This window comes from Methyloceanibacter sp. (assembly GCF_050726195.1).
Lineage (GTDB): Bacteria > Pseudomonadota > Alphaproteobacteria > Rhizobiales > Methyloligellaceae > Methyloceanibacter.
Genome location: NZ_JBOHJC010000007.1, coordinates 55,084 through 111,668, shown reverse-complemented (window position 1 = coordinate 111,668; position 56,585 = coordinate 55,084). Strand labels below are relative to the sequence as shown.

The following is a 56,585-nucleotide window of genomic DNA, read 5'->3' as shown; positions in this document are numbered from 1 at the left end:
CCGCCGCGGCGTATTGACGATGCGCTCGAACTTCAAATCGTTCGCCGGGTTCAAGGTCACCTCGAAATAGGCGGTGGCGTCCCTGATCTCCTGGCGCTCGTAGAAGCGCGGGCCGCCGATCACGCGATAGTCGAGGCCGAGCGTGATGAACCGATCCTCGAAGGCGCGCATCTGGAAGCTCGCCCGTACCAGAATGGCGATCTCGTTCAGCGAATGCTCCTGGCGCTGGAGCTGCTCGATATCCTCGCCGATGACCCGTGCCTCTTCCTCGTCGTCCCAGCAACCTTCGACGATGACCTTCTCGCCGACGTCGTCGTCGGTGCGCAAGGTTTTGCCGAGTCGCCCCTGATTGTGCGCGATCAGCCCCGAGGCCGCCGCGAGAATATGCGCGGTCGAACGGTAGTTGCGCTCGAGCCGGATGATCTTGGCGCCCGGAAAGTCCGTCTCGAAGCGGAGGATGTTGTCGACCTCGGCGCCGCGCCAGCCATAGATCGACTGATCGTCGTCGCCGACGCAGCAGATATTGCCGTTGCCTTGGGCGAGGAGCCGCAGCCACAGATATTGCGCGACGTTGGAGTCCTGATACTCGTCCACCAGCATGAAGTGGAAGCGCTGCTGATATTTTTCGAGCACGTCCACATGCTCTTGGAACAGGCGCAAGTTCTCCAAGAGAAGATCGCCGAAATCGGCGGCGTTCAGATCCTTGAGCCGCCGCTGATAAAGTGCGTAAAGGTCGCGCGCCCTGCCGTTGGCGAAGGCGAAGCTCTCGCCCTCGGGCACGCGCTTCGGGGTAAGCCCCCGGTTCTTCCAGCCGTCGATCATGGCGGCGAGCAGCCGCGCCGGCCAACGCTTCTCGTCGATGTTCTCCGCTTCCAGCAGCTGCTTGAGCAGCCTGATCTGGTCGTCGGTGTCGAGCACGGTGAAGGACGGCTTCAAGTCGACCAGCTCGGCGTGGCGGCGCAGGATCTTGACGCCTATGGCGTGAAACGTGCCGAGCCAGGGCATGCCCTCGACCACGCCGCCGATCAGCTCGCTCACCCGGGACTTCATCTCCCGCGCTGCTTTGTTGGTGAAGGTGACGGCGAGGATCTGCGATGGCCAGGCGCGGCCCTGGCTCAGGATATGGGCGATACGCGTCGTGAGCACCCGCGTCTTGCCGGTGCCGGCGCCGGCCAGCACGAGAAGCGGCCCGTCGAGGGTCTCCACCGCCTCCCGCTGCTCCGGGTTCAGAGCATCGAGATAGTCGGCAGGGCGCCGGCGCATCGCCCGCTGCGACAGGGGCAGCGCCTCGGTGTGCTCTTGATCTTCCTCAGGGGACGGCAGGGCAGCCTCGGCTGCGGTGGCGCGAATCTTAGCCATGTCTCAAGGAACTATATCACCCCGCCAAGTCGGAAAAGATAGGTCCAGCCGGACTGGCACAGCAAACCGGCTAGGCTTTGCCGAGCCGCTGCCTTATGAAGATTCGCCGCCTGCGTGACTTGGATATCGCAAGTAAGCGGCAGGCTTTGGCGTCGAATAGCGGGGAGCGCATTGAAAAAGGCAGCTAACCTTCGCCTGAAACATCACGCGGTGGCAAGCGCCGAGGCCGCCGCCGCAGAGGTGGAGAAACAATGGCACAGAGGCCTCTTAAGCCGCGAATGGGTGGCGCTGATCTTCGGCATTGTGAGCTTCGTGATCGCCCAGATCGTGGTGGTGGCACTCCACTACAAGGCGGCGGAGCTAACCCACCAGTCGGAGGAGATTCAGCTCAGCCGGGACCTCTATCGCGAGTTCTATTCCGGCGAGAAGCCTTACCTCAAGATCGCCAACGCCGTTGAGTCCTGCGAGAAGCTCTACAAGGGCGATGGCGGAAAGTTCAGCCATCTCCAGATCAACGAGTATCTTGGCTTCTTCTCCGATCTCGGGCTTTTTATGGAGCGGGGGGCGCTCAGCGGGGAGTTGATCGGCCATTATTTTGGCGCCTTTATCGTCGAAGCCTATGAATACCCCGAGGTCCAAAGCTACATCGCAAGAATAAGGAAGAACTTCGAGCAGCCGGACGCGTTCGAGGATTTCGACAAGGTCGCCAAGGCCGTAGAGGCCGACCCGCGCTTCGCTCGGCTCGCCGAGTTCGCCAAGACGATGTGCGTGGAACAACAAGAAGGAAACTCAGGGCCATGAGAACGGTCCTCGCCGCCACCCTGCTGGGGCTCTTCATTTGCGGAAGTCCGACCCCGATCTATGCCGGCGAGACCGGCCAGGCCCCTGAGGGAGCCGCGAGCGCCGTCCCTGACGAAACTGCCCCGCCGGCTCCCCCTACCAACGCCAAACCAGACGAGGCAGAGGAGTCCGGGGAAGACCAGACGGACCCGAGCGGCGTCCTCATGAAGGATTTCACCCGCCATCGGCCGGGCGCCTGTCCCGAGGGGCCTCCCTGCAAGATGGACGACGAGGAGTAAGCTCTGGATGACTCAGGGCCGCGGCAATTTTCAGTTGCCAAAAAGCCCGCATCGACAAAAATCCGTATGACAAGCCTGCTTGGGCGATTGCGGTTGTCAAATTGCACTGCCAAAAAGACGTCCACGCTAGATGAGCTGGGAGATGGGAAAATGCTTCGATTTTTGAGGATGGGTGCCGCGGTATTGGGGATCGCGGGTTTTGCATTCATGGCTGTTCAGCCGGCCGAGGCGGCCTGCCAGCTGGTCAAGGCCACGCATAGCTCCACGTCCAAGGCCGCCGCCGCCAAGATGTCTCAGTCACTGGCCCTGCAAAGCGCCTACGAGCTGAAGCGCGCCAAGGGCTGGAGCTATGTGAGCCTCAGCGCGCGGCGCGTGACCGGCGATCCCTTCTGGAAGGCCGTCCGGCCGACTGGCGTCCCGAAAGATGCTTGGCTCAAGCCCGACATTGTAACCGGCCGCTTCTATACGACCTGCTTCACCGGAGTCGTCGTTCCCGTGGTCTGCACCACCGGCTCGGCCGTCTGCGGCAACTAGCTAGTCTCAAGGTACCTCGGTCAGCCCCGGCCGGTTTCGCTTCCGGGGCTCGAGGCCAATCTTAGTTTGGAGGTCTGCATGCTTCGCTTTTCGAAGACGGCTTTGGTGTTGCTCGGAGCCGCGGGGATTCTTGCGGGCACATTTGAGCCTGCCGCGGCCAGATGTCAGCTGATCGTCGCCACCAACAGCGCCAGCTCCAAGACGGCGGCGGCGCGGGCCGCCCATCAGAACGCCATCGACAATGCCAACGCGCTCAAGCGCCGATACGGCTGGAAATACGTGAACCTACGCGCGCGGAAAGTGACGCCGGACCCGTTCTGGAAGTCGGTGCGTCCCGTCGTCACCCGGGACATGCTGCTCAAGCCTGACGTCGTCACCGCCCAGACCTACTCTCAGTGCTGGAAGGGCGTCGTGGTGCCGTTCGTTTGCACCGCCGGCGCCGTCGCCTGCGGCAACTAATATCCCCAAATTCTCACCCGCGTCGTCATCGCCGGGTCTCTCGAGGTCTCCTTGAGGGAACCGTGCGATGGCGCGTCGCATTGTTGTGACTGGATGCCACGCCTCACCGCCGCCATATCCCTTGGTAAGCTGATTTTGGTGATTGTCTGTTTGAGTTGGAGCTTTGAGGCCGGTGATGAGCAAGACTGAACACCGCGCGGTGTTTCCGCAATATACGCTCGGCGAGCGTTGGGTCGACGGGTGCATTCACGCCGTCAGCGTCACGGCGAGCCTGGTGGCGCTGATTGCGCTCCTGATCATCGCCATCAAGACCGGAACCGCGCTGTGGATCGTGGCCCTCGTGATCTACGGGCTCGGCCTTGTCGCGATGTTCGGGTGCTCCGCGGGCTACCACCTCACCGTTCGGCCGAAGCTCAAGGAAGTCTTCCGCCGTCTCGACCACGCCGCGATCTTTCTGATGATCGCCGGCACCTACACCCCGTTCGTCCTCATCAAGATGAGCAATCCCTGGGGGCTCACCCTGCTCGCCGTGGTGTGGGTCATTGCGCTGGTCGGCATCGTCGGGCAACTCTTTTTCCCGCGACTCCTTAGAAAGGTTTCGATTGCCCTCTACCTGATCCAGGGCTGGGCGGTGCTTGCCGCATGGGAGCCGCTGCATGCCGCGCTGCCCGGCGCCGCTCTTGTGCTGCTCATGATCGGCGGCATCCTCTACACCATCGGCGTGGTGTTCCATCTGTGGGACCGGCTGCCATATCAGAACGCCATCTGGCACGGCTTCGTGCTGTCGGCGGCAAGCTGCCACTACGCCGCGGTGATCGGCGTCGTGCAGGTCTGATCGGCAAAACTCCTCTCAATTTGGCAACGAAGCGCCTATAGAATCGCGCCATGCCCACGGTCATGGCAAAGGCGGGCGAGCACCCGGCGGACGAGGCCAAGGAGGCGCTGTTCGCCGCGCTCGGCTCACGTTTCAGCGAACGGTTCTCGCGCAGCCAGTCCTTACGCGAGCAGCACGCCAACACGCTGACCTGGCTCAAGGTCCAAGCCCCCGACGCCGTGCTGTTTGCCGAGACCACCGAAGAGGTGGCCGAAGTAGTAAAGGCTTGCGCGGCGTCGCGCGTGCCGGTGATCCCGTTCGGCACCGGCACCTCGCTCGAAGGTCACCTCAACGCGCCCTATGGAGGCGTCTCGCTCGATCTCTCCCGCATGAACAGGATTCTCGCCGTGCACGACGCCGATCTCGATTGCATCGTCGAGCCCGGCGTCACGCGGAAAGCGCTCAACGATCATTTGCGCGACTCCGGTCTGTTCTTTCCCGTCAACCCCGGCGCCGACGCGAGCCTTGGCGGCATGGCGGCGACGCGCGCCTCCGGCACCAACGCCGTGCGCTACGGCACCATGCGCGACCTCGTGCTCGGCCTCACCGCCGTGCTCGCCGACGGCAGCGTGGTCACCACCGGGGGCAGGGCCCGCAAATCGTCGGCGGGCTACGATCTCACGCGCCTCCTCGTCGGTTCCGAAGGCACGCTCGGCATCATCACCTCCCTGACCCTCAAGCTCTACGGCATCCCCGAGACTATCCTCTCCGGCGTGTGCGCCTTCGACAGCCTTGAGGGCGCCTGCAACGCCACCATCGCCGCGCTTCAGATGGGCGTGCCGCTCGCCCGCATCGAGCTTGCCGACGAGGTGCAAATGCGCGCCTGCAATGCCTATTCGCGCCTCACTTTGCCTGAATCGTCGACATTGTTCCTCGAGTTCCACGGCACCGAGGCCGGCGCCCGCGAGCAGGTGGAGACCTTCGCCGCTATTGCCGCAGCGGAGGGCGGCGGCGAGCTGCGCTGGGCCGAGCGCCAGGAGGACCGCACCAGGCTCTGGCAGGCCCGTCACGACGCCTATTGGGCGGTACGGGCCTTGAAGCCCGGCGCCGACCTCATCGCCACCGACGTCTGCGTGCCCATCTCCGCGCTCGCTGTGGGAGACGGGAATTTCCACGTCATGCCCCTGATTGACCCGGCGGACGCCGCCGGACGCCTAAGGGTCCAGGAATTCCTCGACCGGCTGGTGGCACGGGCGCTTGCCTTCGAGGGAACGTGTACCGGGGAGCATGGGGTTGGCCAGGGCAAGATTAACTACCTGGCCGCCGAGCATGGCCTCGGTGTCGGCGTAATGATTGCCATAAAAAAGGCGCTCGATCCGCTGAATATCCTCAATCCTGGCAAGATTTTTGCGTTACCATGACAACGCGTTGCGGGCGCCGGGACTGCTGCGCAATCCCTGTCGCTTTGCCGCGGGATAACGCGTCCGCAACCGAGCCTTAGGCAGAGACACGGTGAACTCGCTTCTGCTGACACTGACAGCGCTGTTCATTCTGGTGCTGAGCGCGCTCTTCGCCGCGCCGCTCTTCATCGATTGGAACGACTACCGCCACGTATTCGAGACGCAGGCGACCAAGCTGCTCGGCCGCGAGGTAAAGGTCGGCGGCAAGGTGCATCTCACTCTACTGCCGGCCCCGCAGCTGAAATTCGACGACGTCAAGGTGGCGAACGAGGACGGCAGCCTCGATGAGCCGTTCCTGGAGGCGAAGTCTTTCGAGGCGCGGCTCGATATCGGGACGCTGCTCTCGGGCTCGGTGGAAGCGCATCAGCTCGCCATCGTCGATCCCGTCCTGCGGCTCGAGGTCAAGGCCGACGGCACCGGCAATTGGGGCGATGTCGGACGTCCTGGCGTCGCCGTGCCGTTCGCCCCCAAGGACGTGCTGCTCGACTCCGTCGACGTGAGCGGCGGCACCATCGAGATCGTCAAGGACGGCGTTCGCAAATTCGTCTTCACCAATATCGATGGCGAGGCCAGCGCGGCGTCCTTGTCGGGGCCGTACAAGGTCATCACGCATTACGATTTCGAAGGGCGCCGCCAGGCGCTCCGCTTCTCCACCGGCGTTATGGATGCGGCGGGCGCCTTCCGTCTCAAGGCGGCGCTGCGCGATCCCGAACGCAACACGCTCTACCAGCTCGACGGCGGCGTGACGGGGCTTGGCGGCACGCCGGCCTATGACGGCAACATCGTCATGCGCGTCACCGACCTCACGGCCGAAGCGGCGGAGCCGACCCCCGAGGTGACCGACGCGAACGGAGCCGAGGCGGACCAGGCCGAAGAAGCATCACCCGAGCCTGACCAGGTCACGCCGGGCGGACCGCGCGACGCCGCCTCGTTCGTCGAATTGAAGGGCGCTCTGAAAGCCACGCCCGACCGCGCCGAGCTTCCCGATTTCGATCTCACCATTCACGCCCAAGGCCGCCCGCAAATCTTGAAGGGCAGCCTCGACCTCGACTTTGGCGAGCCGTTCAAGGCTGACGGCAAGCTCGCGGCAAGATGGATCGACGTCGATGCGATGTTCGGCGCGCCGGCCGGCGGCAAGCGGCCGTCTCCAGCCGCCGTGCTGTACATGTTCGCCGATTGGGTGCTGATGGAGGCTGACGCGGTGAGGGGGAGCACGCTCACCCTCGACATCGATCAAGCAAGCATCGGCGGCGATCTCATCGGCGATCTCGATATGGAGCTCGGCGCACACGATGGTGGCGTCTCCATCGAGCGTCTGAACGCGGTGCTGCCCGGCGGCAATCGCATCACGGCGTCGGGACGCTTGAAGCAGGGCGCCTTCGGCCCGCTTTTCGCCGGGCCCGTCGAGATCGAAGGCTCGAGCTTGCGGACGCTCACGCGCTGGGCCGCTGGCGACCGCGACATGACGGGACAGGCGTCGGTCGGCGATTTCTCCTTCTCCGCCTTCGCCACCGTCGGCGACGGCGAGCTCAAGCTGGCCGACGGGCTCGGCGAAGTGAGCGGCACGGCGTTCCGCGGCCGCCTGCACTATCAGGCCGGCACCAGAAACCTGATCGAGGTGAACCTCGAGAGCGACCGGCTCGACTTGCGCGAGATGCTGGGCGACGGCCCGATCTGGCGCTCATGGCGCGCGGCGAACGGGGGCGTGGCGCCGGCGTCCGAGGACGCCGGCCCGGGCCTCCTCACGCAGTTGCACGATGACGACATCCGCGCCACCTTCAAGGTCGGCGAGCTACTCTTGCCCGGCATTCCCTCCGGCAAGCTCGATGCGCAGCTGGCCCTTATCGAAGGCACCCTCGACATCGAGGAGCTCGAGTTCCTTGCGCCCGGCGCCATCGTGCTGTCCGGCAAGGGACGCATCGCCAGCCTCGCCGACGCGCCTGCCGGCCGCGTGGATGTGTCGCTGCAAGCCCAGACCACCGACAGCCTGCGCGTGGTCACCGACCTTTTGGGATTCTCCGCGGAAGTCAGCAAGTCAAAGCACCTGTCGGCGCTGGCGCCCCTCGACATCCGCGCTGGTCTCGTCGCGGGCGCAGAGGGTGACGCGACCAAGACCTCGCTCGAACTGAGCGGTCGGGCCGGCGGCTCCGACATTTCGCTTGCGGCCGGCGCCACCGGTTCGCCCGCCAAGCTTGCCGATGCGGACATCGACATCGACGGCACTGTCACCGGCGAGCGACCGCAAGCGCCGCTCGTGCTGCTGTTCCCTGATCTGCCGCAGGACCGCCTCGCCGCGGCCGCCTCGCAAGGGACGCTCACGGTCAAGCTTAACGGCGTGCCGAACGCGAAGCTCACCGGCCGCGCGGCGCTCGAGACGGCGGCGATTCAGCTTGCCTTCGAAGGCGAGGGAGCGCTGCGCGAGGAGGGGATCGCGCTCAAAGGACACGGCTCGGTCGTCACCGAGGATGCGAGTCTCGCTCTGCCCTTGACCGGTATCGAGGCGCCGCCGAGCGCAGTTGGCGTGCCCCTGGAGCTGAGCGCCGATGTCGTGAAGGAGGGCGGCAGCGTCGACCTCACCACCGTCAAGGCCAAGGTTGCCGGCGATGCGGTCGACGGCAGCGCCCATTTCGCATTTGCCGAGGGCAAGACCAACTTCAACATTGCCGCCCATGCCGATCGCCTATCACTGCCGGCGATGCTCGGACCGCTGGTCGCCTGGGAGCGGACGCCGTCGACGGAGGAGATGCTGGGTTCGGTCGGCGCCGGCGCGGCGACCGAGGTATGGCCCGCTCGCGGCTTTGCCCTCGGCATTATCGAGAACGCCGAAGGCGACGTCACCCTGAAGGCCAGAACGCTCGTGCTTGGCGCGCCCTTCCAGATGACGGACGCGATCCTGACGGCGCGGGTCGACAATGGCGGCCTTTCCGTCACCGGCCTTGAGGGCGAGCTGTTCGGCGGCGAATTCACGGCGTCGGGCGTGTTGTCGCCGCGCGGAGGTGGCGCTGGGTTGACCGCCGAGGCGAGCCTCAAAGGCGGTAAGCTCGAAAGCCTGTCGAAAGCGATGGCGGGCGCGATCCTTGCCAAGGGTCCGTTCGACGTGGCCTTCGCCGTCGAGGGCGAAGGCTTGAGCCCGCCCGGCGTCGTCGCTGGCCTTAGCGGGACGGGAACGCTCGATCTCGGCGCGGGCATGTTGCTTGCCCTGAACCCCGGGCCTTTGCAGCGGGTCGCGGCGACCGCGGCCAACACCAAGGTCAAGGCCACCAAGGAGGAGATCGCCGCGGACACCCGCACCGTGCGCGACACCGTGACCAAGGGCATTTACAACTATGCGCCGGCGCAGTTCGCCTTCGACGTCAAGAACGGCACGTTGCGTTTCACGCCCACGACCCTTGCCGCAGCCGACGCCGCGACCGAGGTCAACGCCTACATGGAGCTTGCGAGCCTCAAGCTTGACAGCGAATGGTTGATGCGGCTCACCGGCAAGAGCAACGCGGACGTGCCGCCGGTGACCCTGGTCTTCGCCGGCTCGCTTGATCGCGCGGCGGCGATGACACCCGCGATCGATACGGCTGCGATCGAGAGCTATCTCACCTTGAAGCGCATGCAGGAGGACGTGGAGCGGCTCGAGACGCTTGACGTAACCGGTCAGACGGCCCCGGCGGAGGATCAGGCGGTCGAGAAAGACGCCGCGGCGGCTGCGGCGGCGCGAAGGGCGGCGGAGGAAAAGGCTGCCGCCGAGAAAGCCGCCGCCGAAGCCGAGGCGATTGCGGCTCAAGAGGCCGCAGAGAGGGCCGCCCGCGAGAAGGCCGAAGCCCAAGCCAAGGCCGCCGCCGAGGCCAAGGCCGCCGCCGAGAAGGCTGCGGCGGAAGCGAAGGCAGAGGCGGAGGCCAAGGCCGCCGCCGAGGCCAAAGTTGCCGCTGAACAGGCGGCGCGGGAGAGGGCGGAAGCCGAGGCGAAAGCCGCCGCAGAGGCCAAGGTTGCTGCCGAGGCCAAAGCTGCCGCCGAGGCCAAAGCCGCCGCGGAAGCGAAGGCCGCCACCGAGGCGAAGGCCGCCGCCGCGAAGGCCGCCAAGGAGACGGCCGAGGCCGTGGCCAAGGCGGCCGCCGAGCGCGCCGCCCGGAAGAAGGTCGAGGCCGAGGCCAAGGCCGCCGCCGCCAAGGCCGCCAAGGAGCAGGCTGCCGCCGAAGCGCGCGCCGCCGCCGAGGCGAAGGCTGCGGCAAAGGCCAAGGCTGCCGCCGAGAAGGCCGCCAAGGAGCAGGCCGCGGCGGAGGCCAAAGCCGCCGCCGAGCGCGCCGCGCGTGAGAAGATCGAAGCCGAGGCCAAGGCCGCCGCCGCCAAGGCCGCTGCCGAAAAAGCTCTCGCCGAGAAGGCTGCCCGAGAGAAGGCCGCGGCAGAGGCCATGGCTGCGGCTGAAGCCAAGGCTGCCGCCGAGCGCGTCGCGAAGGAAAAGGCCGCTGCCGCAGCCATGGGATTCCCTGCCGATACCAGGCCGCCGCCGCTCGCCCCGTCAGGGGAGACCGCTGCCGTACCCCTGGTCGCGCCGGAGGCGACGAGTCTCGATCCCATCGGCGACATTCTCTCGGCTGATCCCGCGACGGCCGGTGCCGATCCGACGCTCGTCGATCCCGCGACCGTCGGCACCGATCCGACGCTTGTCGATCCCGCGGCGATCGAAACGGACGAAGAAGCGGCGGAAGCTGCACCGGCGCCCCCGCCGAAGCGCTATCGCCGCCGCGCGCGGCCTGACGACTGGAAGAAGGGCTACGGGATCTTCGGCGGCGGCTAAGTCGATCCGCCCACGCCGCGCGCCTGTTCCAACACATAAAGGCGGATCGCCGCCGAGAGGCTTGCTTGGCTCCTCTCGCCGCGTCCCTTGTCGATCTCGTTCACAAGTGATGCAATCGACTTCCCTTGCGCCTTGGCGATGTCGCAGAGCGCCATCCAGAACGGCTCTTCCAGGGACACGGATGTGCGGTGCCTGGCGATAGTGAGCGAGCGCTTGTTGCGAGGCTTGGCCATGCGTGAGGGTGCGGCGCCTACCGCTTCGGCGTGACCATATCCTCCGGCCGCACCAGCCGGTCGAAGTCCTCCTCGGTCACATGACCGAGCCGCGCGGCGGCCTCGCGCAAGGTCGAACCCCGCTTGTGCGCATGCTTGGCGATCTCGGTCGCCTTGTCGTAGCCGATATGCGGCGCGAGCGCCGTCACCAGCATCAGCGAGCGCTCCATGTGTTCCTTGATGCGCTCGCGATTGGCCTCGATGCCGATGACGCAATTGTCGGTGAAGCTGTGTGCGACGTCGGTGAGCAGGCGGATCGATTGCAGCACGGCGTAGGCCAGCACCGGCTTGAACACGTTGAGCTCGAGATGGCCCTGGCTGCCGGCGAAGCTGACGGTGGTCTGGTTGCCGATGACTTGCGCGCACACCATGGTCACCGCCTCGCACTGGGTCGGGTTCACCTTGCCGGGCATGATCGATGATCCTGGCTCGTTCTCCGGCAACAACAGCTCGCCGAAACCCGACCGCGGCCCCGACCCGAGGAGGCGGATGTCGTTGGCGATCTTGAACATCGAGGTGGCCACGGCGGTCAGCGCCCCGTGCGCGAACACGAAGGCGTCGTGCGAGGCGAGCGCCTCGAACTTGTTTTCGGCGCTCACGAACGGGAGCTTGGTCATCGCCGCAATCTTTGCGGCGAACGCTTCCGCAAATAGCGGACTGGTATTGAGGCCGGTGCCCACCGCCGTTCCGCCTTGCGCGAGTTCGTAGAGCCCGTGCAAAGACAGCTTCAGCCGCTCGATACCGTGATCGATCTGCGCCGCATAGCCGCCGAATTCCTGGCCCAGAGTGAGGGGGGTCGCATCTTGCATATGGGTGCGGCCGATCTTGAGCACGTCCTGGAACGCCTCAGCCTTGTCCTTCAGCGCCTGATATAGGCGGGAAAGCGCTGGATTGAGCCGATAGGCGATTTCCTCGGCGGCAGCGATATGCATGGCCGTCGGAAACGTGTCGTTGGAGGATTGACCGAGGTTGACGTGATCGTTGGGATGAACCGGTTTCTTGCTGCCGAGCGCCCCGCCCAGCATCTCGCTGGCGCGGTTGGCGATCACCTCGTTGAGGTTCATGTTGGTCTGGGTGCCGGATCCCGTCTGCCAGACTACCAGGGGGAAATGACTGTCGAGCTTGCCGTCGATGATCTCGTCCGCCGCCGCGGCGGTGGCCTCGGCCAAGGTCTTGTCGAGCAGGCCGAGCTCGAGATTGGTCAACGCCGCGGCCTTTTTGACCATGGCCATGGCGCGGATCAGAGGTTTCGGCATGGTTTCGCCGCCGATCTTGAAGTTTTGGCGCGAACGCTCGGTCTGCGCCCCCCAATAACGGTCGCTCGGAACCTCGATCGGCCCGAACGAATCCGTCTCGGTGCGCGTTGAAGACTGGGGGCCGTCAGCTAGAGGCATGTTTGCACTTCCCTTTTCAGTAAACGTTACGGCCACGCGGCCGTTCGCCACGCAAGGTTCAGCCGAATGGCTATCGGGTGTCTGGGGGCTAGGCTATAACATCGCGCAAGAGGGTGGGAGAACTGGACTCATAGGGACCATTTTAGCGGCCTTCTGCCGAGGAGCGCCTGTGCCGCGTCCGGGCTTTGCCGGGCGTCCGGGCGAGGAAGGCGAGTGACGCAAGCCTCAACCAAAATAGCGCTGCCTGCCTCGCGTGGGGCGGGGCTGTCCATTGCCTTTGCCCGGCTCGCGGCGGTGCTCGTGTGCGTCATCGGCGAGATCGTGCTGGCCATGTGGCTCCGCATCGTGCCGGGTCTCGAGGCCGCCCTGCCGAGCCTCGCCGGCACCACCCCCAACGCCGCCCTCGGCATCATTCTCGCCGGACTCGGACTCCTGTGCTTCACCTTCAGGCGTCTCCAGCTGCTCGCCCGGGTGATAGGATTCGTGCTTGTCGCCACCTGCCTGTTGGCCTTGGGGCTCGACGCGCTCGGGCTCGATCTCGGCCTCGATCAGCTACTGCTTCCGGCAAATGCGATGTCGCTAGATCCATCGGAGATCCGGGCGGCGCCCGGCATCACCGGGTCGCTCGTGCTGTTTGGGCTGGCGCTGCTCTACGCCAAGCGAGGCAAGGCGCTCTCCGCCTTCAGCCAGCTTATCGCGCTCGTCATGCTTGCGCAGGTCCTGATCGTGCTTGCCGGCTACGCCTACGGGGTCGCCACCTACTATTACCCGTTCCCGTTCACCTCGATGTCGGTCTATGGCGCGGTGAGCGCATTCCTATTGGCCGTCGGCCTGCTTGCCGCCTCTCCGGACTACGGTATCGCCGCGGCCATCGTCGAGCGCTCCCCGGCGGGAGAGATGTTGCGCCGGCTTCTGCCCGGCATCCTCATTCTGCCGCTCGTGATCGGCTGGTTTGCGCGTCAGGCCGAGGTACAGACCCTCTACGACAGCGCGGCGACGCTGGCCATCTTCGCCGTGGCGAGCATCATCGTGCTTGCGGTGTTCGCCTGGACCACGATCGGCGCCGTGCGCCGCGCCGACCACGACCGCAACGCGGCGCTCATGGAGCTGCGCGGCCAGCGCGAATGGTTGTCGACCACGCTCGGCTCGATCGGCGACGGTGTCATCGCCACCGACCCCAATGGCAGCGTGCTGCTTCTCAACAAGGTCGCCGAGCAGATGACCGGGTGGAGCGCGGCGCAGGCGAGGGGGCGCCCCATCTGGGAAGTGTTCCGCGTGATCGACGAGGTCACGCGCAAGCCGGTCGACGACCCGGCGCTCAAGGCGCTGCGCGAGCGCGAGGTGACGCGGCTCGAATCCGGCGCTCTGCTCATCACCCGCGACGACAAGGAACTGCCCGTCGAGCACAGCGGCGCTCCCATTATCGGCTATGACGGCTCCCTCGCCGGCGCCGTGCTCGTGTTCCGCGACGTCACCGAACGGAGGCGCACGGCACAGCGCCAGACCATGCTCGTCGGCGAGCTCAACCACCGGGTCAAGAATGCGCTCGCCATCGTGCAATCGCTGGTGCAGGCGAGTCTGCGTCAGGCGACCAGTAAGCCGGCTCAGGCCATGGCCCAGACCCTCGCCGAACGGCTCCAGGCGCTGCACCGGGCGCACGATCTGCTCCTCGAGTCCCAGTGGTCGGGCGCGAGCCTCAAGGCCATGGTCGAGCGCGAGCTCGATCCCTATCGCAGAGAGGGCGGTCCCAAGGTCCTGATCAAAGGACCGGACGTGCTGCTGCCGCCGCAGTCCACCTCCATCCTCGCCATGACCCTGCACGAACTCGCCACCAATGCCGTGAAATATGGGGCGCTATCCCAGAACGCGGGCCAGCTCGGCGTGAGCTGGAAGACGGCGCGCGGCAATCGCCTGCTTCTGGTCTGGGAGGAGCGGGGCGTGCCGGTGACTCACCAAAGGCGCGGCAGCGGCTTCGGCATGCAGCTCATCGACAAGGGCATTCGCCACAATCTCGGCGGCGACACCAAGGTCGATTTCCGGCAAGGCGGCCTCTATGTCGAGCTGAACGTGCCTCTCACCCCGTCCAACGAGCCGCGCGTAACGCGCACGCCTGCGCCCGCGGCCTAGCCGCTACTCCAGGACGGCGATCTCGTCGTTGGCGTGGCGCAGGCGCTCGGAGAATTCGCGTGTGAGGTTGGAGAGAATGGTGATCATCACGTTGGGATGCGTGGCCGCTAGATCTTGCAGCTCCTCGACGCCGAGCCCGTAGCAGATCACCCTCTCGTTGGCGATGACGTCGGCTGACCGCTTGCCGCCATCGAGCAGCGCCATCTCTCCGAAGGTGAGGCCGGGTCCGATCGAGGCCACGCGCTTCTTCCGGCCGTTCGACCCATGCACCTTGATCTCGACGCTGACGGTGCCGCGAGCGAGCACGAAGAACAGCTTTGCGTCGTCGCCTTCGCGCATGATGACATCGCCCTTCTCGAACACGAGCGGCCTGATGATGGACTCGACCAGGCGGCATTCGGCGGGGGTGAGCCCCTTGAACAGATTGATCTCCGGGACCGAAAACTTCGTGCCGAAGCCGTGCGCTGCCCCGGCCAAAAGCTGATCCTCGCACCATTCGAGCGCCGCATCGGCGTCGCGGAACAGGCGGACGCGATGCGCCTGTTCGTTTTCTGCGAGCGCCCGGGTCAGGCGGTCGAGCGGTCCGTCGTCGCCGATCGCGGCGAATACGAGTTCGGCCTCGCTTCCGGCCATGGATCGCGCCGCGCGCACGATCAGCTTCCGCGCCGACGTATCGACGAGATGCACACGCTTGAAGTCGACGATCACATAACGCGAGTCCTTGGCGAGCTGCGCGAGCTTGCGCAGGAGCTGCTCGGTCGAGCCGAAGAACAGCGCCCCTTGGGCCTCCAGCACCGCCACCTTGCGGCCTTCCTGTGCCAAGATCTTGCGCTCCTCCGGCGTGCGTAGGCGGTTCGAACGCACCAAGTCGGCGCGGTAGTCGCGGCGGATCACGCTCCTAACGTTGGTGCGGTTGTTGAACGCGTGTAGCTCGAACTCGCTGGAGATTTCCTGGCAGACGCGGATGCCGCGCACGCTGTTGCCCTGCTTGTCGATGGGCGGCGAGTAGACGCAGATGCCGATCTGCCCGGGGATGACGGCGATGATGCAACCCGACACGCCGCTCTTGGCCGGCATGCCGACCTCATAGGCCCACTCGCCGGCATAATCGTACATGCCGCAGCTGTTCATGACCGTCAGCATGTCGCGCACATATTGCGCATCGTAGATCGCCTTGCCGGTAAGCGGGTTCCTGCCGTCATTGGCCAGCGTGGCGGCCATGATGGCGAGATCGCAAGCCGTCACGTTCACCGAGCATTGGCGGAAGTAGAGATCGAGAACCTCGTTGGGATCGCGTTCGATCATCGCCGTGTTGAGCATCATGTAGGCGATGGCCCGGTTGCGGTGCCCTGTCGCAAGCTCAGAGTTGAACACGTCGTTGTCGATGCCGAGTTTGCGGCCAGCAAGGCCGGAGAATAGGTCGAGCATGTTGGCGACCCGCTCGTCTTGCGTGTCGCCCTGCATCATCTCGGCGATGGCGATGGCGCCGGCGTTGACCATGGGGTTGAACGGCCGGTTGGCCACTTCGTCGAGCACGATCGAGTTGAACGCCTCGCCGGTCGGTTCCACCCCCACCTGCTCGAGCACCCGCAGGCGGCCGTAATGTTGCAACGCGTAGCCATACATGAAGGGCTTCGACACCGACTGGATTGTGAAAGGAAAGTCGGCGTCTCCCACGGCGTAGATCTGGCCGTCCACCGTGGCGATGGCGAACAGGGACGGATCGACCTTGCCGAGTTCGGGAATGTAGTCGGCCGGGCGGCCGCCGGTCACTTCCGACACGCGCGCATGCAGGTCGGCGAGATAGTCCTGGACCGGCGCAAGCGCCGCTACTCCAGCCTCAGAGATGTGCCGGACCTGATCGACCCTATTCAAGTTCCCCCCCCCTGCCCGCCTGCAAACGTCCGGGCGAGAACCTTAGTCACAAATCATGCCAGGTCCGAAGCCAAGCGAAATCAACGTCAATGACGGGAGAGCCGCGACCCCGTGCCTAAATCTTGAGCAAGGATGCCTAAGTGGAGTTCTATTTCTTGCGGAAGCGGTCGAGCTGTACGACCTCCGCCGGCGGGCGGGACATGACCACCTCGGCGCTCGGCGCCTCGCTCGCCTCCTCGGGCGTAGGCTCGGCAGCGCCGCGCGGCTCCTCCTGATGGTCGGCCACGAGGTCGGGCAGCGCCGCGGCCATGTGCTGGCGCGCAGAGTCGTTGGCCGCGCCTGGCTTGCCGAATTGCAGCCCGAACTGGGCGGAGGGATCATAAAAAGCCTTCACCGCGCTGAACGGCACTACAAGGCGCTCCGGCACGTTGGAGAAGGACAGCTTCACCTCGAAGCGCTCGTTGGTCACGAGCAGATCCCAGAACTGGTACTGGAGCACGATCGTCATCTCCTCGGGATACTGCTCCTTGAGGCGCTTCGACACCGAGACGCCGTCGGCGCCGGTATCGAAGGCGATATAGAGATGATGCTCCCCGGGCAGGCCCTCGCGCTGCACTTGCGTCAGGACCTGGCGCACGACGCCGCGCAGCGCGTCCTGCGTGAGAAGGTCGTATCTGATCTTGTCTTCCATGGAATTCGTCGCTCCGCTCCCGCGCGACGTGGGGTCACCCCGGTTGAAGTGGAGGGCTTCTGTTGCCCGGTGCCCTCCGAAACCGCGCCTAGCCCCTGCGAGGAGGCGAGGACTTCAACTTTAGCCTATCGCGCCGCTTACGCAGCGAGACGAGCCTCCGCATAGTTGTCGTTGGCAACTATTTGGTTGGCCCGATAACGGCGGAACCATGCCGAGCGAAAGCACGACCTTTACACCCTCGTCGATCCTATTTCGGCCCCGTTGTCAGGGATCAGAAGTCAGTTTTCAGAAGTCAGTTTGGGTCACCTGATTTCTGACTACTGACCACTGATCCCTGATGGTGGAGCCGCCGGGTACCGCCCCCGGGTCCGAATGGCTTATTACGTCGCCTATTTATCGCCATAGCCGGCTTGCACCAGCAGACTCTATATAGGCCCCTCTGGCGGCAAAAAAAAGATTGATGGTTCAGTAACCCCCAGGCGAAGATTGGCGAATCAGTTGAGGTGAACCCTCCGCGTGCGGGGTTGCAGGCGGCCTAGTCGCGCTTCATCTTGATGATGCGGCCGGACCGCGCGTCGACCTCCATCTCGATTTCCTGGCCGCGCGCGTCCTTGCCCTCGACCTCCCAGACGCCGTCGTCGAGTTCGATCTCCTTGAGCCTGACGATGCCGTGGTCGAAGGCGATCGCGCGCACCGTCTCGATATCCACATAGGCCGCGAGGGCCGGGGGCGCCGTAAGGCCGGCGCCGAGCACGAGGGCGAGGAGAACTGGCATGAGACGCATTGAATGCTCCATCCTCTGGGTCTATCGACAAGAAGGGCCGCAACCCGAGTCGGCCCGTGGCTAATCTCAAGCCTGGATCATAAGGGAAAACAGCCGCTTTGCGCCAATATCTCGATCTCCTCGCCCGCATCCGCCATGAAGGGCTCCGCAAAGGCGACCGCACCGGCACCGGCGCGCTGAGCCTGTTCGGCGCGCAGATGCGCTTCGATCTCGCCGAGGGATTCCCCCTCGTCACCACCAAGAAGCTCCACGTGAAGTCGATCGTCCACGAGCTCTTATGGTTCCTGCAAGGTTCGACCAATGTGCGCTATCTCAACGAGCACGGCGTCACCATCTGGGATGAGTGGGCCGACGCGAACGGCGAACTTGGCCCGGTCTATGGCCGCCAATGGCGCTCGTGGCCGGCGGCGGACGGTCGGACGGTGGACCAGATCTCGAACGTGGTCGAGGCCATCAAGCGCGACCCCGACTCGCGCCGCCTGATCGTCAGCGCCTGGAATGTCGGCGAGATCGACAAGATGGCGCTGCCGCCCTGCCACTGCCTGTTCCAGTTCTACGTCGCCGACGGGCGGCTCTCCTGCCAGCTCTACCAGCGCTCGGCCGACATCTTTCTCGGTGTGCCGTTCAACATCGCCTCCTATGCGCTCCTGACCGAGATGATGGCGCAGGTGACGGGGCTGAAGCTCGGCGAGTTCGTCCACACTTTCGGTGACGTGCACCTCTACCTGAATCATATCGACCAGGCCGACGAGCAACTCAGGCGCAGCCCCCGCACCCTGCCGCGCATGGAAATCCATCCCGAGGTGACGTCGCTGTTCGATTTCGCCTACGAGGACTTCAAGCTCGTGGGCTATGACCCGCACCCGGCGATCCGCGCCGAGGTGGCGGTGTGAGCGGAGAGCCGCGGCCGCCGATCATCGCGTTGGTCGTGGCCATGGCCGAGAACCGCGCCATCGGCCGGGGCGGGGACCTGCCGTGGCGCTTGCGCTCGGACATGCGCTACTTCCGCAAGATCACCATGGGCAAGCCCGTGATCATGGGCCGCCGCACGTTCATGTCGCTGCCTAGAGTGCTCGACGGCCGCCTCAACGTGGTGCTCACTCGCAACGCCGCCTTCGAGGCGGAAGGCGCGCTCATGGCCTACAACCTCGAAGAGGCGCTCGACGTCGCGCGCAAGTCCGCCAAGAAGACCGGCGCCCAAGAGATCATGATCATCGGCGGCGAGGGCGTGTTTCGCGAGGTGCTCCCGCAGGCGGGGCGCATCTATCTCACCGAAGTCCATGCCGCGCCCGACGCCGACACGTTCTTTCCGGAACTCGACTTAAGCGAATGGCGCGAGGTGTTCCGCGAGGCCCATGCGGCCGGCCCCAACGACGACCACGCTTTCAGCTTCGTCGTGCTGGAGCGGATGCAGCCATCGTCCTGAGAGCGGTAAGGCGCCTTTTTCAGGCGGCGACCGGGTCTATCTCGTCCAGCTCCTCCGACATGGATTTCTCCAGCTTCCGGAGATCGTAGTCCCGCTGCATATTGAGCCAAGACTCGGCCGTTGTGCCGAGCAGCTTGCCCAGCCGCAGTGCCATCGCCGGGGAGACCGGCGCGCGCTCGTCGAGGATCGCATAGAGCATGGCGCGCGAGATACCGAGACGTTTGGCAATCTCGGTCTTCGGAATGTCGAGTGCGGGAAGAACATCCTCCCGGAGAAGCTCGCCGGGATGCGTGGGCCTGAGGCCTTTGAGACGAGGATTGCTCATCAGTGATAGTCCTCCAGATCGACGTCGATGGCATCGCCTTCGAGCCATCCGAATGTGATGCGCCAGTTGCCGCTCACGTCCACTGCATACCTGCCTTTGTCCTTGCCCTTCAGGCCGTGGAAGCGAAGACCGGGTAAGTTCATGTCCTCCGGTTTCATTGCGGCATCCAGCCGGGCGAGAAGGCGGCGGATGCGGTCCGGGTTCTGGACGCTTAGCTTGGAGACATCACCGCGTTCGGCGAAGCGACGCAGGGCCTTGCTTCTAAACGACCGGATCATGTCTAACACTATTAGACCAACTCGGCCAACAGGATTGTCAAGTGTTGTTAGACAACATGATGGAGGGGCGCCGCGACCGAGACGAACTCCGCGCGCTCGTATCCAGGGCGCCGGATGGACCAAGAGGCGAGCTTGCGATGAAACCTGCCCGCATTGCGCCTCTTGGGTGACTGGCCTATAAACCCCGAGACCTTTGTCGCAGGACCGCCATTTTGGTGCGGCTAGTCTTCCTTGCTAGCGGCGCATCGCAAGCGGCGGCTCCTCGCGGAAACCCCCAAAGAAAGCAGCAACATGCCTTGGAGCAATCAGAGCGGAGGCGGCGGTTGGAAAGGCGGCAATGGCGGGCCCTGGGGCCCGCGGCCCGGCGGTTCCGGCCAGCAGCCTGATCTGGAAGAGATTTTGCGCCGGAGCCAGGACCGCTTGCGCCAGGCCATGCCCGGCGGCCGCATGGGCGGCCCGTTCGCCGTGCTCATCGCCGTCGTCTTGATCGGCATCATCGGCTTCTTCGGCTTCACCGTCCGCGTCAATCCCGACGAGCTCGGCATCGTGCTGAGATTCGGCGAGTATGTGCGCCAGCTTCCGCCCGGCCTCAACTTCCGCCTGCCTTATCCCATCGAGCAGGTGGAGCTGCCCAAGGTCACGCGCATCAATCGCATCGAAATCGGCATGCGCGGCTCCTCCGATGTCCGCGACGCCACGACCACCGTGCGCGACCTGCCCGAAGAGAGCCTGATGCTCACCGGCGACGAGAACATCGTCGACATCGATTTCGTCGTGTTCTGGCAGATCAACGACGCTCCTGACTACCTGTTCAATATCCAGAACCCCGAAGGCACGGTGAAGGCGGTGGCCGAGAGCGCCATGCGCGAGGTCGTCGGCCAGAGCGACATCGAGCCGATCCTCACCGCCGCCCGCGCCAAGACGGAAGCGGCGGTACAGGCGCTCATTCAGCGTATCCTGGATAGCTATGGTGCCGGCATTCGCATCGTTCAGGTGCAACTCCAAAAGGTCGACCCGCCCGCGCAAGTCATCGACGCCTTCCGCGACGTGCAGGCGGCGCGCGCCGATCAGGAGCGCTTGCAGAACGAGGCGCAGACTTATGCCAATCGCGTGATCCCGGAGGCTCGCGGCGAGGCGGAGCGCATCCTTCAAGCCGCGCAAGGCTACCGCGACCAGGTGATCGCCGAGGCGAAGGGTGAGGCGGACCGCTTCCTGAAGGTTCTCCAGGAATATCAGAAGGCGCCCGACGTCACGCGCAAGCGCATCTTTATCGACACCATGCAAGAGGTCATGTCCAACACCGACAAGATCATCATCGACGAGCAGGGCGGCACCGGCGTCGTGCCTTACCTGCCGCTCTCCGAACTCCAGAAGCGTGTGCCGCCCTCGGCGCCCGCCCAGGATGGGGGGCAGGCACAATGAATCGTACAGCCCTCACCGTTGTCCTTCTGCTTCTCGGCGTTGCCGCCGTGTCGGCTTACCTGACCTTGTTTACGGTCAGTCAGACGCAGCAGGCGCTGGTGCTCGAGTTCGGCAAGCCGAAGCGCCTCGTGACTACGCCGGGCCTCAAATACAAGATCCCGTTCATCCAGAACGTGGTGTTTTTTGACAAGCGGCTGCTCGATCTCGACTCGGCGCCGCAAGAGGTCATTGCTTCGGACCAGAAGCGGCTCGTGGTCGACGCCTTCGCCCGCTGGCGGATCACCGATCCGCTGCTGTTCTATCAGGCGGTAGGCGATGAGCGGGTCGCCCGCTCCCGGCTCGGCGCCGTCCTCGAGGCATCGCTCCGGCGCGTGCTCGGCGCCGCGAGCTTCGAGGCCGTGGTGCGTGACAAGCGCCATTCCCTGATGCAGCAGATCACCGAGCAGGTGAACGCGGAAGGCAAGGGGCTTGGCGTCACCGTCCTTGACGTGCGCATCAAACGCGCCGACCTGCCGGAAGCCAACAGCCAGGCCATCTACCGCCGCATGCAGACCGAGCGGCAGAGGCAGGCCGCCGAGATCCGCGCCCAAGGCGAGGAGGCCTCGCGGCGCATCCGCGCCACCGCCGACCGCCAGGTTACGGTGCTTAAGGCCAACGCGACCGGTGAATCTGAGCGTATTCGCGGTGACGGCGATGCCGAGAAGAACGCCGTGTTCGCCGCTGCGTTTGGCCAGGACCCCGATTTCTTCGCCTTCTACCGTTCCATGCAGGCCTACGAGGCAGCGTTGAAGGCGGGCGACACCAGGATGCTGCTCAGCCCCGACTCGCAGTTCTTCCAGTATTTCAACGACTCCGCGGGCAGCTCGCCGCAAGGAACCGCGGCTCCGCCGGCCGCCCTGGCCCCCCCGCCGCAGGAAGCGCCAACCCCGCCCGTGGACGACACCGGGGTGATTGAGGACGGCGCGGCATCCGGCGCGGCCCCCGATTCGGACTCCGAACTTTCGGCCGGCGAAGCCAATCCCGGCGCCGCGTCGACGCCCTAGCCGCCTGAAAGCGGACGCATGACCGAACTCGCCGTCGCGATCGGCCTTGTTCTCGTCATCGAGGGCCTGCTTTGGGCGCTCGCGCCACGGCTCGGGCGACGGCTGCTGGAGGCAACGGCGGAAACGCCGGAATCCTCGCTGCGCATCGCCGGCGCGCTCGCGGTCGCCGCGGGCGTATTGCTTGTGTGGATGGTCCGCGGCTAGGCGATGTCCGGCAAGGCGATGCTTTCCTGCTTCACGGTGCGGATTTTCGGTAGAATATCCTCCGCGCCGGCGGCGTGCCGGGCGTGGGATCGGAGTGCGCGATCGATGTTGCAAGCATGGAGCCGGGGCCAAGTTCGGCGCCTCTCGTTTAGCGCCCGGCTCATGGCGGTTTGCTTGATACTGCTCGCGAGCCCCGGCCTTGCGCGCGGTCCCGACTCCGTGGCCGACGTGGCCGAGGGCCTCCAGGACGCGGTGGTGAATATCTCCACCACGCAGACCTTGAAGAGCACCGGCGAGCCCATACCCGGCCGTCGCGGACCCAAAGGCTCGCCCTTCGAGGAGTTCTTCGACGACTTCTTTGACGACGAGGACAGCGACGGCGTGCCCCGCAAGGTCAGCTCGCTCGGGTCCGGTTTCGTCATCGACCCGTCGGGCCTCGTCGTCACCAACAATCACGTCATCGAAGGCGCCGACGAGATCATCATCAACTTCATCGACGGTTCCAAACTGAAGGTCACCAAGATCTTGGGCCACGACCCCAAGACGGATCTGGCGCTGCTCAAGGTGGAGCCGGAGAAGCCGCTCAGGGCCGTGTCCTTCGGCGACTCCTCGAGGATGCGCGTCGGCGACTGGGTACTGGCCATCGGCAATCCGTTCGGCCTCGGCGGCAGCGTCACGGTGGGCATCATCTCGGCCACCAAGCGCGACATCAACGCCGGTCCCTATGACGACTTCCTCCAGACCGACGCCGCTATCAACCGCGGTAATTCCGGCGGCCCGTTGTTCAACATGGAGGGTGAGGTGATCGGCGTGAACACCGCAATCATCTCGCCGACCGGCGGTTCCATCGGCATCGGCTTCGCTGTTCCCTCCAACACCGCCGTTCAGGTCCTCGATCAGCTCAAGCAATATGGCGAGACGCGGCGCGGCTGGCTCGGCGTCCACGTGCAGAACGTCACCGACGAGATCGCCGAGAGCCTCGGGCTGGACGAGCCGGAGGGCGCTCTCGTCGCCAAGGTCTCGCCCGGCGGGCCCGCGGCTACCGCCGGCATCAAGCCGAGCGACGTGATCCTCAAATTCGACGGCGCGGTCATCGAGAACATGCGCGACCTGCCGCGCGCCGTGGTCGGCACCCCCATCGGCAAGGAGGTCGCGGTCGAGCTGTTGCGCAACGGCGAGACCGTGAACGTCACGGTGGCCATCGGCCGATTGCCCGAGGAAGAGGAGGAAGCGGAGGTGGCGCTCGAGAGCGAGGAAGGCCTGGATCTGCCCAAGCCCGAGGGCGAGGATCTGCTCGGCCTTTCCATCGCCCCCCTCACCGACTCCTTGCGGACCCAATACGGCATCGGCGAGGCGGTCGAAGGCGTGATCATCACCGAAGTGAGCCCCAACAGCCCGGCGGCGCAGAAAAACGTCAAGCCCGGCGACGTGATCGTCGAGGTCACCCAGGAGAAGGTGAAGCAGCCGCAGGATGTCGTGGCGCGGCTGCTCGCTGTAAAGAAATCCGGCCGGCGCTCGGTTCTGCTCCTGCTGTCCGATGCCAAGGGCGAGCTGCGCTTCGTGGCCGTGCCCACGAGCTAGCGCTTTGCGCCAAGGAATCGATGCCGTCCTCATCGCCGGGCCGACGGCGAGCGGCAAGTCGGCCGCGGCGCTCGCGATGGCGAAACGCCTCGGCGACACGATCATCAACGCCGACTCCATGCAGGTCTATCGCGAGCTTGCCGTGCTCACGGCCCGGCCAAGCCCGGACGAGATGACGGCGGTCCCGCATCGCATCTACGGCACGGTCCCCGCGTCGCAAGCCTACTCCGTCGGACGCTGGCTGGAGGATGCGTCGGCGGCAATAGCCGAAGCGAGAAGCGAGGGCAGGGTGCCGATCCTTGCCGGCGGAACCGGCCTCTATTTCAAGGCGCTGCTCGAGGGCCTGTCGCCCATCCCCGACATCCCGCCTGAGACGCGTGCCTTCTGGCGCGAGCGCTCCGAGTCTTTGGGAACCGAAGGCCTCTATCGCGAGCTTGCATCCCGCGATCCCGTCATGGCGGCGCAAGTCAGGCCCACCGACCCGCAACGCATCGTCCGTGCGTTGGAGGTGATCGACGCCACCGGCGTCTCGCTTGCCCAGTGGCAGGGGGCCGAGGGCTCGCCGATGCTTCGAAGCGATACCGTGCTGAAGCTCGTCGTCGCGCCTGAGCGCGACGTGGTCTACCGGGCGATCGATTCGCGCTTTGACCGCATGATCGCGGCGGGCGCCCTCGACGAGGTCGACGCGCTCATGGCGCTCGATCTCGATCCCGGGCTTCCCGCTATGCGCGCTCACGGTGTCCGTGAGCTTGCCGCGTATCTTGCGGGTGCCATGACTTTGGACGAGGCCGCAGCCAAGGCGAAGACCGAGACGCGGCGCTACGCCAAGCGGCAGATGACGTGGCTCAAGCGCTTCATGGCCGACTGGGTCTGGGTGCCTGACGCTGACGCAGCGATTGCCTCAGTCAGTGCCGAGCTGTCTCCCTCCCCCTGAAAGGGGGAGGGGAGCCTGTCGCGCGAAGCGGGACAGGCAGGGTGGGGGTCCACGAAGCGGACTCGGAGCTTGACCCCCACCCGGCTCGCTCGCGAGCCGACCTCCCCCTTCCAGGGAGAGGGAGTCGTCACACCGTGACTTGGGTGCCGATCTCCACCACCCGGTCGGTGGGCAGCTGGAAATAGCTCGACGCATCGTCGGCGTTGTGGGCGAGGAAGATGTAGAGCCGGTCTTGCCACGGCGGCATGCCCGAACGCGGATCCGGCCGCACCGAGCGCCGCGACAGGAAGAACGACGTCGCCATGATGTCGAACTGCCAGCCCTGCTTGCGGGCGATGGCGAGGGCCTTCGGCACGTTGGGCCGCTCCATGAAGCCGAAATGCAAGGCCACGCGCATGACCTTGTCGCTGATCGAGTCCATCTGCACGCGGTTCTCGATTTTCACTCGGGGAATGTCCTCGTTGATGATGGTCAGGATCACGTTCTGCTCATGCAGCACCTTGTTGTGCTTCAGATTGTGCAGGAGCGCGGTCGGTGCGAAGTCCGGATCGGCGGTGAGGAATACGGCCGTGCCGGGCACGATGTGCGGCGGCTTCTCCTCGAGGTTCTTGACCAGCGGCTCGAACGGCACCTCGACCCGCCGCGTCTTCTGCGCGAGCAGCCGCGTGCCACGGCGCCAGGTGACCATGATGAGGATGAGCATCGCGCCGACCAGCACGGGAAGCCACGCGCCTTCCAGGAGCTTCAGTGTCGTCGCCATGACGAAGGCGGTATCGACCAGGACCAGCGGCCCCATCAGTGCGAGCACCCAGACGAATTTCCATCGCCACAGCTTCCAGATGACGATGAAGCCGAGGATCCCCGCGGTCCAAACCGTGGTCGCCACCGCAAGCACATAAGCCGCGGCGAGCTCGCTGGATGAGCGGAACATGAATACCAGCAGGAGCACGCCGACGAGCAGGAGGTAGTTGACGCGCGGCATGTAGATCTGCCCTGCCTGGGATTCGGAGGTATGCCGCACCTCCATGCGTGGCAGGAAGCCGAGCTGCATGGCCTGGCGTGTGATCGAGTAGGCGCCGGTGATGACCGCTTGGCTCGCGATGACGGTCGCCATGGTGGCGAGAATGACCATGGGATAAAGGGCCCACTCGGGAAAGAGCAGGTAGAATGGGTTTGAGATGGTTGCGGGCTTTGCCAGCACCAGCGCGCCCTGGCCGAAATAGTTGAGCAGCAGCGCCGGCAGTACGAGGTAGAGCCACGCGGTTTGAATGGGACGCCGCCCGAAATGGCCGAGGTCGTTGTAGAGCGCCTCCGAGCCGGTGACCACGAGGAACACGGCGCCCAGCGTGATGAGGCCGATTAGGCCGTGGGTCAGGAGAAACTCGATGCCGTAGTAGGGGTTGAGCGCATTGAGGATGCGTGGGTTGGCGGCAATCTCCGCCGCACCGGCAAAGGCGAGGATGAGGAACCAGACCGTCGTGATCGGCGCGAAGAACGTCGAAACCCGCGCCGTGCCATGCGACTGCACCGAGAACAGCAGCACGAGAATGATCACGGTCAGCGGCAGCACGTAGGGCTCGAAGGCGTGCGTGGCGACAGTCAGGCCCTCCACCGCCGACAGCACCGACAGGGCCGGCGTGATCAAGGTCGAGCCGTAGAACATCGACGCGCCGAGGATGCCGAGGGCAACCAGCAATGGCGTGCGCTTCCCGACCGCGGTGAAAGCGAGCGCGGTGAGCGCGAGCGTGCCGCCTTCGCCGTTATTGTCGGCGCGCAGGAGGATCAGCACATATTTGAGGGTGACGACGACGATCAGCGACCAGAAGATTAGCGACAGCACACCGTACACGGCCGCCTGCGTGACGATGCCGTGCTCGCCGCCTGCGGCCAGCACTGCCTCGCGCAAGGCGTAGAGGGGGCTCGTGCCGATGTCGCCGTAAACGACGCCGATCGAGCCGAAGGTGAGGGCCCAGAACGCGCGCCTCGACAGAGCCGGGGCGCCGTTGCCGTTGGCGGCGTAATTGTCTGTGCTGGCAGCCGGCTGCATTCAGATCGAGGAATGAACTGCGTTGGAAGTTGTGTGCGCGTAGCGCGATGAATTGGCGCCGCGTGTCCCTGCGCCGTAGGGACATAGGCGGATCGCCGGCGCTTGTCCAGGATGCGGTCAGCGCATGGCGGCTGGCGATCAGAACCGTTAGAAGATCGAGTAATAAATGCATAGTGTATGAGGTTGTTTAAGCAATTTTCGGAAAGCAATGGCCTTAAAACCTTCCCATTCATTCGCAATTGCCGTTGACCCTGTGACATCGACGCCTTAGGGTGCGCGCCTTAATCCGGCGTTTCCCGCCATTCTTTAAGGTTATCCACCGGGCGGTGGCCGTCAGCGCCGCGAGCGCTCCGGTGTTGCCAGCGAGTAGAGTGTTGCCAGCGAGTAGAGTAGAGACATGTCACGCCAGATGACAGGCGCCCAAATTGTACTGGAGGCTCTCGCCGACCAAGGCGTCGAGCATATCTTCGGCTATCCCGGCGGCGCCGTGCTGCCGATCTATGACGAGCTGTTCCAGCAGGACCGGCTGAAGCATATCCTCGTCCGCCACGAGCAAGGTGCGGTCCACGCCGCCGAAGGCTATGCCCGCTCCACCGGCAAGGTCGGCTGTGTCCTCGTCACCTCGGGTCCCGGCGCCACCAATGCCGTCACAGGCCTCACCGACGCGCTGATGGACTCGATCCCCATCGTGTGCATCACCGGCCAGGTGCCGACCCATCTCATCGGCAATGACGCGTTCCAGGAATGCGACACGGTCGGCATCACGCGGCCCTGCACCAAGCACAATTACCTCGTCAAGGACGTCAACCAGCTGAGCACCGTCTTGCACGAGGCGTTCTACGTCGCGCGCTCGGGGCGCCCCGGGCCGGTGGTGGTCGACATCCCCAAGGACATCCAGTTCGCCAAGGGCAACTATGCCGGGCTGTCGAACTCCCAGCATAAGAGCTACCGCCCCGCGAAGGAGGGCGACGAGCGCGCCGTTGCGCAAGCCGTCGAGCTGATGGCGAACGCCAAGCGCCCGATCTTCTATTCCGGCGGCGGCGTGATCAACTCCGGCCCGCTCGCCACTGAGCGTTTGCGCGAGTTGGTGCGCATGACCGGCTATCCCATCACCTCGACCTTGATGGGGCTTGGCGCCTATCCGGCCTCCGACAAGCAGTGGCTCGGCATGCTCGGCATGCACGGCACCTTCGAGGCCAACAACGCCATGCACGATTGCGACGTGATGATCTGCATCGGCGCGCGCTTCGACGACCGCATCACCGGCCGGGTCGACGCCTTTTCACCGGGTTCCAAGAAGATTCACGTCGATATCGACCGCTCGTCGATCAACAAGAACGTCCGCGTCGACATCCCCATCGTCGGCGATTGCGCCCACGTGCTCCAGCAGATGATCGATGTCTGGCAGGCCAAGAAGCCGAAGGTGGACAAGGCGGCGCTGAAGACCTGGTGGGGCCAGATCGACAAATGGCGCGCGCGCAAATGCCTGCACTACAGGAAGCGCGACGACGTGATCATGCCGCAATATGCCATCGAGCGGCTCTACGCGCTGACCCGTGGCCACGACGTCTACATCACCACCGAAGTCGGCCAGCACCAAATGTGGGCGGCCCAGTTCTTCCAATTCGAGGAGCCGAACCGCTGGATGACCTCGGGTGGGCTCGGCACCATGGGCTATGGCCTGCCGTCGGCCGTTGGCGTCCAGGTGGCGCACCCCGACAGCCTGGTCATCGATATCGCCGGCGAGGCTTCTGTGCTGATGACCATGCAGGAGATGTCGACGGCGGCACAGTACGATCTGCCCATCAAGATCTTCATCATAAACAACGAGTACATGGGCATGGTCCGCCAGTGGCAGGAGCTACTGCATGGCGGCCGCTATTCTCATTCCTACACCGAGGCGCTGCCCGACTTCGTCAAGCTCGCCGAGGCCTACCAGGCTGTCGGCATCCGGGCCGAGAAGCCGTCCGAGCTTGATGACGCGATCCGCGAGATGATCGCCACGCCGCGGCCCGTCATTTTCGATTGCCGCGTCGACAAGCATGCCAACTGCTTCCCCATGATCCCGAGCGGGGAGGCCCACAACAACATGCTGATGGGCGAGGACGTCACCGAGGAAGACCTCGAGAACGCCATCACCGAAGAAGGCAAGGTGATGGTCTAGCCATGCGCGGTCTGCTGTCTTTCCTGCTTGGTCTGCGGGCCATCATGCTCATCGGCTCGGCCGGCGCCATGGTCGGCGCACTGCTGATGTTCCTTCAGGGCGGCCTTTATCTCTATGAGGCCTGGCACACCATCATGGCGCCTGGCGGCGAGGCGCATGAGCGCGCGGTGACCGTCCCCGTGCTTGAGGCGGTCGATGCCTTCCTGTTCGGCATCGTGCTGGTGATCTTCGCCTACGGCATTGCCATCGGCTTCGTCTTCACCTTGCCTGAGGACTACGGCAGGCGCCTGCCCAATTGGATGAAGATCGAGGGCGTGAGCCAGCTCAAGGGCATCCTGTCCGAGGTCGTCATCGTCGTCCTCATCGTCATCTTCGCCCGCGTCGTGGTCGAGGCGAACGGCAATTTCGAGTGGTCGATGCTGGTTCTGCCCATGTCGATCCTGATGATTGCCGTCGGCTTGCGCATGATCGAGCTGGCCGGCGGCAAGGGCCATGCTGCGAACGAGGCCAATCCCAAGCCGGGTCGTGGCAAGGCGCGCGCCACCGAGGAGGCACACTGATGGCCCAGCCCGGCTCCGCCTATCCGATGGAGAAGACCGAGCAGAAGCCCGAGACCCACACCATGAGCGTGCTGGTCGACAACGAGCCCGGCGTGCTCGCCCGGGTCATCGGCCTGTTCTCCGGCCGGGGCTACAACATCGAGTCGCTCACCGTGTCGGAGACCGAGCACGAGGCCCATCTGTCGCGCATCACCATCGTCACCACCGGCACGCCTATGGTCATCGAGCAGATCCAGCATCAGCTCGAACGGCTGGTGCCCATCCACTCAGTGACCGACCTCACCGTCTCGGGCAACCCCATCGAGCGCGAGCTCGCGTTGCTCAAGGTCGCCGGCAAGGGAGAGAAGCGGGTCGAGGCGCTGAGTCTGGCCGAGGCATTTCACGCCGAGATCATCGACTCTTCCACCGAGCATTTCGTGTTCGAGATCACGGGCGAGCAGTCGCGCATCGAGGAATTCATCGCCCTGATGCAGCCGCTCGGCCTGGTCGAGGTCTGCCGCACCGGCCTCGCCGCCATCGCCCGCGGGTCCGAGCGCATGTAGAGGCTGCCTTGCCGGAGGAGAGCGTCGGATATACATTGTGTATCCGAAAGGAAAAGAGCCATGAAGGTCAAGATCGCCAAATGGGGCAACAGCCTCGCCGTCCGCCTCCCGAAGGCGGTAGTGGAGGAGGTGGGCCTAAAACCCGATACCGAAGTCGATGTAACCGTGCAGCAAGGCGAAGTGCGTGTGAAACGACTTCGGCCGCGCTACACGCTGGAGGACATGATCGCCGCGATTAAGCCAGGCACCAAGGCGCCACCGTCCGTCGAATGGGGACCTGACCGCGGTTCTGAAATTCTGCCGGAGGATGAGTATTCGCGTGGCGAGATAACGCCGGAAAACATTCACGAGCATGCTGCCAGACGCCGGCGACATCGCCTGGGTTGAGTTTGATCCAATCCTAGGAACGGAACAGGCAGGACGCCGTCCGGCTCTCGTGCTCTCCAGCCGTGTTTATCACGAGGTTTCGCCGCGGGCCGTGGTCTGTCCGATTACGAAGACCGAACGTGAGTGGCCATTCGAAGTGGCCGTTCCGCCGGGATACAAGACCCGAGGCTTTGTCCTTCTCGACCAGGTTCGAACCATTGATCGTCCGCAACGCATGTTCGGCGTGGTTGAAGCGGTATCGCCGATCTTCCTAACCGAGATACGTGAGCGTCTGGCGGCGTTTCTTGGCATTCCGATCAGCGAGACTTGACCACTTGCAAATCGCCGCTCCGGGCGTCACAAACGCGCCCGAACATAGCGTCAGTGGATTTCAGACTAGGGGAAAGCGCATGCGCGTCTATTACGATCGGGATGCCGATCTCAATCTGATCAAGGGCAAGAAGGTCGCCATCATTGGCTATGGCAGCCAGGGACACGCGCACGCGCTGAACCTGAAGGAGTCCGGCGTCAAGGACGTGGCCGTGGGGCTCCGCTCCGGCTCGAAGTCCGCAGCCAAGGCGGAGAAGGCCGGGCTCAAGGTCATGGACGTGCCCGAAGCCGCCAAATGGGCCGACGTCGTGATGATGCTGACCCCCGACGAACTCCAGGCCGGCATCTGGGAGAAGGACCTCAAGCCCAACATGAAGCAGGGCGCGGCGCTGTTCTTCGCCCACGGCCTCAACATCCATTTCAACCTCATCGAGCCGCGCCCCGACATGGATGTGTGCATGGTGGCGCCGAAAGGCCCCGGCCATACCGTGCGCGCCGAGTACTCACGCGGCGCCGGCGTGCCCTGCCTCATGGCCATCGCCCAGGACGCCACCGGCAATGCCCACGACCTTACGCTGTCCTACGCCGCGGCGATCGGCGGCGGCCGCGCCGGCATCATCGAGACCACGTTCCGCGAGGAATGCGAGACCGACCTGTTCGGCGAGCAGTCGGTTTTGTGCGGCGGCCTGGTCGAGCTGATGCGCAACGGCTACGAGACCCTCATCGAGGCGGGCTATGCGCCGGAGATGGCCTATTTCGAGTGCGTCCACGAGGTGAAGCTGATCGTCGACCTCATCTACGAGGGCGGCATCGCCAACATGAACTACTCGGTGTCCAACACCGCTGAGTACGGCGAGTATGTCTCGGGCCCGCGCGTGGTCGGCCCCGCGAGCAAGGCCGCCATGAAGGAGATCCTCGCCGACATCCAGTCCGGCAAGTTCGTCAAGGACTGGATGCTGGAGAACCGCATCAACCAGCCGAGCTTCAAGGCGATGCGGGCGAAATGCGATTCTCACGACATGGAGGTTGTGGGCAAACGCCTGCGCGACATGATGCCGTGGATCGCCGAGCGCAAGATGGTCGACAAGAGCAAGAACTAGCGCTGACGGGAGATTTCGCATGAAGGTTTTGGCTTTCGCCCCTGCCGCGGCCGGGATTGTGCTGGCGCTGGCGGCTCTTCTCGGCAGCGCCAATCGCCCCGCCGCGGAACCGAGCGAGGCGCAGATCGCCGCGGTGAAGTCGAACTGCCGCTCCGACTTCATGTCCAATTGCATGGGCGTCCCCCGTGGCGGCAAGGAGGCGATGCAATGCCTCAAGCAGAACCTCGCCAAGCTCTCGCCCGGCTGCCAGACCGCGGTGAACGCCATTTTCCCGCCCGCGCCGCCAGCCGCTGCAGAGGCCAAGCCGGACAGCGCGCCGCCGCCGTCAGCGCCGGCGCCAGAGGCCGCCGCTTCCGCCTTGCCGGACGCCGCGCCACCGGCTGAAAGTGCCGAGCCCGCGCCGTCAACCGCCACGGCGGAGAGCGCGCCTGAGCCAGCACCCGCGCCGAAGGCCGCACCCGAAACCGCGGCCAAGCCATCGGCGCCTGCTGAGGCGACGGCGGCGCCGCAAGAAGCGCCGCAGGCGTCAGGCGCGCCCGCCCAAACAAAGAGTGCCGCCGCGCCGGCAGCCGAGCCTGCCGCTCCGGATGAGACAATCGCCATCATTGGCTTCATCCCGCCGCGCAAGAAACTGATGGTCCTGAAGAACTGCCGCCAAGATCTCGACACCCATTGCCCTGACGTGAGCTACGGCGAAGGCCGCCAGCTCCAATGTCTCTTCAGCAACAAGGCCGCGCTCTCGGCCGACTGCCAGGGCGCGCTGGCCAAGCTCACGAACTAGTGCCCGGGCTGACGCCTCCCCAACACCACTAAAGCCGTCATGGCCGGGCTTGTCCCGGCCATCCACGATTTTGCCCAGCGGCACGGCTGCTAAGTCGTGGATGTCCGGCACTTCGGCCGGGCATGACGGGTTTCTTTTGAGGTAGAGTCACGGCCGATTTAACTGCCGGGGCAGGGGGCTTCTCAATGCTGATCACCCGCTACGCCAAGATCGTGATGGTCGCGTGCCTTGCGGCCTTCTGCCTGCTCGTCGCCTTCGACAACATCACCGACTACGGCACGAACTACCTGTTCGTGCAGCATGTGATGAGCATGGATACGACCTTCCCGGGCAACGCCCTGATGTACCGGGCGATCACCAATCCCATGCTGTGGAACCTCTTCTACTGGCTGATCATCGCCGGCGAGGCCGCGGCCGGAATCCTGTTCCTTGCCGGCGCCATCCGCCTGTTCCAGATGCGCCACGCTCCGGGTGCGGTGTTCAACGCGGCCAAGGGCCTCGTCGTCGCCGCGGCCTTGCTCGCCTTTCTCTTGTGGTTCTTGGGCTTCATGGTCGTGGCCGGCGAATGGTTCGCCATGTGGCAGTCGGCCACGTGGAACGGGCAGGAGCCCGCCTTCCGCTTCTATGTCACGGTGCTCGCGGTCCTCATCTTCGTGAGCCTGCCCGACGGCGATCTCGCCGCGGCCGAACCGTCACCGGCTTCCGCGGCCGCCAAGCCCAAGCCTGCGCGTGCCCCGCGCCGCCGTCGCACCGACAAGGGGCGCCGGCGCACCGATTCCGAGAGGGGTGAGCGATCTTGAGCAGGCGCAAGTGGAGACGACCGCATCTTGCGGCCGTCTCCGTCGATCGCCTCAGATGTCGCTATGCGACGTCTGGAATGATGTCCACGACTTGGCGCGTGCAGGAATCGACCAGCACGACATCGTCGCCCCACACGAAATAGTCGATCGGACAAGGCCCGCTCACGACGATGATGTCGGGAGGAAGATCGTAAAGCACGATCGCCGACGGAATGCCGATGCCGATCGAAATGCGGATATCGTCCTCGTCGACCGACTTCACGTGCGGCTTGTTCTCGGCGAAATAGCCGCGCACTTTATCGGTCTGCTCCGGCTCGAGCTTTGCGCTCTTGCCGGCCTTGTCATCGGCGCTGCTAGGCTTGTCTTCGGCGGTCGCACCGGCTTTGTCGCTCGGACGATCGGCCTTGTCTTCGGCCGCGCCGGGCTCGGTGTCGCTCTTACCGGCAGCCTTTTCGGGCTTGTCGCTGTCCTTCACGCCTTTGTCGGCTGCCTTGCCCGGCTTGTCACCGCCTTTGGCCGCTTCCTTCGACTTGCCTGTTTTTGCTGCGTCGGCGTCGCTTGCCGCGTCATCTGCCGCGGACTTCGCCTTTCCGGCCTTGCCTTCGTCCGCGGCTCCGGCCAGAGGCGCGCCTTCCGGGGCACCGGCGCTCTTGCCGGACGGTTGCGATGCAGCTTCGCCCGCCGGTCCGGCGCTGTCCGGCGCCTTCATCGCTCCACCCCCGGCGGGACCGGTCGGAGCGGGGGCGCCAGCAGGACCGCCTGCGCCACCGCTGGCGCTCGGACCTCCGGCTGCGGCTCCCGCCGGAGGACCGCCGCCTTCGGCCGCGACTGCCTGCGCCGCTGGGAGCGCCAGCGCGAGGGCCATCGCCGCCGCGCTTAGCATCATTGTCGTTCTGGATGTCATCGCGTTTCACTCCTTGGGTTGAACAAGCCGCTCGGAGCCTTGTCCCCCCCTGTGGGACGCTAGGCCCCGGCAGCTCTCTTGTTCACACAACCGGCGCGAAGCCGCGCCTGTTCCACTTGAGGCGGCGAATGCGACCACTACTATCCTCGGCGCGGCCGCTCCCGCGATGTGGCGGGTGCCATTCTGGATTATTTGGCCCGGCTAAGAGCCTGACGCCGCGAGGCCCCATAGGCCGGCATTGTGGCCGAGGCCCCAGCAGGGTATCATTGGCCTTTCGACACAGCCGCGCTGCAAGTGAGGCGGCGGCTGGGGGGAGCCATCCCGCTTCGCGAGTCGTGCGCTCGCAGAGGAGGGTCGAACATGGCCATAGCCCCCACATTGGCGAAATATCTCGCCGCCAAGAACGTCGCCTATGACGTGCTTCCCCACGAGCCAACCCAATCGTCGATGCGAACGGCGCAGGCCTGCCACATTCCCGGCGAGCGCCTCGCCAAGGCGGTTCTTATCCGTGACGAGCAGGGATACGCGCTCGTGGTGCTGCCCGCGTCCCACTACATCCGCCTCTCGGCGCTGAAACGGCAGCTCGGCGACGATATCGAGCTGGCAAGCGAACGCGAGATCGTCGACCTGTTCGAAGATTGCGCGAGAGGCGCCATCCCCGCGATCGGCGAGTGCTATGGGCTCGACATGGTCGTTGACGACGACATCGACTCGCAGCCCGAGGTGTATTTCGAAGGCGGCGACCACGTGACGCTCATTCACATGAGCCACGCCCAGTTCGCGCGGCTCATGGCCCAGGCGCGCCACGGCCGCTTCAGCGGACCCCACTAAACGCGCGGGCTCATTTCGAGAACGGCATTAGCACGGAGATCGCGATGCAGGTCGCGATACCGACGATGAGGTTCATCGGCACGCCGATCTTGATGAAGTCGGCGAAGCGGTAGTTGCCCGAGGCGTAGACCATGGTGTTGGTCTGGTAGCCGATAGGCGTGGCGAAACTCGCGCTCGCCCCCATCATGATGGCGATGAGCAGCGGACGTGAGTCCAATCCCAATTCTTGGGCCAGCCCGATGGCGATGGGCGTCAGCACCACCGCAACGGCGTTGTTGGTGATGAGTTCGGTCAGCATCACCGCCAGGAAGTAGACGGCGAGGATCAGGACGAAGCCGGAGCCCATGCCGAGCATGGGCTCCATCCAATTGACGATGTCGCGCACCGCGCCGGTTTTCTCCAGTCCCACGCCGATCGCCAGCATGGCGAAAATGAGCACGAGGATGCTGCCGTTGATCGATTCCCAGGCCTCCTCGGCGTCGATGCACCTGAGCAGCAGGATCGCCGCGACGGCGAGCACCGCTAGGCCTTCGATCGGCATGACGTTGAGCGCCGCGAGGACCACGACCCCGGTGAGTGCGACGATGGCGATCGGCGCCTTGCGCCGCCGGTAGCTGCGCGAGCGGGGGTGCGTGATGTTGATGAAATCGGCCTCTTCCGCCGCCGCGGCGAGGCCCTCTGGCGTGCCCTCCAGCAGCAACCGGTCGGCCGCCCGCAGTTGCATCGATTCCAAATCCAGCCCCGGCAGATAGCGGTGCCGGCTGATGCCGAGCAGCCGCACGCCGAACCGGCCGAGGCGCATCTCGCGGACCGACCGGTAGGCGGCACCGCGCCCCGGCGCAAGCACCGCCTCTACCAGGATGTGCTCCTTGCCGCCTTCGCCGCCGCCGGCGCCGAGAATGTCGAAGCCACGCTCGCCGTGCAGGGTAAGAACCTCCGGCATCGTCGCCTTGATGATGATCCGGTCTCCCGCCTCGAGCACCTGCTCGCCGAGCACGCCCCGGCTGGTCGAGCCGTTGCGATAAAGGGCCACGAGCTTGATACCCGCGTGGTTAAGTTCCTTTATCGCGCCGAGTTTCTTGCCGGCGAAGCGCGACTCGTCGGATACGGTCAGTTCGGTGAGGAAGAACACCTTGCCTTCCTCGTCAATCAGGTCGGCCGCGCTCATGCGTGCCGGCAGCAACACGCGCGCCAGCAGCAGCATGGTGACGGTGCCGACCGCCGCCGCCACGAGGCCGACCGGTGTGATCTCGAAGATTGAGAACGCCGGCAGTCCGTGCTCCCGCGCCACACCGTCCACCAGAAGGTTGGTCGATGTGCCGATCAAGGTGCAGGTGCCGCCGAGGATCGCCGCGTAGGAGAGGGGAATGAGCAGTTGCGTCGGCGCCATGCCCACCGTCTTTGCCAGCCGCACCGCGATCGGAATGAGCACGGCCACCACCGGCGTATTGTTCATGAAGGCCGACGCCGCGATGGTCCCGACGATGAACAGCACCACGATCGTCGCGGGGCGCTCCTCCGCGCGCGAGGTGATCCAAGATGCCGCCGCCTCCAGCGTTCCGGTTCTTACCAGGGCGCCCGACAGGATGAACATCGCCGCGATGGTGATCGGCGCGCTATTCGAGAACACGCCCATCACGTCTTTGGTGTCGATCAGGCCGAGCACCAGGAACGCTGCGGCGCCTGCGGTGGCCACCACGGCGGGCGGGAACCGCTCCAGCAGAAACGCGACAAAGGTTATGGCCAGTATCGCGATAGCGATAGCGGCCTGGTGCTGCGCGATGAATTCTACCAAGGGGTGAAAAGCCGCCCTGTTGCCGTCCCGGAGGCGGATTGTGGACCAAGGGGCCCTCCGCCGTCCACGACAACGCTCGATGCGGCCCTCCGGTTCGGGCCCGCGTCTGCGCAATTATGAAAATATTCCTAGCCTTCGGCCAGCATCCCCGCTACACTGCGCCCACCTCGTCCGTTGAGGGGCGCCATCGCGAGGCGTCGCGTTAGCGGGACGGGGTGCGGCGCCCGCGGGTCTCGTTCGCTGCGAGGCACTCGGGCCGCATCGGGGCTCCCCCCGGGGCCACTACGGGCCCCTGTCAGGAGCTGACTGACCGCCCGGAGCCTATCGCCGGTCAACGGAAAGCGGGGCCCGATGCCGAGTAAGACGCCGCGAGTGGCGCGCCGGAAGGCGCCCGCGCGATCTCGCCGAGATCGCGACACCATTACGGACTGCGCCTCTCGGCGCGCCACCCCCCTCTGGAAAGAGGGGAGAAAAGGAGCAAAGCCCGGATGCGGATGCGGACGCGTCGCGGGGAGGAGGACGTTTGCCCATAGGGAGCGGAAAGGAGTGACCATGCGATGACCAACTTCGAAGACGAGGAGCGGCTTCCGCCACACGAACGATTCCGCCTCTATGCCCGGCGGCTCCAGGTTTGGCGGCTATGCTATGGCGCGGCGTGCCGGCGCGCCCGCTCTTGCCGTGGCGACCCGCGGCGCTGTGACTTGCGAATTGCCGATTGGGTCGACGAGGTGAGAATGGCCGCTTCGCGGGAACTCAATGCTCGTGATCCCGAAAGGCGGGCCCAGATCGACGACTTGAAAGAGAGAATTGCCCGGCTCCGCGACTCGATGACCGAGGGCGCATGACCTTTAGGCTTGCCCTTGCTCTTGGTCGGCGTTCCCCCTATTTTCCGGGCATCGATAGGTGAAAAGATGCAGCGCCTGACGACGCAGATTTGGCTGAAATCCGGCGAGCGATCGCCCGGGGCCTCTGCGCGCGCGCTGACCCTCAAGCTCCTCCTTAGTCGCCCCTGAGCTCCGGCGGTCTTGGCCTTTGCCGAGGCGGGCGTTCAGGGGATCGAAAAGCCCAAAGACAACGGAACATTAGCGGCTGCCGATCATGTTAGATTGGCGCCCAGGAGCCAAGGACGAGACCCATGACTTCCGACGAGACAAAGACCAAGCAAGAGGCGGCGCGCTCCGACAAGGACCGCGTGGTCATCTTCGACACCACCTTGCGCGACGGCGAGCAATGCCCCGGCGCCACCATGACGTTCGACGAGAAGCTCGAGGTCGCCGAGCTCCTTGACGAGATGGGCGTCGATATCATCGAGGCGGGCTTTCCCATCGCCAGCCAAGGCGATTTCGACAGCGTTCAGGAGATCGCCCGCCGGTCCGAGAAGGCGGTCATCTGCGGCCTTGCCCGCGCGCAAATCAAGGACATCGACGTCTGCGCCGAGGCCATCAAGCCGGCCAAGCGCGGCCGCATCCACACCTTCATCGGCACCTCGCCGCTCCACCGCCAGTACCAGATGGGCATCGACCAGGCTGAGGTTCTTGAGCGGATCACAGCCTCGGTGACTCGCGCGCGGAGCTACACGGGCGACGTCGAGTGGTCGGCCATGGACGCGACCCGCACCGAGGCCGACTTCCTGTGCCGCTGCGTCGAGACGGCCATCAAGGCGGGCGCCACCACGGTCAATATCCCCGATACCGTGGGCTACGCCACGCCCGACGAGTTCAGCGCGCTGATCCGCATGATCCTGGAGCGGGTGCCGGGAGCCGACACGATCGTCTTCTCCACCCACTGCCACAATGATCTCGGCTTGGCCGTCGCCAACTCCCTGTCGGGCGTGCTGGCCGGCGCCCGTCAGGTGGAGTGTGCCGTCAACGGGCTCGGCGAGCGCGCCGGCAACGCCGCGCTGGAAGAGATCGTCATGGCGATCAGGACACGATCCGACGTCATGCCGTTCTGGACCGGCATCGACACCACCCATTTGACCCGGGCCTCCAAGCTCGTGTCCCGGGTGACCGCCTTCCCGGTCCAGTACAACAAGGCCATCGTCGGCCGGAACGCCTTTGCCCATGAAAGCGGCATCCACCAGGACGGCGTGCTGAAATATGCCGGCACGTTCGAGATCATGACGCCGGAGAGCGTCGGTTTGAAGGAGTCCTCGCTCGTCATGGGCAAGCATTCCGGGCGCCACGCCTTCCGCGAGAAGCTGAAGGAGCTCGGCTACGAGCTTGGCGGCAACGCCTTCGAGGACGCCTTCGTGCGCTTCAAGGCGCTGGCCGACGTGAAGAAGCACGTCTACGACGAGGATATCGAGGCTCTGGTCGACCAGGAGATCGCATCCGCCCATGACCGCATCAAGGTCGTGGCCTTGACCGTAATCGCCGGCACCGGCGGCCCGCAAAAGGCGACCATCACCCTCGACGTGGAGGGCAAGCAGGACACTCATGAGGCGACCGGCGACGGCCCGGTGGACGCCACCTTCAAGGCGATCCGGGCTCTGGTGCCCCACGAGGCGCGGCTCGCGCTCTATCAGGTGAGCGCGGTGACCGAGGGCACCGACGCCCAGGCCGAGGTCACGGTCAGGCTCGAGGCGGACGGCAAGATCGCCACCGGCCGGGGCTCCGACACCGACACCCTGGTCGCCTCGGCCAGGGCCTATGTCAGCGCCCTGAACAAGCTTCTCGCCCGCGAGGCGCGGCGGAAGCCGGAGACCATGCTCGCGTCGTGATGCACCCGTCACGGGCGTTTGCCAAAATAGGGTGGCCAATCCAGCGGCCGGACCCGGGATTGCCCCCGCCGGCCGCCCGCTGGCTCCGCGCGCTCTGCCACAATCGCGTCAAGCGAAGAGTTTTTTTCGAAATTGCCCCTCTACGCATTGCTCGCTACGGCGAATTGACGCAACATAGGAGTCGCGCGGCGGAGGCCGAACCCGTTGGATGGCCACAATTTCTGCCGCTCGCACATACCGGTGGCGTTAAGGGCTCCCGCAATTGCGGCGGAGCCGATTGGGGCGGGTGCATGTTCTCGCGGCTCTTGGGCTCTGTCTCGGCGAACATGGCCATCGACCTCGGCACGGCAAACACGGTCGTTTACGTGCCAGGGCGGGGGATAGTCCTCGACGAGCCCTCTGTCGTCGCCATCGAAGTGCGGGGCGACGACCGCAAAGTCATCGCCGCCGGCCACGAAGCGAAGACCATGCTCGGCCGGACCCCGACCAAGATCGAAACGGTTCAGCCGCTGCGCGACGGCGTGATCGCCGACTTCGCCGCCGCCGAGGAGATGATCAAGTATTTCATTCGCCGCGTGAACAAGCGGCGCATCTTCGGCAGCCCGCGCATCATGATCTGCGTGCCGGCGAGCGCGACCTCGGTCGAACGCCGCGCCGTGCACGAAGCAGGTCTCTCGGCGGGGGCACGGCGCGTCTTTCTCATCGAGGAACCGGTGGCGGCGGCGATCGGCGCCGGCCTGCCCATCAAGGAGCCGCGCGGCTCCATGGTTGTCGACATCGGCGGCGGCACCACCGACATCGCCGTGATGTCGATGGGCAGCGTGATTTATTCGCGCTCGATCCGCACCGCGGGCAACTCCATGGACGAGGCGATCGTGAACTACGCGCGCTTCAAGCATCATCTTCTCATCGGCGCCACCAATGCCGAGGCGATCAAGAAGGAAGCTGGCTCTGCCGTCGCCAGAGCGAACGGAACCCACGTGGCCATCACCATCAAAGGACGCGACCTGCAACGCGGGTTCCCCACCGAGATTACTCTCGGGCCCCATGAGATCGCCGATGCATTGACCTTGCCGATCCAGCAGATCGTCGGCGGCATCCGCCAGGCGCTCGCCGACGTGCCGCCCGAGTTGACGGCCGATATTTGCGACGCCGGAATCTATCTCACTGGCGGCGGCGCACTGCTGGAGAAACTCGATGTCAGGCTTCAACAGGAGACGGGAGTGAAGTTCAAGATTGCCGAGGATCCGTTGCGCTGCGTCGTCCGTGGCACCGGCATGGCGCTGGAGAATCTGGACGAGATGGCCGAACTGCTGATCAAGCCCTGAGTGGCGTAAGAAGACGTGGGCTGCGGGACTCGCAGCCTGAGACTTAAGGGGGGTGGAGCGTCATTGGGGCGCTCCGTTGAAGTGAAACGCAATGCGCGAGCGCGGTGCACCGTTCTTTCACAAGCGCCGGCCCTCCTGGCGGGCTCCGGTCGAGCTACTCAGTTTTGGACTTTATTTTCTCTGCGCCGTTCTCCTCGTCCTCAGCCGCATCGGCCATGATGTCATTGCCGACGCCCGCGACGGCATTGTCGATCTCACCGAGCCGTTGCTGGAGGTGGCATCCGTGCCCGCCATCGAGGTGCGCCGCGCCATCGACCGGGCGCATACCTATGCCGGCCTGTTTGCCGAACTGGATCGCCTCAAGAAGGAAAATGACGAGCTCAAGCAGTGGGAGTGGCGCACCAAGCTGCTCGAGCGCAAGGTCGCCCATTTGCGGTCGTTGTTGAACGCGGTCGAGGAGCCCGGGCTCGAATACACCTCGGGCCGCGTGATTGCCGACGCGCGGGGCCCTTTCGTCCGCAGCGCGCTGATCAATCTCGGCAGGCAGGACGGCGTGCGCATCGGCTATGCGGTCATCAACGGCGAGGGCCTCATCGGCCGCACGGTTGATGCCGGCGCCGCGGTCGCCCGCGTGCTTTTGCTCAACGACCTCAACAGCAGAATTCCGGTACTGGTCGGCCCGGCGGCGGTGCGCGGCCTTGCCTTGGGCGACAACAGCGCAGAGTTGCAGCTCGATTTTCTTCCCGACGGCGCGACGGTCTATGCCGGCGACGAGGTCTACACCTCGGGTAGCGATGGCGTGCTGCCGCGGGGCTTGCGCGTCGGTGTGGTGACCGGATCTCCCGGCGCCTTCAGGGTTCGTCCCTATGCCGAGCTCAACTCGCTCGACACGGTCAGCGTCCTGTTCTTCGATGCGCCCGCCTTGACCAGCGCCGATCCGCCGGTCGCCGGCGGCACGGCAGCAGTGTCGCCGCCGCCCACGGAGCCGGCGAAAGCGGCACCGGCGGCGGGCGCGACGCTCCCCTTGGCGACGGCGGTCCAGCACGCCGGTGCGGCCGAGGCAATTCCAACAGGTGAGGGGCAAGCGCAAGCCGAGCGATGACCAAGTTCCTCCCGGCCCTGTCTGTTCTGTTTGCGGTGGTGGCGACCGCGGTGCCGTGGGGGCTGCCGGCCGATGCAACATTCATCCTGCCGCTCGTAGTGGTGATGATGGTGTTCTGCTGGCGCGCCATTCCTGGCGCTGCCCTGCCGCCTGCCGGCGCCACGGCGCTCGGGCTCCTCGCCGATCTCATGAGCGGCGGCCCGATCGGCTATTGGGCGCTCATGAGCTTGGTCGCCTCGACCGTCGGTGGGAGAGCCGGTTCTCTCGGTGAGGGGCGCGGCCTGGGCTTCCACTGGCTGATCTGGATCGTCCTGGTTAGCGTATTGGCCTGCTTCGGCTGGCTGCTGGCTTCGCTCTACTACTTCCGTTGGATCGACTGGTGGCCGATCGCCTTCGGCGCGCTGACGTCCATCGTGCTGTTTCCCGTGGTGCTGCACGGCCTCCTATGGATCCGGTACGGACGCCTCGGCCCCGAGCGGAGCCCGATCTATCGAGGCTGGGCATGAAGCTGTACGGGAAGACGCTGCTGTACGGGACGAAGGCGCCCGACTACGCGCGGAAGCAGCGCCATCGCTTCTCGCGCCGCGCACTCCTCCTCGGCGCGGGTCAAGCCGGGCTGTTTGGGCTGCTCGGCTGGCGGTTGCACCAGCTCCAGATTCTCGACTCGTCCGACTATCGCTTGCTGTCCGACGAGAACCGTATGACGGTGCAACTCGTGGCGCCCGCGCGCGGCGTCATCTACGACCGCTTCGGCACGATCATCGCCGAAGACCTCGAGAACCTTCGCGTCCTCGTCCTGCCCGCATTCTGCAAGAACCTCTCCGGCACGCTCGATGCCCTTGCTACGATCGTGCCGGTCTCGGCGGCCACGCGCGACCGCGTCATGCGCGCGGCGCGGCGCCAAAGCGGCTATTACCCGGTGCTGGTTTCCGAAGGATTGTCCTGGCGCCAGTTCGCGCTGCTCAACGTTCTGGCACCGCAAATCCCCGGCGTGCGAACCGACAGATCCGCCCAGCGCCGGTACAGTCATGCCCGCAGCATGGCCCATATGGTGGGTTATGTCGGCATGGCAGGGAAAGACGAGGTTGACGAGGCGCCGGTGATGCGGCTGCCAGGATTCCGCGCCGGGCGTGCCGGGATTGAAAAGACCTTCGATGCCGACCTGCGAGGGAGCCCGGGCGCCATCAAGTACGAAGTCGATGCTCACGGCCGGGTGGTCCGCGAGCTCGGCTCTAAGCCGAGCACGCGGGGACGGGACGTCGTGCTCACCATCGACCATCATCTGCAAAACGTGGCGCTCGATCGCATCAAGGAGCACCGCATCGCTTCCATCGTCGTCCTCGATGTGGTGACCGGCGGTATTGTCGTGATGGCCTCGACGCCGACCTTCGATGCTAATGATATTGCCTTCAACCCCGACCCCGAACAGTGGCGTGCACTGGCCAGGGCGCAGGATAACCCGTTCGAGAATCGCGCAATTCGTGGAGTCTATCCGCCGGGATCGACGTTCAAGGTTGCGACGGCGCTTGCCGGACTCACCCACGGGGTTATTGATCCTGAGGAGCGCATGCACTGCCCTGGCGGGTATGTGTTCGGACGCCGCACATACCGGTGCTGGAAGCGGCACGGCACGGTGTTCCTGCATGAAGCGATCAAGCAGTCCTGCGATGTCTTTTTCTACGAGACGGCGCGTCGCGTGGGCATCGATCACCTCGCCGTCACATGTCGCGAGCTCGGCCTTGGCCAGATTTACGACTGCGGTCTGACTGACCAGAAGCAAGGCATCGTGCCCGATACCGCCTGGAAACGAAAGACGTTAAACGAGCCTTGGTGGCCCGGTGAGACGATCAGTTGCGCGATTGGACAGGGCTTTGTGGCGACGACGCCGTTCCAGCTCGCGGTGATGACGGCGCGGATCGCGACCGGGCGGGCCGTGCTGCCAAGGTTGGTCATGACCGCAAACGACACGGTCGAACCCTGGCCGAAGCTAAACCTCGATCCCGTACATCTTGATCTTGTCCGCGCCGGCATGATCGGCGTGGTCAATGAGAAGGGAGGGACCGGGGTCCGCTCGGCCTTGCAGATTCCCGACCTGCAGATGGCCGGCAAGACGGGGACATCGCAGGTGATCAGCACGAAGAACGAGCACTTGCTGTCCGCTTGGGAGCGCGAGACCCACGCCTTGTTCATCGCCTATGCGCCGGCGCACGCGCCTCGCTACGCCGCGGCGTGCGTCGTCGAGCACGGCGGCGGCGGCTCGCGTGCGGCGGCTCCGATCGTCCGCGACGTAATGACCGAGATCCTATTGCGCGATCCCGCCGGGCGTCCCGCTTTCATGGCCAACAACGATTTGGCGGCGCCGTCGGCGCTTGCCGCGGCCGGGCCCACGCGATGAAGATGCTGTTCGCCCAAGCGGCGCCTACCAAGCTCAAGCTGAGCAAGAAACTCCTTTTGCTCAACTGGCCATTCCTGCTTCTGATCACGGCGATTGCTCTTGTTGGCGCGGCGGCTCTCTATTCGGTGGCGGGAGGCTCGCTGGATCCATGGGCGAGCCGGCACGTCGTCCGCTTTTGCTTCGGTCTGGCGCTGCTGTTTGCCGTGGCGTTCTCCGATATTCGTTGGTGGTTGAGCGGCGCCTATCCGCTCTATGCCGTCGCGCTGCTCCTGATGGTTCTCGTGCCGTTCATTGGCGTGGAAAGCGGCGGCGCCAGGCGCTGGCTCGGCTACGAGGAACTCAGTTTCCAGCCGTCGGAGATGATGAAGGTCGCGCTGGTGCTGGCTCTTGCTCGCTACTACCAGTGGCTTCCGCCGGAGAAGATCTGGCGACCTGACGCGCTCCTGCCGCCGCTTCTGTTGATCGGGGTGCCCAGCGTTCTCGCCTTGGCGCAGCCCGACCTCGGCACTGCGGCGCTATTCGCCGTTATCGGTTGCGGGCTGCTCTTCCTTGCGGGCGTGAGCTGGTTCTATTTCGCGGCCGGGATCGCCGGTGTCATCATCGCGCTGCCCCACGTGTGGGCAGCCCTGCACGACTATCAGCAGGAGCGCATACTGACGTTCATCGATCCCGAGCGCGATCCTCTCGGCTCGGGCTACCATATCCTCCAATCGAAGATCGCCATCGGCTCCGGCGGTCTTGCCGGCAAGGGCTTCATGCAGGGCACCCAGGCCCAGCTCAACTTCCTGCCCGAGAAGCATACCGACTTCATTTTCACGATGTTCGCGGAGGAGACGGGCTTCATCGGCGCCATCATTTTGCTCGCACTCTATCTTCTCGCGCTGGTGTTCATCACCTATATGGCGCTCAGATGCCGCAGCATGTTCGCGAAGCTTGTCGCGGCCGGCATGGGGCTCTGCCTGTTCGCCTATGTATTCATCAACGTGGCCATGGTGACGGGGTTGGTGCCGGTGGTGGGCATTCCCTTGCCACTCGTTTCTTATGGCGGCACGTCGATGCTGACCATGATCGTAGGGCTGGGGTTCGTGCTCAACGCCCACGTCAACCGGAAGGTCACCTTCCGGCCCGAGGAGGCCCGCGGCCTGTGGTGAGACGGGCCGGATAAGCCAAACTGGACAGGCCAGACGGAGCGTTGTAAGGGGAGCACCCTCGGGTGCGCCTCGGCTCAGGCGGCATTCTCGAGCATGATCCGGAAAAGTGGGTACCGGTTTTCCGATAAGATCATGCGCAAACAACAACACTAGAGCGCTATCAGCGATAGCGCTCTAGGGGCGCATAGCTCAGGTGGTAGAGCAGCTGACTCTTAATCAGCGGGTCCAAGGTTCGAGTCCTTGTGCGCCCACCAATAATTCTTCCCCGCGACGCCAGCCCTTGGACGGGTCCTGAACGGTTGCCGCGGCGGTGCGTCACGCAACCGCGCCGAGAAAATGCCGTTATCGAAAAGCGCGGCGAAAGGCTATGGTCGGCGTGCCTCGCGCGATCCAGCGCACCGTTGGGCCACGCCGGGGCTGATTTTCCGAATTTGGAGCAATAATGCAGCACCCCGGATTCTTCGAGCGCGGGGAACCTGTTTCCCTGCAAGTGATCGCGGACGCAGTCGGCGCCAAGCTCCTCCTTGAGAGTGACGGGGTGACGGAAATCGATGATCTGCGCCCCCTGGGCCAGGCCGCACGAACTCACCTCACGTTCTGCACGGGTCCCAAATATGCCGATCAGCTTGCGGCGACGAGCGCCGCCGCCTGTCTCATCAAGAGCCGCGACGCGGGTCTTGTGCCCGCCAGTGCGGCGGCGTTAACGACCGATGCGCCGCATCGTGCCTTCGCCATGGCCGTCGGACTTCTTTATCCTACAGCACTCGAACCGCGGGCGTCGTCGTCGATCGCAAACGCGAAAGGTCGGCTTGTCCACCGCACGGCTAAGATCGCCGAGGGTGTAACCATCGAGCCTGGCGCCGTTATTGGCCGCGAAGCGAGGATCGGCGCAGGAACGACGATCGCGGCGGGCGCCGTCGTCGGCTATCGGGTATTCGTGGGGCGCGACTGCTATATCGGTCCCGGCGCCTCCGTGACTCACGCCCTGCTCGGCGACCGCGTGACTCTGCACGCGGGCGTCCGCATCGGGCAGGATGGATTCGGTTACGTCATGAGCGCCGAGGGACACTTCAAGATTCCGCAGATCGGTCGCGTGGTCATCGATGACGACGTCGAAATCGGGGCCAACTCGACGGTAGACCGCGGCTTTCTGGCCGATACCAAGATCGGCAAGGGAACCAAGATCGATAACTTGGTCCAGGTTGCCCATAATGTCGTGATTGGCCGCCACTGCATCATTGTTTCCCAATCAGGAATCGCGGGATCGGCTGAGCTCGGTGACTTCGTCATCATGGGCGCGCATTCCGGCGTCGTCGAGCACGTCAAGGTTGGGGATGGCGCGATGATTGCCGGCATGGCCCATGTCAAGGATGACGTCCCGGCCGGCGCCCGCATGGGGGGAACACCGGCCCGCCCATTCAAGGAATGGGCCCGCGAGGTTGCCGCTATCAGGCGCTTGAGCAAGAACGGGCGCCAAGCGTAGAGATTACCGACTGGCGCGCGCCAAAGCGGCTCCCCTAAATAGGGCCAGTATAGGCGTCACGCGAGAGGAGACGACGATGAGACGAGCCATTCTCAGCGGTGCTGTGGCCGGAGCGGCCATGTTTGTTTCTGTTGTCAGCTCGGCGCTTGCCGAGACCAATGACGCCGAGTTCGGCGGCGAGTGCGTCATGGGGCTCGCCCTCGGCAAGGACATCAAGACCGACTGCTCGGTAAGCACCGTCTACCAGGGCAAGACCTATTGCTTCGGCAACGAGACGGCGAGGGACCTCTTCCTCAAGAAGCCCGACGAGTTCCTGCTCCAGGCTCACGTCTACTATTCCAGCAAGCAGCCGGAATGACGAAGGCGGGGTAAGCCTGCGTTACGAGCCCTTCGCTTGGGTCTGGCCCTTGAACTCAGCGCCGTCCGTGTCGACGATCGAGACGTCGAGCCCGTTCTCACCGCCCTTGCCGAAAGTGAAGCGGAAATTCGGGTTGGTGGAGATCGAGAACGTCCCGTCCATCTTGAACACAAGCTCGCCGTCGCGCTTCACCGTCATTTCCTTGACGAAGCGCGCCGGGATGAACTCGGCGGTGTTGATGTCGAGCTGCATGCCATTGTGCTGGGGATGCTTGAGCATCACCTGGGCCGCCCAGATCGGGTTCGAGTCAAGCACTGGCGGGAAGGTCCTGACGATCATCTTGCCCATGTCTGCTGTGTCCGCATCGGGGTCCTTCGCCTGCATGGCGGCGCAGCCGCCGGCCGCAGCGAGGAATTTGGTTGTCATGTGCAGACTGCCGTCCTCGGTCTCGAGCACCGCGCGCACATGGGAGAAATTGTCCACCCGGACCCGCGTCGCGAAGCTCCGCTCGCCGCCTGTGCCTGCCGCCGGGCCGAACGTCAAAGTCGCCACTTTCGGATCGGGGTTCTTGTCGATGAACAAGGTCAACGACTTGAGCTTGCCCTTCACCGACGGCGGCACGCGCACCGTGAGCGGCACCAGAGCCGCGTCCTCGACCTTGTCCGGCGCTTCGAGCACGACCATGCCGTCCTCGGCTTGGATCGCGCGATCGCCGAAGGCCTGCTCCTTGAGAATGGGCCAGATGTCCTCGCTGGCAAGCGCGCTGGGCGCGGTGGCCGCAAGCATCGCGGCGGCCAGCGCGGCGATTCCGGTACTTCTGGATAAGCTATTGAAACAATGGGGCATTACGCCATGCTCCTAAGTTGTCGTGGGCAGTATATCACTCCCACTCGAGTTCTGCGAACGCCGCGGTGACATTGCGGACATGATACTGATCGAACAGCTTCCAGGCGTCCTCTTCTGAGAAGCCGGCCGTCTTGGTCGCCTCGGCGAGCGTCTTGCCTTCGGCGATCAGCTGCCGCACGTCCGCCGCGATGGCGGCGAGATAGCGCTGCTCGGGCTCGATCGCCTGCGGCAGTTCCATGGTCTTCGGGCCATGTCCGGGAACGACTCGGGCGGCCTTGCGCCGGCCGATTTCGTCGAGCAGCGTGAGCCATCCTTTGATCGACCCGTCGATGGTCGGCACGTGTACCGAGAATAGAAGGTCGCCGAGAAACAGCGTGTCGGTTTTGGTGTCGGTGACGATGAGGTCGTTGTCGGTATGGGCCGTCGGTTGCGGCTCTAAGAGAAGCGTGCGGTCGCCGAGATCGAGCGTCGTCGGCTCCTTGATGAGAAGCGTCGGCAGGACGATCTCGCTGCCGTCGAAGGCTTCGTGACCCAGCATTTGCTTGTTGGCGGTGATGTAGCCTTCGGCGCGGGTCCCGAGTGCCCGGGCGAGCTTGTAATGACCGACGAATGTCGGGTTGTCCTGCTTGAAGGCGGCGTTGCCCAACACGTGGTCGGGGTGCATGTGGGTGTTGATCACGTATTTGATCGGCTTGTCGCTCACGGCGCGGATGGCATCGCGCAGCTCGCTACCCATCGCCGCGCTCCCGGACGTGTCGATGACCGCCACGGCCTCGCTGCCGACTATGAAGCCCGCATTGGCTATATCGCCCCGATTCTCGGGCGATTGGACCTCGTAGCGCCCTTGATGCACGAACACGCCGGGCACTACCTCCATCACGTCCGCGGCGGCCGCGCACGCCGGCATGTAGCGGAGGAGGGGGGCGGCTGCGAGAGCGAGGCCGGCGCGTAGAACGGTTTGTCGCGTGATGAGAAGGGGCGTGCACATCGCTGATTGGAAATGGGTTTAGCACCTTAGGCAGTCCCAAAAAAAGACTGAAACCCTTTGCGCTGTCGGACATTAACCCACGAGTGTCCCGACTGGGTCGGGACTGAAGCCACACCAACGAGGGGTCTGACCAATGCGGATCATGCTGATTTTCACTGTTATCGCGACATCCCTGATGCTTGCGGGGTGTTTCCATCACGGCCAGCAAGTCTATGCCGAGCCGCTGCCGCCCGTGGCACCTCCAATCAAATAGCGGCCATTTCAGCAGCCGGCCCAGCAGATTCGTCTTATTGAGCCTTCAAGGCGCTGCGCCGCAACAACGCTGGCGGCAAACCGGCCCTTTTTGTTTCGCCTCCGTTCGTATAGTTTACGCCGGCGCGAACAGGGAGGGTGCCTGCATGCGAATTCTTCTAATCTTGATCATCATCGCCGCCATCTTTGCCGTGGTTCAGAGCCAAAGACACGGCTGCAAATATGGCGATCCAAGCTGGCAGGCTTGGTTCGACTGCGTCATTGGCAAGACGGCAAGCGAAACGCCGGCGACAACGCCGTCGCCGCCTGAGCCCCCGGCCGCCGGGGAACCCGCGCCCGAGACGCCTCAATAGACCGGGCACTACTCCAGCGTCTGCCCGCGAAATGCCGTGAAGCCGGGTAACCTTCCGATGATTTGGCGGGTGGCTGCCCGGTCTTGGCATTGATTCAGCGCGCCATCCCCGACACTATCGCCGCGGTGACCTCCACGGCGGGGCGCCTTCTTGTGAATTGAGAGCTCGGGAATGACTGCGTCGAAACAATATGCCGAGCGGGTCGCCGCTTCATTGTCGAACCTGCTGCGGCCGGGAGCCGACACGGCCGAGGCGGCCGCCATCATCAAGCAGGCGCTGGACGCCGCCCTGCGCGAGCGCGGCGGAGACGCCGAGACCTTCGCGCAGGAGCGCGCCGCGCGGCTGTTGTCGGCGTCGCCCGCGGTGATTTACAGCTTCAAGGCCACGGACGATTTTGCGCCGACCTTCATCAGCGACAACATCGAGCGTCTGTTCGGCTATCCGCCGCGCGAATATCTCGAGAATCCGAATTTCTGGCGGGAGCACGTCCATCCTGACGATCTGGAGAGGGTCGAGGCCGAAGTCGGCAAGCTCTTCGAGGACGGTCATCAGGCCCTCGAATACCGTTTCCGCCGCAGGAACGGCTCCTATTGCTGGGTGAACGACGAGCAGCATCTCGTCCGCGACAGCAGGGGCGAACCCCTCGAGATCGTCGGTTCGTGGAGCGACATCTCGGCGCGCAAAGCCGCCGAGGAGGCGGAGGATGCCGCGCGGGCGCGTCTTTCCGTGTTGTTGGAGACGGCGCCGTCGGTGATCTATAGCTTCAAGGCGCGCGACGACTACGCGCCGACCTTCATCAGCGAGAACATCAAGCGGCTACTCGGCTATTGCCCCGAAAAATACCTGGAGCATGCCGACTTTTGGCGCAGTCACGTGCACCCCGAGGATCTGGCTGCGGTGGAGGCCGAGCAGGGCAACCTCTTCGAGAAGGGCCGTCACGTCATCGAGTATCGTTTTCGCAAGCGGAACGGCACCTATATCTGGGTCAGCGACGACCAATATTTGCTGCGCGACGACAAGGGCGAGCCCATCGAGATCGTCGGTTCGTGGAGCAATATCACAGCCCGCAAGACCGCAGAGCAGGCGGAGGGTGCGGCGCGAGCCCGCTTCGACCTGATGCTGCACAGCGCGCCCGCGGTGGTCTACAGCTTCGCCGCCACGGGCAACTTCACGCCCACCTTCGTCAGTGACAACATCAAGCGGGTGCTCGGCTACGACCGACGACTATCTGAAGCAGCCGGACTTTTGGCGTTCTCACGTGCACCCCGAGGATCTCGAGGCGGTGGAAGCCCAGCAGACGAACCTGTTCGAAAACGGACACCACGTTGCTGAGTACCGCTTCCGCAAGGCCGACGGTGTTTATTGCTGGGTGAGCGACGAGCAGACGCTCATCAAGGATCAGAATGGCAACCCGCTCGAAGTGATTGGCACGTGGAGCGAGGTCACTGCGCGCAAGACGGCGGAGCAGGCCGCGCTCCAGCAAAGCGAGCAGCGGTTGACCGACGCCATCGAAACAATCTCCGAGGGCTTCTCGCTCTATGACGCCGAGGATCGGCTGGTTCTCGGCAACCGCAAATACACCGAGCTGTTCGATTTCGGCGAAGGTCCGCCGGCGCCGGGGTCGACCTACGAGGAGATCATCCGCAAGGCGGTGGCGCATGGCCTCGTTGCCGACGCCAACGGCAGGGAGGAGGGCTGGATCAGGCAGCGCCTCGCCGAGCATCGCAACCCCGGCGAGTCTGGTCTGCAACGTCAGGCCGATGGACGTTGGCTCCAAATCAGCGAACGCCGCACCGAGACCGGCGGCACCGTCGCGGTCTACAGCGACCTGACGGAAGTGAAGGAGAGCGAGCAGCGGGCCGCGGCGGCCAATCAGCTGATCCTGCAAAGCCTGCGCTATGCGAGCCGCATTCAATCCGCCGTCCTACCTGCGCGCCGGGAACTCGAGGCCCTGGCCGCCGACCACTTCCTCATTTGGGAGCCGCGTGACATCGTCGGCGGAGATTTCTTCTGGTTCCAACCCATCGGCGACGGTTATGCGATCATGGTCGGAGACTGTACGGGTCATGGCGTGCCCGGCGCCTTCATGACCTTGATCGCCTGGGGCTTGCTCGATCGCATGCTGCGCAGCGCGCCGAGCGACAGGCCCAGCGAGGTGCTCGTCGGCTTGCATCAAGGGGTGCAGAGCCTGCTTGGCCAGGACGCGATGCACGGCGACACCGACGATGGACTCGAAGCCGGCATCTGCTTCATCAACCCGCGTAAGAAGCAGATGACCTTCGCCGGCGCGCGCTTCTCGCTATGGCGGGCGAACCAAGAAGGCGTCATCGAGATCAAGGGTGACCGCAAGGGGCTCGGCTATCGGCGCTACCCGCCAGGCACGAACTTCAACGATTACTCCTTCCCCTTCGACAGCCGCGATTCCTTCTACCTCACGACGGACGGGTTGATCGATCAGATCGGGGGTCCGCGCGGGCGATCGTTCGGCAAGCGCCGCTTCCAGGACCTCTTGCGGAAACTCCGTGACACGCCCATGAGGGAGCAGGAGGAATCGTTGCGCACGGCCTTCGACAGGTATCAGGGTGAGCAGCACCGCCGCGACGATCTCACGGTCTTGGGCTTCGTCCCGCACTCCTAGGAGAAACCGATGCTTGCCGGCCAACTCATGGATTTGCGGTCGATGCTGCACACCCAGGGTGTCATCTTCGCCTATAGCGGCTACGTAACCGAGCCGGTCTTGAGCGGGGTGGGCGAGGCATTGAAGAAAAAGCTCGCTATCGACGACGCCGATACGAAGACGCTCCGCAGCGTATTCGCCATCTTCGTCGAGCAAATGCAGAACATCATCCGCTACTCCGCTGAGCTGGCTCATGCCCCGCTGCCGCCTGCCGCTGACAGCACCGCCCTCATGGAGATGCGCTATGGCATCCTCACCATCGGCAGGGAGGGGGACGACTACGTCGTCTGCGCCGGCAATCTCGTGCGCCAGTCCGACGTCGAGCGCTTGAAAGTGCGTCTTACCAAGATCAGGGGCATGAGCAGGGAGGAATTGAAGGCCCTCTACAAGGAGCAACTCAGGTCAGAGCCCGAAGTGGGCAGCAAGGGCGCCGGCCTCGGCTTCATGGAGATCGCGCGCCGGGCGTCAAAGCCGATCGAGTTCGACTTCACTGCGGTCGACGGCGACTACTCCTTCTTCGCGCTGAAGGCGACCATCTGAGGGCCCGGAAGATGCAAGACAAGCTGGATATCGAGGCCACCTCCCGCACGCCGGCCGTGGCCTTCGACTTCGCCAACAACAACCTCAAGATATCGGGCGAGTCCTATCCCGAGGATGTGACCGAATTTTATGGCCCAGTGTTCTCGTCCCTGGATGCTTATCTCGGCAAGCTTGGCAAAGGGAGTTGCCGCTTCGACTTTGAGCTCATCTATCTCAACAGCTCGAGCGCCAAGGCGATCATGATGCTCATGGACAAGCTCGAGGCCGCCGCCAAGAACGGCGCATCCGTTGACATCTATTGGTTCTACGACAAGGAAGACGACACCATGCAGGAGCTTGGCGAGGAGTTCGGCGAGGACCTCGAGAACGCCACGTTCCATTTGGAGAAGATGCCCGGCTGATGTCGATGGACGACCTATTCGCCGCCGAAGAACAGATCATCGCTTCGGCGCAACAACTGCTCGATAGCGGCCGGTTCGCCGACCGCGTGGACGGCAAGCTCTACCAGGAACTGCTCAAGGACTATCAGAAGCTGTTCCGCACCACGCGCCGGCTCATGCGCCTAAGCGACCGCAACGAGGAACAGCTCAACGCGCTGACCAAGGAGCAGAAGCGCGCCAACGAGCTCATCGCGCAAAAGAACAAGGAGCTCGATGCACTCGCCACCAAGCTGTCCAAATATCTGTCGCCGCAGATCTACCATTCGATCTTCACCGGCGCGCAGAACGTGGAAATCAACTCGAGCCGCAAGAAGCTGACGATCTTCTTCTCCGATGTGGTCAATTTCACCGAGACCACGGACAAGCTTGAGTCCGAAGATCTCACCCATCTGCTCAACCGCTATCTCACCGAAATGACCAATATCGCGCTCGATCATGGCGCGACCATCGACAAATATATCGGCGACGCCATCATGGTGTTCTTCGGCGATCCCGAATCCAAGGGCATCAAGGAGGATGCCCGAGCCTGCGTGCGCATGGCCATCGCCATGCTGAGGCGGTTGCGGGAGCTGCACGCGGAATGGCTGGAGCTCGGCGCTGAGCAGCCGTTTCATCTGCGTATCGGCATCAATACTGGTTACGTTACCGTGGGCAATTTCGGCAGCGAAGACCGCATGGACTACACCATCATCGGCAGCTCCGTGAACCTCACCGCCCGCCTGCAGTCCCATGCCGAGATCGACGGCATCCTCATGGGTCACGAAACCTATTCTCTCGTGAAGGACGAGATCGCCGTCGAGGAGCAGCCGCCGATCAAGGTGAAGGGTTTTGCCGAGGAGGTACGCTGCTACAAGGTGCTCGGGCTCTACGACGATCTGGTGAGCGAGGGCTCGGTCATCCGGGAAGAGGAAGACGGCTTCAAGCTCCTGCTGGATTTGCAGAAGCGCGACAGGGCCGAAGCCATCGCGGCGCTCGAGGCGATCGTTACCCGCCTGAAGCAACAATAGCTCGAATTGAAGCGCCGTTAAGTCCCGTGCCGCTCGGGCGGTAGATCGTCGTTGGCGGGGAGGCGGCGCGCGCTTTCGCGCAAGGCCTCCTTCAGCGAGGTCGGCCGATGATATTTATGCAGGATGTCGCTAAACGCCTCATCGGCAAGCGACTGAACGCTCCGGCCGCTGTCGATCGCCAGGACCTCGAGCGCCTGCCAGATATGGGGCGCGAACTCGATGAGCTTGCGCCGGGCGCTAACAGTGCGTGAGGGAGCAGACATTTCGCTGCGGCGTCACTTTCGGGACATCGGGGACTCAAGTCTTGTGAACGAACATAGCCGATTCGGAGGCCCGCCAGCACAGGCCCGGCGCGCGAATTTCCTCCGAGAATGAGCAAGTTCAGGCTCCTGACCTCACGCCTTCGTCACTTGACAGTAAGGAAAGGTAGGCTAGATACTCTTCCAAGGTGGTCCCATGGCTCTTGTTCGTGCCTTTTTCGCCGTTTTCGTGGCTCTGTCGGTGGCCGTGCTGCCGATTCAGGCGACGTTTGCCTCGCATATGGGGACGCCCAGCCTCACCGATCGCCATGCCGCGATGGATTGCTGCGAGGGTACACCTTGCGAGAAATCCGAGGGCGACGGGTGTGGCGCCATCGCCAGCTGCGCGGCGAAATGCAGCAGCCTGACAGGCGCCCTCGCGACGCCCGTGTTTGCGCCGTTCTCACTGGCGGAATCGAAGCTCGCGACCATCGCCGACCTCAGTGTCCCGACCGGGACCACCGCTCCGCCGCTCCCGCCGCCGCGAGTCTAAATCCTCAAAACTGAACGCGCGTCCGCCCGAGTGTCTGCACTCGCAGGCTCGCGCGGATGTCCTCTGCGCATCGCGCAGAGTGCTCTCAACGAGGATTTGGAGCCGCGCCATGAGGCGTCTCAACACTCTGACTATTCTGGTTGCCGGGATCGCTGTCGGCGTCGCCGGCACCTATTGGTACGCGCATCGTCCTGAGCCGGTCGCCTCGCCTGCTGCGGCGGAGCAAACGGCGGCAGGAAGCGACGAGCGCAAGATTCTCTACTACCGCAACCCGATGGGGCTTCCCGACACCTCGCCGGTGCCGAAGAAGGACTCCATGGGGATGGATTACATCCCCGTCTACGCCGACGAGCAGGACGACGACGGCACCACCGTCAAGGTCAGCCTCGACAAGATCCAGCGCACAGGCGTCAAGACCGAGAAGGCGGAGGCAAAGACCATCTCCCGCTCGGTTCGCGGCGTCGGCACTGTGCAACACGACGAGTCGCTACTGTGGATCGTGACGGTTCGGTCGGACGGTTACGTCGAGGATCTTTTCGTGAATAAGACCGGTCAGCACGTTCGCGAGGGCGAACCGTTGTTCCGCTTCTACAGCTCACAAATTCAACTGGCTCAGGCCGACCTCCTGGTGGCTATGCGTGCAGAAGGCAACTCGTCGAAGGCCGAGATGGGCAGGAATGTCGCTGGCGCGATGCAGCGACTGCGCAATCTCGATGTTCCCCAAAGCCGCATCGACGAGGTGGCTAAGACCAAGACCAATCCACGTACCATCGACTGGGCATCGCCGGCGACCGGTGATGTGATCGAGAAGATGGTCATCGAAGGCCAGCGCGTCATGGCGGGAGACGAGCTGTTCCGCATTGCCGACCACTCCCAGGTCTGGGTGGTTGCCGACGTTGCCGAGGCCGACATCGGACCGATCAAAGTGGGCATGCGAGCCACCGTCACCTTGAGGGCTTTCCCTGCAACGCCGCATGAAGGCGTGGTGACATTCATCTATCCCGAGATGTTGAAGCGCGAGACGCGGACGATCTCGGTGCGCATCGAGTTGCCGAACCCTGACGGGCAGATGAAACCTGGGATG

General features: G+C 64.5%; 54 protein-coding genes, 1 tRNA gene and 1 other RNA gene (2 of these 56 only partly in view). 41 read left to right on the top strand and 15 right to left on the bottom strand.

Going from position 1 to position 56,585, the window contains the following annotated elements; genetic code table 11:
• Positions 1-1,359, bottom strand: partial view of an ATP-dependent helicase gene (locus ACRECX_RS06950; RefSeq protein WP_431558098.1) — the 5' portion only. It extends 999 nt beyond the left edge of the window; 1,359 of the gene's 2,358 nt are visible here — the first part of the coding sequence; the start codon lies at positions 1,357-1,359; its stop codon lies beyond the left edge, outside the window.
• 171 nt (positions 1,360-1,530) lie between these two features.
• Between ACRECX_RS06950 and ACRECX_RS06945 the strand changes: the two genes are divergently transcribed.
• The 7 genes from ACRECX_RS06945 to ACRECX_RS06915 all read left to right on the top strand — a co-directional run bounded on the left by ACRECX_RS06945 (position 1,531) and on the right by ACRECX_RS06915 (position 10,491).
• Entirely contained in the window at positions 1,531-2,160 is a 630-nt protein-coding gene (locus ACRECX_RS06945; protein WP_431558097.1) for a DUF4760 domain-containing protein, read from the top strand.
• Positions 2,157-2,438, top strand: coding sequence for a hypothetical protein (locus tag ACRECX_RS06940; RefSeq protein WP_431558096.1), 282 nt, complete (start codon positions 2,157-2,159; stop codon positions 2,436-2,438). Before ACRECX_RS06945 ends, ACRECX_RS06940 begins: the two co-directional genes overlap by 4 nt.
• A 207-nt stretch (positions 2,439-2,645) precedes the next feature.
• The gene (locus ACRECX_RS06935) at positions 2,646-2,972 is read left to right on the top strand and encodes a hypothetical protein (protein ID WP_431558095.1); all 327 of its coding nucleotides are present in this window, start codon (positions 2,646-2,648) and stop codon (positions 2,970-2,972) included.
• 78 nt (positions 2,973-3,050) lie between these two features.
• Positions 3,051-3,431: a hypothetical protein gene (locus ACRECX_RS06930; RefSeq protein WP_431558094.1), complete on the top strand. Its 381-nt coding sequence runs from the start codon at positions 3,051-3,053 to the stop codon at positions 3,429-3,431.
• Between the two features lie 175 nt (positions 3,432-3,606).
• Positions 3,607-4,266, top strand: coding sequence for a PAQR family membrane homeostasis protein TrhA (gene trhA / locus ACRECX_RS06925; RefSeq protein ID WP_431558093.1), 660 nt, complete (start codon positions 3,607-3,609; stop codon positions 4,264-4,266).
• A 50-nt stretch (positions 4,267-4,316) separates the two neighbouring features.
• The gene (locus tag ACRECX_RS06920) at positions 4,317-5,666 is read left to right on the top strand and encodes an FAD-binding oxidoreductase (RefSeq protein WP_431558092.1); all 1,350 of its coding nucleotides are present in this window, start codon (positions 4,317-4,319) and stop codon (positions 5,664-5,666) included.
• Between the two features lie 91 nt (positions 5,667-5,757).
• Positions 5,758-10,491, top strand: a complete 4,734-nt coding sequence (locus ACRECX_RS06915) for an AsmA family protein (protein ID WP_431558091.1) — start codon at positions 5,758-5,760, stop codon at positions 10,489-10,491.
• On the opposite strand, the gene ACRECX_RS06910 is transcribed toward ACRECX_RS06915, so the two are convergent.
• Positions 10,488-10,724, bottom strand: coding sequence for a ribbon-helix-helix domain-containing protein (locus ACRECX_RS06910; RefSeq protein WP_431558090.1), 237 nt, complete (start codon positions 10,722-10,724; stop codon positions 10,488-10,490). The genes ACRECX_RS06915 and ACRECX_RS06910 overlap by 4 nt on opposite strands.
• Positions 10,725-10,741: 17 nt before the next feature.
• Complete coding sequence (fumC, locus tag ACRECX_RS06905) at positions 10,742-12,157, bottom strand: class II fumarate hydratase (RefSeq protein ID WP_431558089.1); 1,416 nt, start codon at positions 12,155-12,157, stop codon at positions 10,742-10,744.
• A gap of 213 nt (positions 12,158-12,370) precedes the next feature.
• On the opposite strand from fumC, the gene ACRECX_RS06900 reads away from it, so the two are divergent.
• Positions 12,371-14,284: a sensor histidine kinase gene (locus ACRECX_RS06900; RefSeq protein ID WP_431558088.1), complete on the top strand. Its 1,914-nt coding sequence runs from the start codon at positions 12,371-12,373 to the stop codon at positions 14,282-14,284.
• A 3-nt stretch (positions 14,285-14,287) separates the two neighbouring features.
• Here ACRECX_RS06900 and glsA read toward each other — a convergent pair whose 3' ends face one another.
• The 4 genes from glsA to ACRECX_RS06880 all read right to left on the bottom strand — a co-directional run bounded on the left by glsA (position 14,288) and on the right by ACRECX_RS06880 (position 17,634).
• On the bottom strand, positions 14,288-16,159 hold the full coding sequence (gene glsA, locus ACRECX_RS06895; protein WP_431558087.1) for a glutaminase A: 1,872 nt from the start codon (positions 16,157-16,159) through the stop codon (positions 14,288-14,290).
• 148 nt (positions 16,160-16,307) lie between these two features.
• Positions 16,308-16,850, bottom strand: a complete 543-nt coding sequence (locus ACRECX_RS06890) for an SspB family protein (RefSeq protein ID WP_431558086.1) — start codon at positions 16,848-16,850, stop codon at positions 16,308-16,310.
• A gap of 47 nt (positions 16,851-16,897) precedes the next feature.
• Positions 16,898-17,309: a transfer-messenger RNA gene (gene ssrA / locus ACRECX_RS06885) on the bottom strand.
• A 76-nt stretch (positions 17,310-17,385) separates the two neighbouring features.
• A complete protein-coding gene (locus tag ACRECX_RS06880; protein ID WP_431558085.1) occupies positions 17,386-17,634 on the bottom strand; it encodes a PepSY domain-containing protein in 249 nt (82 codons plus the stop codon).
• 98 nt (positions 17,635-17,732) lie between these two features.
• Between ACRECX_RS06880 and ACRECX_RS06875 the strand changes: the two genes are divergently transcribed.
• Both ACRECX_RS06875 and ACRECX_RS06870 read left to right on the top strand, forming a co-directional pair.
• Positions 17,733-18,527 carry a thymidylate synthase gene (locus tag ACRECX_RS06875; RefSeq protein ID WP_431558084.1) on the top strand — a complete coding sequence of 265 codons (795 nt, stop codon included), beginning with the start codon at positions 17,733-17,735 and terminating at the stop codon, positions 18,525-18,527.
• Positions 18,524-19,060, top strand: a complete 537-nt coding sequence (locus ACRECX_RS06870; protein ID WP_431558083.1) for a dihydrofolate reductase — start codon at positions 18,524-18,526, stop codon at positions 19,058-19,060. Before ACRECX_RS06875 ends, ACRECX_RS06870 begins: the two co-directional genes overlap by 4 nt.
• 19 nt (positions 19,061-19,079) lie before the next feature.
• On the opposite strand, the gene ACRECX_RS06865 is transcribed toward ACRECX_RS06870, so the two are convergent.
• The gene (locus ACRECX_RS06865) at positions 19,080-19,385 is read right to left on the bottom strand and encodes a HigA family addiction module antitoxin (RefSeq protein ID WP_431558082.1); all 306 of its coding nucleotides are present in this window, start codon (positions 19,383-19,385) and stop codon (positions 19,080-19,082) included.
• Positions 19,385-19,663 (bottom strand): type II toxin-antitoxin system RelE/ParE family toxin, encoded by a 279-nt coding sequence (locus ACRECX_RS06860; protein ID WP_431558081.1) that lies wholly within the window; start codon positions 19,661-19,663, stop codon positions 19,385-19,387. The genes ACRECX_RS06865 and ACRECX_RS06860 overlap by 1 nt, the downstream gene beginning before the upstream one ends.
• A gap of 291 nt (positions 19,664-19,954) precedes the next feature.
• On the opposite strand from ACRECX_RS06860, the gene hflK reads away from it, so the two are divergent.
• The 5 genes from hflK to miaA all read left to right on the top strand — a co-directional run bounded on the left by hflK (position 19,955) and on the right by miaA (position 24,847).
• Complete coding sequence (hflK, locus tag ACRECX_RS06855; protein ID WP_431558080.1) at positions 19,955-21,085, top strand: FtsH protease activity modulator HflK; 1,131 nt, start codon at positions 19,955-19,957, stop codon at positions 21,083-21,085.
• Complete coding sequence (hflC, locus tag ACRECX_RS06850; protein WP_431558079.1) at positions 21,082-22,128, top strand: protease modulator HflC; 1,047 nt, start codon at positions 21,082-21,084, stop codon at positions 22,126-22,128. The genes hflK and hflC overlap by 4 nt, the downstream gene beginning before the upstream one ends.
• 18 nt (positions 22,129-22,146) lie before the next feature.
• Positions 22,147-22,332 (top strand): DUF2065 domain-containing protein, encoded by a 186-nt coding sequence (locus tag ACRECX_RS06845; RefSeq protein WP_431558078.1) that lies wholly within the window; start codon positions 22,147-22,149, stop codon positions 22,330-22,332.
• Between the two features lie 105 nt (positions 22,333-22,437).
• Entirely contained in the window at positions 22,438-23,913 is a 1,476-nt protein-coding gene (locus ACRECX_RS06840) for a Do family serine endopeptidase (protein ID WP_431558077.1), read from the top strand.
• Between the two features lie 4 nt (positions 23,914-23,917).
• A complete protein-coding gene (gene miaA, locus ACRECX_RS06835) occupies positions 23,918-24,847 on the top strand; it encodes a tRNA (adenosine(37)-N6)-dimethylallyltransferase MiaA (protein WP_431558076.1) in 930 nt (309 codons plus the stop codon).
• Between the two features lie 127 nt (positions 24,848-24,974).
• Here miaA and ACRECX_RS06830 read toward each other — a convergent pair whose 3' ends face one another.
• Positions 24,975-26,894: a potassium transporter Kup gene (locus ACRECX_RS06830; protein WP_431558075.1), complete on the bottom strand. Its 1,920-nt coding sequence runs from the start codon at positions 26,892-26,894 to the stop codon at positions 24,975-24,977.
• Positions 26,895-27,291: 397 nt separating this feature from the next.
• On the opposite strand from ACRECX_RS06830, the gene ACRECX_RS06825 reads away from it, so the two are divergent.
• The 8 genes from ACRECX_RS06825 (at position 27,292) to ACRECX_RS06790 (ending at position 33,537) form a co-directional block, all read left to right on the top strand.
• Complete coding sequence (locus ACRECX_RS06825; protein ID WP_431558074.1) at positions 27,292-29,058, top strand: acetolactate synthase 3 large subunit; 1,767 nt, start codon at positions 27,292-27,294, stop codon at positions 29,056-29,058.
• A gap of 2 nt (positions 29,059-29,060) precedes the next feature.
• Positions 29,061-29,618 (top strand): YqhA family protein, encoded by a 558-nt coding sequence (locus ACRECX_RS06820; protein ID WP_431558073.1) that lies wholly within the window; start codon positions 29,061-29,063, stop codon positions 29,616-29,618.
• Positions 29,618-30,160: an acetolactate synthase small subunit gene (gene ilvN / locus ACRECX_RS06815; RefSeq protein ID WP_431558072.1), complete on the top strand. Its 543-nt coding sequence runs from the start codon at positions 29,618-29,620 to the stop codon at positions 30,158-30,160. The genes ACRECX_RS06820 and ilvN overlap by 1 nt, the downstream gene beginning before the upstream one ends.
• Positions 30,161-30,220: 60 nt before the next feature.
• Positions 30,221-30,547, top strand: a complete 327-nt coding sequence (locus ACRECX_RS06810; RefSeq protein ID WP_431558071.1) for an AbrB/MazE/SpoVT family DNA-binding domain-containing protein — start codon at positions 30,221-30,223, stop codon at positions 30,545-30,547.
• On the top strand, positions 30,513-30,857 hold the full coding sequence (locus ACRECX_RS06805) for a type II toxin-antitoxin system PemK/MazF family toxin (protein WP_431558070.1): 345 nt from the start codon (positions 30,513-30,515) through the stop codon (positions 30,855-30,857). Before ACRECX_RS06810 ends, ACRECX_RS06805 begins: the two co-directional genes overlap by 35 nt.
• A gap of 79 nt (positions 30,858-30,936) precedes the next feature.
• Entirely contained in the window at positions 30,937-31,956 is a 1,020-nt protein-coding gene (ilvC, locus tag ACRECX_RS06800; RefSeq protein ID WP_431558069.1) for a ketol-acid reductoisomerase, read from the top strand.
• 19 nt (positions 31,957-31,975) lie between these two features.
• Positions 31,976-32,737 (top strand): cysteine rich repeat-containing protein, encoded by a 762-nt coding sequence (locus ACRECX_RS06795; RefSeq protein ID WP_431558068.1) that lies wholly within the window; start codon positions 31,976-31,978, stop codon positions 32,735-32,737.
• Between the two features lie 185 nt (positions 32,738-32,922).
• Positions 32,923-33,537, top strand: a complete 615-nt coding sequence (locus ACRECX_RS06790; RefSeq protein WP_431558067.1) for a DUF2165 family protein — start codon at positions 32,923-32,925, stop codon at positions 33,535-33,537.
• A 61-nt stretch (positions 33,538-33,598) separates the two neighbouring features.
• Here ACRECX_RS06790 and ACRECX_RS06785 read toward each other — a convergent pair whose 3' ends face one another.
• Positions 33,599-34,246, bottom strand: coding sequence for a DUF1236 domain-containing protein (locus ACRECX_RS06785; protein WP_431558066.1), 648 nt, complete (start codon positions 34,244-34,246; stop codon positions 33,599-33,601).
• Positions 34,247-34,801: 555 nt separating this feature from the next.
• On the opposite strand from ACRECX_RS06785, the gene ACRECX_RS06780 reads away from it, so the two are divergent.
• On the top strand, positions 34,802-35,272 hold the full coding sequence (locus tag ACRECX_RS06780) for an aminoacyl-tRNA deacylase (protein WP_431558065.1): 471 nt from the start codon (positions 34,802-34,804) through the stop codon (positions 35,270-35,272).
• 10 nt (positions 35,273-35,282) lie between these two features.
• Here ACRECX_RS06780 and ACRECX_RS06775 read toward each other — a convergent pair whose 3' ends face one another.
• A complete protein-coding gene (locus ACRECX_RS06775; RefSeq protein ID WP_431558064.1) occupies positions 35,283-37,067 on the bottom strand; it encodes an SLC13 family permease in 1,785 nt (594 codons plus the stop codon).
• Between the two features lie 1,135 nt (positions 37,068-38,202).
• Here ACRECX_RS06775 and ACRECX_RS06770 point away from each other — a divergent pair.
• The 9 genes from ACRECX_RS06770 (at position 38,203) to ACRECX_RS06730 (ending at position 47,606) form a co-directional block, all read left to right on the top strand.
• On the top strand, positions 38,203-39,789 hold the full coding sequence (locus ACRECX_RS06770) for a 2-isopropylmalate synthase (RefSeq protein WP_431558063.1): 1,587 nt from the start codon (positions 38,203-38,205) through the stop codon (positions 39,787-39,789).
• A 290-nt stretch (positions 39,790-40,079) separates the two neighbouring features.
• A complete protein-coding gene (locus ACRECX_RS06765) occupies positions 40,080-41,117 on the top strand; it encodes a rod shape-determining protein (RefSeq protein WP_431558062.1) in 1,038 nt (345 codons plus the stop codon).
• Between the two features lie 91 nt (positions 41,118-41,208).
• A complete protein-coding gene (mreC, locus tag ACRECX_RS06760; RefSeq protein ID WP_431558061.1) occupies positions 41,209-42,219 on the top strand; it encodes a rod shape-determining protein MreC in 1,011 nt (336 codons plus the stop codon).
• Positions 42,216-42,725, top strand: coding sequence for a hypothetical protein (locus ACRECX_RS06755; RefSeq protein ID WP_431558060.1), 510 nt, complete (start codon positions 42,216-42,218; stop codon positions 42,723-42,725). The genes mreC and ACRECX_RS06755 overlap by 4 nt, the downstream gene beginning before the upstream one ends.
• Positions 42,722-44,614 (top strand): penicillin-binding protein 2, encoded by a 1,893-nt coding sequence (gene mrdA, locus ACRECX_RS06750; RefSeq protein WP_431558059.1) that lies wholly within the window; start codon positions 42,722-42,724, stop codon positions 44,612-44,614. Before ACRECX_RS06755 ends, mrdA begins: the two co-directional genes overlap by 4 nt.
• Positions 44,611-45,765, top strand: coding sequence for a rod shape-determining protein RodA (gene rodA / locus ACRECX_RS06745; RefSeq protein ID WP_431558058.1), 1,155 nt, complete (start codon positions 44,611-44,613; stop codon positions 45,763-45,765). Before mrdA ends, rodA begins: the two co-directional genes overlap by 4 nt.
• Before the next feature lie 178 nt (positions 45,766-45,943).
• Positions 45,944-46,019, top strand: a tRNA-Lys gene (locus ACRECX_RS06740).
• Between the two features lie 188 nt (positions 46,020-46,207).
• Positions 46,208-47,248 (top strand): UDP-3-O-(3-hydroxymyristoyl)glucosamine N-acyltransferase, encoded by a 1,041-nt coding sequence (gene lpxD / locus ACRECX_RS06735; protein ID WP_431558057.1) that lies wholly within the window; start codon positions 46,208-46,210, stop codon positions 47,246-47,248.
• Between the two features lie 76 nt (positions 47,249-47,324).
• Positions 47,325-47,606, top strand: coding sequence for a hypothetical protein (locus ACRECX_RS06730; RefSeq protein WP_431558056.1), 282 nt, complete (start codon positions 47,325-47,327; stop codon positions 47,604-47,606).
• A 21-nt stretch (positions 47,607-47,627) separates the two neighbouring features.
• Here the strand turns inward: ACRECX_RS06730 and ACRECX_RS06725 are convergent, their stop codons facing one another.
• A complete protein-coding gene (locus ACRECX_RS06725) occupies positions 47,628-48,452 on the bottom strand; it encodes a quinoprotein dehydrogenase-associated SoxYZ-like carrier (protein WP_431558055.1) in 825 nt (274 codons plus the stop codon).
• A gap of 34 nt (positions 48,453-48,486) precedes the next feature.
• Entirely contained in the window at positions 48,487-49,440 is a 954-nt protein-coding gene (locus ACRECX_RS06720) for a quinoprotein relay system zinc metallohydrolase 2 (protein ID WP_431558054.1), read from the bottom strand.
• A 398-nt stretch (positions 49,441-49,838) separates the two neighbouring features.
• On the opposite strand from ACRECX_RS06720, the gene ACRECX_RS06715 reads away from it, so the two are divergent.
• The 6 genes from ACRECX_RS06715 to ACRECX_RS06690 all read left to right on the top strand — a co-directional run bounded on the left by ACRECX_RS06715 (position 49,839) and on the right by ACRECX_RS06690 (position 54,709).
• Entirely contained in the window at positions 49,839-50,045 is a 207-nt protein-coding gene (locus tag ACRECX_RS06715; RefSeq protein WP_431558053.1) for a hypothetical protein, read from the top strand.
• 171 nt (positions 50,046-50,216) lie between these two features.
• Positions 50,217-51,377, top strand: coding sequence for a PAS domain-containing protein (locus tag ACRECX_RS06710; RefSeq protein WP_431558052.1), 1,161 nt, complete (start codon positions 50,217-50,219; stop codon positions 51,375-51,377).
• Positions 51,304-52,683, top strand: a complete 1,380-nt coding sequence (locus ACRECX_RS06705; RefSeq protein ID WP_431558051.1) for a PAS-domain containing protein — start codon at positions 51,304-51,306, stop codon at positions 52,681-52,683. The genes ACRECX_RS06710 and ACRECX_RS06705 overlap by 74 nt, the downstream gene beginning before the upstream one ends.
• 9 nt (positions 52,684-52,692) lie before the next feature.
• A complete protein-coding gene (locus tag ACRECX_RS06700; RefSeq protein ID WP_431558050.1) occupies positions 52,693-53,262 on the top strand; it encodes a SiaB family protein kinase in 570 nt (189 codons plus the stop codon).
• Positions 53,263-53,273: 11 nt separating this feature from the next.
• Positions 53,274-53,663, top strand: coding sequence for a DUF1987 domain-containing protein (locus ACRECX_RS06695; protein WP_431558049.1), 390 nt, complete (start codon positions 53,274-53,276; stop codon positions 53,661-53,663).
• Complete coding sequence (locus ACRECX_RS06690; protein WP_431558048.1) at positions 53,663-54,709, top strand: adenylate/guanylate cyclase domain-containing protein; 1,047 nt, start codon at positions 53,663-53,665, stop codon at positions 54,707-54,709. Before ACRECX_RS06695 ends, ACRECX_RS06690 begins: the two co-directional genes overlap by 1 nt.
• Positions 54,710-54,726: 17 nt before the next feature.
• Here ACRECX_RS06690 and ACRECX_RS06685 read toward each other — a convergent pair whose 3' ends face one another.
• On the bottom strand, positions 54,727-54,972 hold the full coding sequence (locus ACRECX_RS06685) for a ribbon-helix-helix domain-containing protein (RefSeq protein ID WP_431558047.1): 246 nt from the start codon (positions 54,970-54,972) through the stop codon (positions 54,727-54,729).
• 193 nt (positions 54,973-55,165) lie between these two features.
• On the opposite strand from ACRECX_RS06685, the gene ACRECX_RS06680 reads away from it, so the two are divergent.
• On the top strand, positions 55,166-55,501 hold the full coding sequence (locus tag ACRECX_RS06680) for a hypothetical protein (RefSeq protein ID WP_431558046.1): 336 nt from the start codon (positions 55,166-55,168) through the stop codon (positions 55,499-55,501).
• Between the two features lie 109 nt (positions 55,502-55,610).
• On the top strand, positions 55,611-56,585 hold the 5' portion of the coding sequence (locus ACRECX_RS06675; RefSeq protein ID WP_431558045.1) for an efflux RND transporter periplasmic adaptor subunit. Its footprint extends 291 nt past the window's final position; 975 of the gene's 1,266 nt are visible here — the first part of the coding sequence; it begins with the start codon at positions 55,611-55,613; the stop codon falls past the right edge of the window.

Coding starts and splice junctions, on each gene's coding strand:
- ACRECX_RS06865 (WP_431558082.1), bottom strand. CDS start 19,385: ATGAGCAATCCTCGTCTCAAAGGCCTCAGGCCCACGCATCCCGGCGAG.
- ACRECX_RS06710 (WP_431558052.1), top strand. CDS start 50,217: ATGACTGCGTCGAAACAATATGCCGAGCGGGTCGCCGCTTCATTGTCG.
- ACRECX_RS06780 (WP_431558065.1), top strand. CDS start 34,802: ATGGCCATAGCCCCCACATTGGCGAAATATCTCGCCGCCAAGAACGTC.
- ACRECX_RS06770 (WP_431558063.1), top strand. CDS start 38,203: ATGACTTCCGACGAGACAAAGACCAAGCAAGAGGCGGCGCGCTCCGAC.
- ACRECX_RS06820 (WP_431558073.1), top strand. CDS start 29,061: ATGCGCGGTCTGCTGTCTTTCCTGCTTGGTCTGCGGGCCATCATGCTC.
- ACRECX_RS06765 (WP_431558062.1), top strand. CDS start 40,080: ATGTTCTCGCGGCTCTTGGGCTCTGTCTCGGCGAACATGGCCATCGAC.
- ACRECX_RS06725 (WP_431558055.1), bottom strand. CDS start 48,452: ATGCCCCATTGTTTCAATAGCTTATCCAGAAGTACCGGAATCGCCGCG.
- ACRECX_RS06715 (WP_431558053.1), top strand. CDS start 49,839: ATGCGAATTCTTCTAATCTTGATCATCATCGCCGCCATCTTTGCCGTG.
- trhA (WP_431558093.1), top strand. CDS start 3,607: ATGAGCAAGACTGAACACCGCGCGGTGTTTCCGCAATATACGCTCGGC.
- ACRECX_RS06795 (WP_431558068.1), top strand. CDS start 31,976: ATGAAGGTTTTGGCTTTCGCCCCTGCCGCGGCCGGGATTGTGCTGGCG.
- ACRECX_RS06860 (WP_431558081.1), bottom strand. CDS start 19,663: ATGATCCGGTCGTTTAGAAGCAAGGCCCTGCGTCGCTTCGCCGAACGC.
- ACRECX_RS06790 (WP_431558067.1), top strand. CDS start 32,923: ATGCTGATCACCCGCTACGCCAAGATCGTGATGGTCGCGTGCCTTGCG.
- ACRECX_RS06755 (WP_431558060.1), top strand. CDS start 42,216: ATGACCAAGTTCCTCCCGGCCCTGTCTGTTCTGTTTGCGGTGGTGGCG.
- ACRECX_RS06785 (WP_431558066.1), bottom strand. CDS start 34,246: ATGAAGGCGCCGGACAGCGCCGGACCGGCGGGCGAAGCTGCATCGCAA.
- ACRECX_RS06890 (WP_431558086.1), bottom strand. CDS start 16,850: ATGGAAGACAAGATCAGATACGACCTTCTCACGCAGGACGCGCTGCGC.
- ACRECX_RS06685 (WP_431558047.1), bottom strand. CDS start 54,972: ATGTCTGCTCCCTCACGCACTGTTAGCGCCCGGCGCAAGCTCATCGAG.
- ACRECX_RS06695 (WP_431558049.1), top strand. CDS start 53,274: ATGCAAGACAAGCTGGATATCGAGGCCACCTCCCGCACGCCGGCCGTG.
- ACRECX_RS06825 (WP_431558074.1), top strand. CDS start 27,292: ATGTCACGCCAGATGACAGGCGCCCAAATTGTACTGGAGGCTCTCGCC.
- mreC (WP_431558061.1), top strand. CDS start 41,209: ATGCGCGAGCGCGGTGCACCGTTCTTTCACAAGCGCCGGCCCTCCTGG.
- ACRECX_RS06840 (WP_431558077.1), top strand. CDS start 22,438: ATGTTGCAAGCATGGAGCCGGGGCCAAGTTCGGCGCCTCTCGTTTAGC.
- mrdA (WP_431558059.1), top strand. CDS start 42,722: ATGAAGCTGTACGGGAAGACGCTGCTGTACGGGACGAAGGCGCCCGAC.
- lpxD (WP_431558057.1), top strand. CDS start 46,208: ATGCAGCACCCCGGATTCTTCGAGCGCGGGGAACCTGTTTCCCTGCAA.
- ACRECX_RS06805 (WP_431558070.1), top strand. CDS start 30,513: ATGCTGCCAGACGCCGGCGACATCGCCTGGGTTGAGTTTGATCCAATC.
- hflC (WP_431558079.1), top strand. CDS start 21,082: ATGAATCGTACAGCCCTCACCGTTGTCCTTCTGCTTCTCGGCGTTGCC.
- ACRECX_RS06880 (WP_431558085.1), bottom strand. CDS start 17,634: ATGCGTCTCATGCCAGTTCTCCTCGCCCTCGTGCTCGGCGCCGGCCTT.
- ilvN (WP_431558072.1), top strand. CDS start 29,618: ATGGCCCAGCCCGGCTCCGCCTATCCGATGGAGAAGACCGAGCAGAAG.
- ACRECX_RS06700 (WP_431558050.1), top strand. CDS start 52,693: ATGCTTGCCGGCCAACTCATGGATTTGCGGTCGATGCTGCACACCCAG.
- ACRECX_RS06930 (WP_431558094.1), top strand. CDS start 3,051: ATGCTTCGCTTTTCGAAGACGGCTTTGGTGTTGCTCGGAGCCGCGGGG.
- ACRECX_RS06940 (WP_431558096.1), top strand. CDS start 2,157: ATGAGAACGGTCCTCGCCGCCACCCTGCTGGGGCTCTTCATTTGCGGA.
- ACRECX_RS06910 (WP_431558090.1), bottom strand. CDS start 10,724: ATGGCCAAGCCTCGCAACAAGCGCTCGCTCACTATCGCCAGGCACCGC.
- ACRECX_RS06845 (WP_431558078.1), top strand. CDS start 22,147: ATGACCGAACTCGCCGTCGCGATCGGCCTTGTTCTCGTCATCGAGGGC.
- rodA (WP_431558058.1), top strand. CDS start 44,611: ATGAAGATGCTGTTCGCCCAAGCGGCGCCTACCAAGCTCAAGCTGAGC.
- ACRECX_RS06830 (WP_431558075.1), bottom strand. CDS start 26,894: ATGCAGCCGGCTGCCAGCACAGACAATTACGCCGCCAACGGCAACGGC.
- ACRECX_RS06810 (WP_431558071.1), top strand. CDS start 30,221: ATGAAGGTCAAGATCGCCAAATGGGGCAACAGCCTCGCCGTCCGCCTC.
- ACRECX_RS06730 (WP_431558056.1), top strand. CDS start 47,325: ATGAGACGAGCCATTCTCAGCGGTGCTGTGGCCGGAGCGGCCATGTTT.
- ACRECX_RS06680 (WP_431558046.1), top strand. CDS start 55,166: ATGGCTCTTGTTCGTGCCTTTTTCGCCGTTTTCGTGGCTCTGTCGGTG.
- ACRECX_RS06720 (WP_431558054.1), bottom strand. CDS start 49,440: ATGTGCACGCCCCTTCTCATCACGCGACAAACCGTTCTACGCGCCGGC.
- hflK (WP_431558080.1), top strand. CDS start 19,955: ATGCCTTGGAGCAATCAGAGCGGAGGCGGCGGTTGGAAAGGCGGCAAT.
- fumC (WP_431558089.1), bottom strand. CDS start 12,157: ATGCCTCTAGCTGACGGCCCCCAGTCTTCAACGCGCACCGAGACGGAT.
- ACRECX_RS06920 (WP_431558092.1), top strand. CDS start 4,317: ATGCCCACGGTCATGGCAAAGGCGGGCGAGCACCCGGCGGACGAGGCC.
- ACRECX_RS06690 (WP_431558048.1), top strand. CDS start 53,663: ATGTCGATGGACGACCTATTCGCCGCCGAAGAACAGATCATCGCTTCG.
- ilvC (WP_431558069.1), top strand. CDS start 30,937: ATGCGCGTCTATTACGATCGGGATGCCGATCTCAATCTGATCAAGGGC.
- ACRECX_RS06935 (WP_431558095.1), top strand. CDS start 2,646: ATGGCTGTTCAGCCGGCCGAGGCGGCCTGCCAGCTGGTCAAGGCCACG.